Source organism: Streptomyces sp. TM32 (assembly GCF_004122755.1).
Classification (GTDB): domain Bacteria; phylum Actinomycetota; class Actinomycetes; order Streptomycetales; family Streptomycetaceae; genus Streptomyces; species Streptomyces sioyaensis.
In genome coordinates this window covers 1-57,671 of the sequence record NZ_SDIG01000012.1, presented here as the reverse complement: position 1 = coordinate 57,671, position 57,671 = coordinate 1, and the positions used below count along the sequence as shown (strand labels likewise).

At 72.4% G+C, this 57,671-nt stretch carries 26 protein-coding genes and 1 pseudogene (1 of these 27 running past the window's edge); 13 read left to right on the top strand and 14 right to left on the bottom strand.

From position 1 onward, the window contains the following. The 4 genes from EST92_RS05095 to EST92_RS05080 form a co-directional block, all read right to left on the bottom strand. Positions 1 to 1,388, bottom strand: partial view of a non-ribosomal peptide synthase/polyketide synthase gene (locus EST92_RS05095; protein ID WP_129279735.1) — the 5' end (the start) only. The gene continues 18,691 nt to the left of window position 1, outside the view; the window shows 1,388 of its 20,079 coding nt (coding positions 1-1,388); the start codon lies at positions 1,386 to 1,388; its stop codon lies beyond the left edge, outside the window. Positions 1,389 to 1,399: 11 nt separating this feature from the next. After that, positions 1,400 to 20,053 carry a non-ribosomal peptide synthetase gene (locus EST92_RS05090; protein ID WP_129279734.1) on the bottom strand — a complete coding sequence of 6,218 codons (18,654 nt, stop codon included), beginning with the start codon at positions 20,051 to 20,053 and terminating at the stop codon, positions 1,400 to 1,402. A 151-nt stretch (positions 20,054 to 20,204) separates the two neighbouring features. Next, on the bottom strand, positions 20,205 to 21,557 hold the full coding sequence (locus EST92_RS05085) for a serine hydrolase domain-containing protein (protein ID WP_129279733.1): 1,353 nt from the start codon (positions 21,555 to 21,557) through the stop codon (positions 20,205 to 20,207). Positions 21,558 to 21,732: 175 nt separating this feature from the next. Continuing rightward, complete coding sequence (locus EST92_RS05080) at positions 21,733 to 22,941, bottom strand: cytochrome P450 (protein WP_129279732.1); 1,209 nt, start codon at positions 22,939 to 22,941, stop codon at positions 21,733 to 21,735. Positions 22,942 to 24,905: 1,964 nt separating this feature from the next. On the opposite strand from EST92_RS05080, the gene EST92_RS05075 reads away from it, so the two are divergent. Beyond that, positions 24,906 to 26,843, top strand: coding sequence for a trypsin-like peptidase domain-containing protein (locus EST92_RS05075; RefSeq protein ID WP_161981704.1), 1,938 nt, complete (start codon positions 24,906 to 24,908; stop codon positions 26,841 to 26,843). Positions 26,844 to 26,904: 61 nt separating this feature from the next. Here EST92_RS05075 and EST92_RS05070 read toward each other — a convergent pair whose 3' ends face one another. Continuing rightward, positions 26,905 to 29,232, bottom strand: coding sequence for a CDP-glycerol glycerophosphotransferase family protein (locus tag EST92_RS05070; protein WP_129279730.1), 2,328 nt, complete (start codon positions 29,230 to 29,232; stop codon positions 26,905 to 26,907). A gap of 391 nt (positions 29,233 to 29,623) precedes the next feature. On the opposite strand from EST92_RS05070, the gene EST92_RS05065 reads away from it, so the two are divergent. The 5 genes from EST92_RS05065 to EST92_RS05045 all read left to right on the top strand — a co-directional run bounded on the left by EST92_RS05065 (position 29,624) and on the right by EST92_RS05045 (position 34,649). Further along, on the top strand, positions 29,624 to 30,136 hold the full coding sequence (locus EST92_RS05065) for a VanZ family protein (protein ID WP_129279729.1): 513 nt from the start codon (positions 29,624 to 29,626) through the stop codon (positions 30,134 to 30,136). Between the two features lie 60 nt (positions 30,137 to 30,196). Continuing rightward, positions 30,197 to 31,282 carry a hypothetical protein gene (locus EST92_RS05060; RefSeq protein WP_129279728.1) on the top strand — a complete coding sequence of 362 codons (1,086 nt, stop codon included), beginning with the start codon at positions 30,197 to 30,199 and terminating at the stop codon, positions 31,280 to 31,282. A 104-nt stretch (positions 31,283 to 31,386) separates the two neighbouring features. After that, positions 31,387 to 32,007 carry an L-threonylcarbamoyladenylate synthase gene (locus EST92_RS05055; protein ID WP_129279727.1) on the top strand — a complete coding sequence of 207 codons (621 nt, stop codon included), beginning with the start codon at positions 31,387 to 31,389 and terminating at the stop codon, positions 32,005 to 32,007. A 587-nt stretch (positions 32,008 to 32,594) separates the two neighbouring features. Next, positions 32,595 to 33,782, top strand: coding sequence for a glycosyltransferase (locus tag EST92_RS05050; protein ID WP_129279726.1), 1,188 nt, complete (start codon positions 32,595 to 32,597; stop codon positions 33,780 to 33,782). 279 nt (positions 33,783 to 34,061) lie between these two features. Further along, complete coding sequence (locus EST92_RS05045; RefSeq protein WP_129279725.1) at positions 34,062 to 34,649, top strand: TetR family transcriptional regulator; 588 nt, start codon at positions 34,062 to 34,064, stop codon at positions 34,647 to 34,649. 189 nt (positions 34,650 to 34,838) lie between these two features. Here EST92_RS05045 and EST92_RS05040 read toward each other — a convergent pair whose 3' ends face one another. The 4 genes and pseudogenes from EST92_RS05040 to ggt form a co-directional block, all read right to left on the bottom strand. Then, positions 34,839 to 35,570 carry a DUF305 domain-containing protein gene (locus EST92_RS05040; RefSeq protein WP_129279724.1) on the bottom strand — a complete coding sequence of 244 codons (732 nt, stop codon included), beginning with the start codon at positions 35,568 to 35,570 and terminating at the stop codon, positions 34,839 to 34,841. A 94-nt stretch (positions 35,571 to 35,664) separates the two neighbouring features. Continuing rightward, complete coding sequence (locus EST92_RS05035) at positions 35,665 to 36,162, bottom strand: hypothetical protein (RefSeq protein WP_254068525.1); 498 nt, start codon at positions 36,160 to 36,162, stop codon at positions 35,665 to 35,667. Between the two features lie 122 nt (positions 36,163 to 36,284). Next, positions 36,285 to 36,765: pseudogene (locus EST92_RS31975) on the bottom strand (hypothetical protein); the annotation flags it as partial. A 200-nt stretch (positions 36,766 to 36,965) separates the two neighbouring features. After that, positions 36,966 to 38,810, bottom strand: a complete 1,845-nt coding sequence (ggt, locus tag EST92_RS05025) for a gamma-glutamyltransferase (RefSeq protein ID WP_129279722.1) — start codon at positions 38,808 to 38,810, stop codon at positions 36,966 to 36,968. Positions 38,811 to 39,299: 489 nt separating this feature from the next. Between ggt and EST92_RS05020 the strand changes: the two genes are divergently transcribed. From EST92_RS05020 to EST92_RS04995, 6 genes are all read left to right on the top strand, one after another. Then, positions 39,300 to 41,267, top strand: coding sequence for an APC family permease (locus EST92_RS05020; protein WP_129279721.1), 1,968 nt, complete (start codon positions 39,300 to 39,302; stop codon positions 41,265 to 41,267). Positions 41,268 to 41,484: 217 nt separating this feature from the next. Beyond that, on the top strand, positions 41,485 to 41,901 hold the full coding sequence (locus tag EST92_RS05015) for an STAS domain-containing protein (RefSeq protein WP_129279720.1): 417 nt from the start codon (positions 41,485 to 41,487) through the stop codon (positions 41,899 to 41,901). 77 nt (positions 41,902 to 41,978) lie between these two features. Next, the gene (locus tag EST92_RS05010) at positions 41,979 to 43,511 is read left to right on the top strand and encodes an FMN-binding glutamate synthase family protein (RefSeq protein ID WP_129279737.1); all 1,533 of its coding nucleotides are present in this window, start codon (positions 41,979 to 41,981) and stop codon (positions 43,509 to 43,511) included. A gap of 120 nt (positions 43,512 to 43,631) precedes the next feature. After that, entirely contained in the window at positions 43,632 to 44,489 is an 858-nt protein-coding gene (locus tag EST92_RS05005; RefSeq protein ID WP_129279719.1) for an RNA polymerase sigma factor SigF, read from the top strand. Between the two features lie 237 nt (positions 44,490 to 44,726). Then, positions 44,727 to 45,428, top strand: coding sequence for a class I SAM-dependent methyltransferase (locus EST92_RS05000; RefSeq protein ID WP_129279718.1), 702 nt, complete (start codon positions 44,727 to 44,729; stop codon positions 45,426 to 45,428). Between the two features lie 59 nt (positions 45,429 to 45,487). Continuing rightward, entirely contained in the window at positions 45,488 to 47,281 is a 1,794-nt protein-coding gene (locus EST92_RS04995; protein WP_129279717.1) for a SpoIIE family protein phosphatase, read from the top strand. Between the two features lie 30 nt (positions 47,282 to 47,311). On the opposite strand, the gene EST92_RS04990 is transcribed toward EST92_RS04995, so the two are convergent. From EST92_RS04990 to EST92_RS04970, 5 genes are all read right to left on the bottom strand, one after another. After that, positions 47,312 to 47,980 carry a DUF5825 family protein gene (locus EST92_RS04990; protein WP_129279716.1) on the bottom strand — a complete coding sequence of 223 codons (669 nt, stop codon included), beginning with the start codon at positions 47,978 to 47,980 and terminating at the stop codon, positions 47,312 to 47,314. 22 nt (positions 47,981 to 48,002) lie between these two features. Further along, complete coding sequence (locus EST92_RS04985) at positions 48,003 to 49,934, bottom strand: RiPP maturation radical SAM C-methyltransferase (protein WP_129279715.1); 1,932 nt, start codon at positions 49,932 to 49,934, stop codon at positions 48,003 to 48,005. Between the two features lie 247 nt (positions 49,935 to 50,181). Continuing rightward, positions 50,182 to 52,047: an alpha/beta fold hydrolase gene (locus EST92_RS04980; RefSeq protein WP_129279714.1), complete on the bottom strand. Its 1,866-nt coding sequence runs from the start codon at positions 52,045 to 52,047 to the stop codon at positions 50,182 to 50,184. After that, positions 52,044 to 53,315 carry an MFS transporter gene (locus EST92_RS04975; protein WP_254068523.1) on the bottom strand — a complete coding sequence of 424 codons (1,272 nt, stop codon included), beginning with the start codon at positions 53,313 to 53,315 and terminating at the stop codon, positions 52,044 to 52,046. Before EST92_RS04975 ends, EST92_RS04980 begins: the two co-directional genes overlap by 4 nt. Before the next feature lie 381 nt (positions 53,316 to 53,696). Next, positions 53,697 to 55,763: a SpoIIE family protein phosphatase gene (locus EST92_RS04970; RefSeq protein WP_129279713.1), complete on the bottom strand. Its 2,067-nt coding sequence runs from the start codon at positions 55,761 to 55,763 to the stop codon at positions 53,697 to 53,699. Positions 55,764 to 56,021: 258 nt separating this feature from the next. Between EST92_RS04970 and EST92_RS04965 the strand changes: the two genes are divergently transcribed. Further along, on the top strand, positions 56,022 to 57,530 hold the full coding sequence (locus EST92_RS04965; RefSeq protein WP_129279712.1) for a glutamate synthase subunit beta: 1,509 nt from the start codon (positions 56,022 to 56,024) through the stop codon (positions 57,528 to 57,530). Positions 57,531 to 57,671: the final 141 nt, after the last annotated feature.

The window sequence follows — 57,671 nt, the reverse complement described above, 5'->3', positions numbered from 1 at the left end:
GCGTCGAACAGATCGGTGCGGTACTCCAGCAGGCCGGTCAGCCCCTCACCGTCCGGGACGAACTCGACGCTCAGGTCGAAGGTGGCGGCCCGGCGGGGCACGGTGACGTTCCGGGCGGTCAGCCCGCGCAGGCCCGGGGCCTCGGGCGGGGCGGGGTGCAGCAGCACCATGACGTCGAAGAGCGGGTTGCGGCCCGCCTGGCGTACCGCCCCCACGGCCTCCACCAGCCGTTCGAAGGGGGTGTCGTCGTGGGCGAAGGCGTCGAGAACGGTGCCGGCCGCGGTGTCCAGCAGGTCGCGGTAGGGGCGTGCGGTGTCGACCGGGCAGCGCAGCACGACGGTGTTGACGAAGAAGCCGACCGCGCGCTCCAGTTCGGTGCGACCGCGTCCGGGGGTCAGCGATCCGACGGTGATGTCGTCCTGCCCCGACCAGCGGGCGAAGAGCGCCTGGCAGGCCGCGATCAGCGCGGTGAACAGGGTCGTGTGCTGCTCGGCCGCCAGCTGCCGCAGACCGGCCGTGGTCCGCGCCGGGACGCGGAACTCGTGGACCGCGCCGCTTCCGGACTCCGCGCCGCTGCGCGGGCGGTCGAGCGGCAGCTCCGGCGGCGCGGCCCGGTCCAGCTGCTTGGTCCAGTAGGACAGTTGCTCCGCCAGGAGGGCGCCGGTCAGCCGGCCGCGCTGCCAGACGGCGTAGTCCGGGTACTGGGTCGCCACCGGTGCGAGCTCCGGCGTCTCGCCGTGGGCCAGGGCGTCGTAGAGCGTGCACAGTTCGTCCAGCAGGACGCCCATGGACCAGCCGTCGGTGACGATGTGGTGCGCGGTGAGCAGCAGGACGTGCTCGTCGGCGGCCAGGCGCACCAACAGGGCCCGCAGCAGCGGTCCGGTGCGCAGGTCGAACGGGCGGGAGTACTCCGTCAGCAGCAGTTCGTCCAGCGCCGCGTGGCGCCGGGAGGGTTCGTCCGCGCCCACCTCACTTTCAGGAGCGTTCTCTTGATGCTCCGCCAGGTGATGGACCGGCAGCGGCACCGGGGCGGCCGGGTGCACGGTCTGCACGGGCCGGCCGTCGATGTCGTCGAACGTGGTCCGCAGCGCCTCGTGGCGCTCCAGCGCGGCGTCCAGCGCTCCGGACAGCGCGACCCGGTCCAGGCTGCCGGTCAGCCGCAGCGCGACCGCGCTGTTGTAGCGGCAGTCGCCGGGGCGGAGCTGGTCGAGGAACCACAGGCGCTGCTGGGCGAAGGAGAGCGGCAGCGGCGCGGAGCGGTCCGCCCGGGGGATGGTCTCCCGGGCCTTTGCGGCGGCTGTGCCGGTCTGCCCTGCCAGGCGGCGGCGCAGCGCTTCCTGGAGCTCCTGCGGCAGGGCCGCGGCGCGGCCCTTCTTCGAAGACGTCATGGGGTCGTTCCTCACCGTTCGTCGTGGTCGCTGTCGCCGCTTACGGCGTCTTCGAGTTCGCGCAGGATGAGCTCCTCCACCAGGTCCGCCAGGGCGGCGACGGTGCGGGAGACCAGCACGTCGCGGGGTGTGAGAGCCACCCCGAAGGTCTCGTTGGCCCGGGAGGCGATGAGCAGGCTGCGCAGCGAGTCGCCGCCCCGTGCGAAGAAGTCGTCCTCGACGCCCACGGTCGTCTCCAGGGCGGTGGACCAGATGTCCGCGAGGACTTCCTCGGTGGGGGTGCGCGGGGCGACGTGCCGGGCCGGCTCCCCCGCGTCCCGCCCGGGTGCGGGCAGGGCGGCGCGGTCGGTCTTGCCGTTCTCGGTGAGCGGGAAGCGCTCCAGGACGACGAAGGCCGAGGGCACCATGTGGCCGGGCAGGGTGCGGGCGGCGAAGGCGCGCAGCTCCGGGCCGGCCGGAGCGGCGGCGCCGGGTGCCGCGAGCAGATGGGCCACCAGCCGGGGCAGACCGGGCTCGTCCTCCCGTACGGTCACCACCGCGTCCAGGACGGCCGGGTGCCCGGTCAGGACGGCCTCGACCTCGCCCGCCTCGATGCGGTGGCCGCGCAGTTTGATCTGGTGGTCGGTCCGGCCGAGGTGGTGGAGCTCGCCGCGGGCGTCGCGCCGTACCCGGTCGCCGGTGCGGTACATCCGGGTGCCCGGCGGGCCGTACGGGTCGGCGGTGAAGCGGGTCGCGGTCAGGCCCGGCCGGTTCAGATAGCCGCGGGCCAGCGAGGCCCCGCTGATCCAGAGTTCACCCGGGACGCCGTCGGCGACCGGCCGCAGCCGCTCGTCGAGCACGTACACCCCGGTGGCGGGCAGCGGGCGGCCGATGGGGGGCGCGCTGCCGTCGGGGCACAGCGGGCCGGACCAGGTGGCGACGACCGTGGTCTCGGTGGGCCCGTAGGAGTTGATCATCCGGTGGTGCGGGGCCCAGCGGCCGACGAGTTCGGCACCGCAGGAGTCCGCGCCGACGATCAGCGTGCGCAGGTCCGGCAGGGTGCCCGCGGTCTCGGGCGGCACCGTGCCGAGGGCGGCGGGCGGCAGCAGGGTGTGGGTGATGCGCTCCTCGCGCAGCACCGCGGCCAGCTGCGCGCCGAGCAGCGGGCCGGGCGGGGGCACCACCAGGCAGGCGCCGGCCGGCAGGGACATGCACAGCTCCAGTACCGAGGCGTCGAAGCTGGGGGTGGCGAAGGCCAGGACCCGGTCTCCCGGGCGGACCTGGTAGTGGTCGGCCTCGGCGGCGGCGAAGCCCGCGAGGCCGCGGTGGGTGACGACCACGCCCTTGGGGGTGCCGGTGGAACCGGAGGTGTAGATCACGTACGCCGGGTCGTCGAGGTCGAGCGGGCGGCCACGGTCCCGGTCGGTGGGCCGGTGGCCGGGCGCGGAGTCCTCCTCGGCTGCCTCCAGGAGGTCCCTGATCTCCTCGGCGTCCAGGGTGACGGCCGGGGCCGCGTCGCGCAGCATCAGCGCGATCCGCTCCTGCGGGTAGCCGGGGTCCACCGGCAGATACGCGGCGCCCGCCTTGGTGGTCGCGAGCTGGGCGACGACCATGTCGGCCGATCTCGGCAGGACCAGGGCGACGAGGTCACCGGGGCCCGTCCCGCGGGCGAGGAGGCGGTGCGCGAGGCGGTTGGCCCGCGCCTCCAACTGGGCGAAGGACAGCGTCCCTTCCGGCCCGCGCACGGCGGGCTCCTCGGGCCACCGGTCCACCGCCGCCTCGACGAGTGCGGCGAGGGTGGCCGGCGCGACCGCGGCGGCGTCCACCGGCGCCGGGCTGCCGGTGAGCCGTGCGCGTTCGTCCGGCGGCAGCACGTCGATCCCGTCCACGGACGCGGCGGCACCGGGCGCCGCCAGGGCGGCGAGGGTGTGCACCAGCTGACCGGCCAAGGACCGCGCGGTGGACTCCTCGAAGTACCGCGGGTCGTAGCCGAGTTCGACGCACAGTTCGCTGCCGGGCGAGACCACCACGGTGAGCGGGTAGTTGGTGGCCTCCAGGGCGTGCAGCTCGCGTACCCGCAGGCCGTGCGCGGTCGCCGCGGTGTTGTTGATCGGGTAGTTCTCGAAGACCACCAGGCTCTCGAAAAGCGGCTCCCCGGCGTCGAGTTCGGTCCAGTCGTGCAGGTCCGACAGCGGGACGTGGGCGAACCCACGGGCGTCGGCCTGCGCGGACTGCAGATCCCGCAGCCAGGCCGCCGGTGCGGCGGTGCCGTCCACGTCGACCCGCACCGGCAGCGTGCTGATGAACAGGCCGGTGATGGAGTCGGCGCCGGGCAGGTCCGCGGGGCGCCCGGAGACCGTCGTGCCGAAGCACACCTCGCGCTCCCCGCTCCAGCGCGACAGCAGCAGGGCCCAGACCCCCTGGACGACGGTGTTGAGGGTGAGGTGGTGGCGCCGGGCGAAGTCCGTCAGCGCGGTGGTCCCTTCCGCGTCGAGCCGCTGCGTGTGCCAGGTGCCGGCGCGGGTGGCGGCGTCCCGGGCAGGGCGCCGGTCGTAGGGCAGCGGGGTGGGGGCGGACAGCCCCGCCAGCTCCCGGCGCCAGTGCGCTTCGGCCGGGGCGTTGTCGTGGGCGGCGAGCCAGGCGGCGTAGTCCGCGAACGGCCGGCGGTCCGGCAGGTGGGGCTCGGTGCCCGCGGCGAGCGCCGCGTGGCAGGCGAAGACGTCCGAGAGGACCTGGAAGACGCTCCACCCGTCGAGCAGCACGTGGTGGAAGGTCCATACGACCCGCACCTCGGTCGGGGAGAGCCGGATGAGGGCGATCCGCAGCAGCGGCGCCCGGTCCAGGGCGATGCCGCGGGCCCGGTCCTCGGCGAGCAGCCGCTCCAGCGCCGCGTCCCGCTCGTCCGGCGTCAACCCGCTCCAGTCGCACTCCGTCACGGGCAGGGTGACGGAGTGGTGCACGGTCTGGAGCGGCACCGGCACCTCACGCAGTACCACCGCGCTGCGCAGCACGGGGGTGCGGTCCACGACCTGCTGCCAGGCGTCGGCCAGCAGCCGCGGATCGCGCACGCCGTCCACGACGAAGGTGGCCTGCTCCACGTACAGCCCCTGGTCGGGCTCGTCCAGGCCGTGGAAGACCAGGCCCGTCTGGGTGGGGGTCAGCGGATAGATGTCCGTGACGTCCCGGCCGTTGCCGGCGAGCCGGTCGACGGCCTCCTGGTCCAGGCGGACCAGCGGGAAGTCCGAGGGGGTACGGCCGCCGGCGTCCGGCTGTGCGCAGTGCCGCACGATCTCGCGCAGTTCGGCGGCCATCTCCTCGGCCAGCCGGGCCACGGTGGCCCGCCGGTGCAGGTTCGTCGAGAACGACCAGGTGAACTCCAGCCGCTTGTCCGCGACCTGGCCGACGACATCGAGCAGATGCGGCCGGTCGGCCGCCGCGTCCATGCCGCCCTCCAGTGCGCCGTACGGTGCGTGCAGCAGGCCGCCGCCGGCCGACGCACTCCAGTCCTGCTGGCCGAGGTAGTTGAAGCCGATCTGCGGGGCGGGCGGGAGCCCGTCGGCCGCCGGGGTACGCAGATGACGCAGCGCGCCGTGCCCCAGGCCGTGCCGGGGCAGGGTCCGCAGCCCCTCCTTCGCGGACTTCAGTGCCGTCGCGAGGTCGGCCCGCGGCGGCAGGTCCAGGGCGAGGGGGAACATGGTGGTGAACCAGCCGACGGTACGGGAGAGATCGACGTCGTCGAAGATCTCCTCGCGGCCGTGGCCCTCCAGCCCGATCAGCACCCGGTCGTGCCCGGTCCAGCGGGCGAGCACCCGGCCCAGGGCGCACAGCAGGACGTCGTTGATGCGGGTGCGGTAGGTGTCCGGCACGTCCTGGAGCAGCCGGCGGGTCTCCTCCGCCTCCAGGCGGACGGTCACGGTGTCCTCGGAATCCGCGGTGTTGCGGCCCGCGCCGTCGGTGGGCAGCTCGGGGTGGCCCTGCGCCTTGCTCCAGTAGGGGAGTTCGTCGTCGAAGCCGCCGGCGGCGGCATGCGCGGACAGCCGCTGCGCCCAGGTGCGGAAGGAGGTGGTCTTGGGGCCGAGCTCGACCCGGCCCCCGGCGCGCACCGCGCGGTAGGCCGTGTCCAGATCCTCCAGGAGGATGCGCCAGGACACCGCGTCCACGACCAGGTGGTGGGCCGCCAGCAGCAGGACGGGACGCTCCTCGGCACCGAGCCGGCACAGCACGGACCGCAGCAGCGGCCCGCCGGCCAGGTCGAAGCCGGCGCTCAGATCCCGGGCCAGCGCGCGCAGCGCCGCGGGACGGTCGCCCGGTGCCCAGTGGGACAGGTCGCGCACCTCCAGTGCGGGCGCCGCGCCGGGTGCCACACCGAACTGGCGCCACCGGCCGTCGCCGGTGCGCGCGTACCGCATCCGCAGGGCGTCGTGGTGCTCCAGCACCGCGGCCAGGGCGGCGCGCAGCGCGTCCTCGTCGGTCTCGGCGGCCAGTTGGAAGGACACCGACTGGGTGAAGTGCCAGGGACTGTCGGGGACGGTGTCGAACAGCCAGTGCTGGACGGGGGTGAGCGGGACCTCGCCCACGACCGGGCCCTGTTCGGCGCGGGTGACCGCGGCGGGCAGTCCTTCGGCGGCCGCGGCCAGGGCGGCGACGGTCTGGTGGACGAACAGCTGCCGCGGCGTCAGCTCGATGCCGGCGCGGCGGGCCGCGGAGACGATCTGGATGCTGAGGATCGAGTCGCCGCCCAGGGCGAAGTAGTTGTCCTCGGCGCCCACCCGCTCCACGCCCAGCACCTGGGCCCAGATGGCGGCGAGCGTCTTCTCGGTGTCCGTACGGGGCGGGCGGTGGCCGCCGGCCGGAGCCGCCCAGTCGGGCGCCGGCAGGGCGCGCCGGTCGAGTTTCCCGGTCGCTCCCAGCGGCAGCCGCGCCAGCGGGACGACGACCGCGGGCACCAGATGGTCGGGCAGGCTCTGCGCGAGGAAGGCACGCAGCGCGGCGGGGTCGGGGCTCGCCGCGCCCCGCCCGACCGCATAGCCCACCAGACGCTTGTGGCCGTCGGTCTCGACCACCCGGGCGGCGGCCTCGGCCACCTCGGGGTGGCGGGCCAGCGCGGCCTCCACCTCACCCAGTTCGATCCGGAAGCCGCGCACCTTGACCTGGTCGTCGGTGCGGCCGAGGTACTCCAGCCGGCCCTCGGCGTCCCAGCGCACGAGGTCGCCGGTGCGGTACATCCGCTCCCCCGCGGGGCCGAACGGGTCGGCGAGGAAGCGCCGGGCGGTCAGTCCGGGCCGGGCGAAGTACCCGCGCGCCACGCCCGTACCGGCGAGGTAGAGCTCGCCGGGCACTCCGACGGGCACCGGCTTCAGCCGCGGATCGAGGACGTAGGCGCGGGCGCCGGTGACGGGGCTGCCGATCGGCGGGGTGCGGTCGGGGTCGTCGGGGTCGCAGTGCCAGGCGGTGGCGTACACGGTGGCCTCGGTGGGGCCGTAGATGTTCACGACCCGGCAGCCGGGGACGGCGGCGCGGACCTCCGCCACGGTGCGGGCGGCGAGCCCCTCACCGGCCAGCACCACGGTCTCCGCGGTGACCTGGACGGTGTCCTCGGCGAGGAGCCGGCCCAGGGCGGAGGGGACGGCGCTGAGCAGGCCCGCCGTCCAGGGGCCGCGGCGTTCGGCCAGCGCGAGCAGGTCACCGACCAGCTCCACGCAACCGCCGGACAGCAGCGGGCAGATCATCTCGAAGACCGAGACGTCGAAGTTGAGCGAGGTGGACGCCACGACGTGGGACAGGCCTCGGTCACCGAACTCGGCGGCCGCCCAGTCGGCCAGTGCCACCACCGAATCGTGGGTGACCACCACGCCCTTGGGCAGGCCCGTCGACCCCGAGGTGTGGATGACGTACGCGGGGTGGGCGGGCAGCAGCGCGCCGGCCCGCTCGGCGTCGCCGAGGTCGGCCGCGGACCGCTCCGCGAGCCGCCGCGCCGTCCCGGCGTCGTCCAGCACGCACCGGGTGGCGGGCCCCTCGGGCAGCCGGCCGGCCAGGTCGGTGGTGGTGAGCACGATGTCCGGCCCGATGTCGTCGAAGAGGAAGGCGATCCGCTCGGCCGGGTACGTGGGGTCGACCGGCAGGTAGGCGGCGCCGCTCTTGAGCACCGCCAGCAGCGCCACCATCAGGTCGGCGGTGCGCGGCAGCGCGAGCGCCACGAACCGCTCCGGGCCGGCGCCGGCGGCGATCAGCAGCCGGGCCAGCCGGTTGGCACGCTCGTTCAGCTCCCGGTAGGTCAGCCGGTCGGCGCCGGCCACGACGGCCGGCGCGCCGGGGGTGCGGGCCGCCTGCTCCTCGAAGACCGCGGGCAGCACCCGCCGCGGCCTGCGGACGGCCGGTCCGCCGAACCGTTCCAGGAGGCGCCCGCGTTCCGCCCCGGTGAACAGGGGCAGCTCGGCCAGCCGGCGGTCCGGGTCCGCCGCCATCTCCGTCAGCAGGACGCGCAGGCACTCCCCCAGCCGCTCGACGGTGGCGGCGTCGAAGGCCGCCGGGTCGTAGTCCAGGGTGATGGTGAGGCACTCGGCGGGGGCGACGACCACGCTGAGCGCGTAGTTGGTCGGCTCCAGGTCGCGTTCGTGCTGGATGCCCAGGCCGTGCCGGGCGAGGGCCGCGCTGTCGAAGGGGTAGTTCTCGAAGACCACGATGCTGTCGAACAGGCCGGTTCCGCCGGGGAGTTCGCTCCAGCTCTGGAGCTGGGCCAGGGAGACGAAGTCGAACCGGCGGGACTCCGACTGGGACGTCTGGAGTTCGCGCAGCCAGTCCAGCAGCGCACGCTGCCCGTCGACCCGCACCCGGGTGGGCAGGGTGTTGATGAACACGCCGACCATGGACTCCACGCCCGGCAGTGCGGCGGGCCGGCCCGAGACGGTGGTGCCGAAGACCACGTCGTCGCTGTGGCCGTAGCGCGAGAGCAGCAGGCCCCAGGCGCCCTGGAGGACGGTGTTCATGGTCAGGCCGGCCCGCTGCGCCGTCTCCCGCAGCCGGGCGGACTCCGCGGCGCCGAGCGTGACGCCGACCGAGCCCGACGAGGCGGTGCGGTGGGCCTCCAGGGGCCGCCGGTCCCGCGGCAGTTCGGTCGGGGAGGTGAATCCGGCCAGGGCGGTGCGCCAGTGCCGCTCGGCCTGGGTGCTGTCCTGCTCCGCCAGCCAGCGCAGATAGCTGCCGAAGGGGGCACGCGAGGGGACCTCGGGGCGGCGGCCCGCGGTGAGCGCCGCGTACCGCTCGCAGATCTCGTCGAAGACCTGCGCCGCGCTCCAGCCGTCGAGCAGCACGTGGTGGAAGGTCCAGACGAGCCGGACCCGGTCGGCGGAGAGTCGGATCAGGGCGAGCCGCATCAGCGGGGCACGGGTCAGGTCGAGACCGGCCGCCCGGTCCTCGGCGAGCAGGGCCTCCAGGGCGCGCTCGCACCGCTCGGGCTCCCATCCCGACCAGTCGTGATGGGTGATCGGAACGGTGGCGCGGGTCCGGACGATCTGCAGCGGCTCGGCGGTCTCCTCCCACACCAGTCGGGTGCGGAGCATCGGGTTGGCGTCGGACGCCTGCTGCCAGGCCTCGGCGAGGGCGACGGGGTCGGTGACGCCGGAGAGCACCAGCTGGACCTGGTTGAAGTAGGCGCCGGACGACGGATCCATCAGGCCGTGGAACAGCATGCCGGCCTGCATCGGGGTCAGCGGGTAGATGTCCTCGACCTCGTGCCCGTCCGGCGCGATCCGGTCCACGGCCGCCTGGTCGAGGCGGGCCAGCGGGAAGTCGGAGGGGGTGCGGCCGCCGGCCTCCGGGCCGGCGCAGTGGGCGACGATGTCCTCCAGCGCCGTGCGCATGCCCGTGGCCAGGGCGGCGACCGTCTCCTCGCGGTGCACCCCGCCGCTGTAGTACCAGGTGAGTTCCAGCCGGCGGTCCTCGACCCGGCCCACCACGTCCAGCAGGTGCGGGCGGACCGCCTCGGGTGCCGCGGCGCCGTCCAGTCCGCCGCGCACCCCGCGGATCAGGCCGCCGCCCTCGGCGGACCAGTCGAAGCGGCCCAGGTAGTTGAAGCTGATCCGGGGCTGTGGTGCGCCGGCCAGCTCCGGGGCTCCGGCGACGTGGCGCAGTGCCCCGTGTCCGAGCCCCCGGCCGGGCACCGCGCGCAGCTGCTCCTTGACGGAGGTGAGCGCCGTGGCCCAGTCGCCGGCGGGCACGTCGAGGGCGACGGGGAACAGCGTGGTGAACCAGCCGACCGTGCGGGACAGGTCGACGTCGTCGAAGAGGTGGTCCTCGCGGCCGTGTCCCTCCAGGCCGACGGCGACGGTGCGCTGCCCGGTCCAGTCGGCCAGCACCCGGCCGAGCGCCGTGAGCAGTACGTCGTTGATCTGCGTGCGGTAGACGCCGGGAACCTTCTGCAGGAGGTCGTCGGTGCGTCGCCGGTCCAGGCGGACGGTGACCGAGCGGAGGTCGGCGATCGTGTTGGTCCCGGCGGAGTCGACGGGCAGCGCGGCATCGCAGCGCGCGGCCACCTCGCGCCAGTGGGCGAGCTCCCCGTCGAAGCCGCCGGCCTCGGTGTGGGCACGCAGCCGCCGGGCCCATTCCTGTACGGAGGTGGTCCGGGCGGGCGGGCACACCGGCTCCCCGGCGCGTGCCTGCCGGTAGGCGCTCTCCAGGTCCTCCAGCAGCACCCGCCAGGAGACGCCGTCGACCACCAGGTGATGTGCCGTCAGGAACAGCTGGGGCGACCGGTCCTGGGCACCGGTGAAGAGCCGGGCGGCGAGCAGCGGGCCGGACTCCAGCCGGAAGCCGGCGTGCGCCTCGGCGACGGCGGCGTCCACCGCGGCGTCGCACTCCTTGCCGGTCAGCCCGGTCAGGTCGTGCGCCCGCAGCAGCCGCGGGTCCGTCGCGTCCGGTGCCGGACAGTGCTGGTGCCAGGTGCCGTCCGCCCGCTCGGTGAAGCGGGCGCGCAGGGCGTCGTGGTGGGACCACAGGGCGCGCAGGGCCGCTTCCAGGGCCCGCGGGTCGGGGTCCTCGGCCAGCTCGATGACGACGGACTGGTTGAAGTAGCCGGGGCGCTCGGGCCGGGCGTCGAGGAACCAGTGCTGGATCGGGGTGAGGGCGACGTCCCCGGTCACCGGGCCGGTGCCGGTGACCTGTGCGGTGGCGCCGGTGGCGGCGGCCAGCGCGGCGATGGTGGGGTGGCGGAACAGGTCCCTGGGGGTGAGGGACAGGCCCGCCCGGCGGGCGCGCGAGACGACCTGGATGCTGAGGATCGAATCGCCGCCCAGCATGAAGAAGTTGTCGTCCACGCCCACCCGGTCGATGCCCAGCAGGGCACACCAGATCTCGGCGAGGATCCGCTCGGCCTCGGTGCCCGGGGCGCGGTGCTCACCCGCGGTGGCGGCCGACCGGTCGGGGGCGGGCAGCCGTCGCCGGTCGACCTTTCCGTTGCCGGTCAGCGGCAGCGCCTCCAGGGTGACGAACGCGGCCGGGAGCATGTAGTCGGGCAGCACCTCGGCCAGGAAGGCGCGCAGCTCGGCCGCCGGCGGCACGGTCGCTCCCGGGGCGGCCACCAGGTGGGCGACCAGGCGCTTGCGGCCGCCGTCGGCGAGAACGGTCAACACCGCTTCGGCGACGGTGTCGTGGCGGGTGAGCGCGGCCTCGATCTCGGCCGGTTCGACGCGGAAGCCCCGGATCTTGATCTGGTCGTCGGCGCGCCCCACGAAGTGGAGTTCCCCGTCCGCGCTCCAGCGCACGATGTCGCCGGTGCGGTACATCCGGCTGCCGGCCGGGCCGAACGGGTCGGCGAGGTAGCGTTCGGCGGTCGCGCCGGGGCGGCCGCCGTAGCCGCGGGCCAGTCCGGCCCCGGCGAGGTAGAGCTCTCCCGGGATGCCCGGCGGCTGCGGCTGGAGCGCGTCGTCCAGTACGTAGACCCGGGTGTTGTCCAGGGGACGCCCGATGGGCAGGGCGGCGGGCAGCGGGTCGCCGGCGCGGAAGACCCGCCGGGTCACGAAGGTGGTCGTCTCCGTGGGGCCGTACCCGTCGACCACGATGAGGTCCGGGCAGGCGTCGAGCAGACGACGGACCGCGGCACCCGGGACGGCCTCGCCGCCGGTCCACACTTCCCGGGCACCGCGCAGGCACCCGGGGTCCTCCTGGGCCAGCAGGCGGAACAGTCCGGCGGTCAACCACAGGCAGCTGACGCCCTGTTCGGTGATCGCCCGGCGCACCGTGGCGGCGTCGATGTCCGCCGGCGGGGCCAGCACCGCCGTACCGCCGCGCAGCAGCGGTACCCACAGTTCGTAGGTGGCGGCGTCGAAGGCCTGCGGCGAGTGCACCAGGACCCGGTCGTGTGCGGCGAAGGCGCGGTCGAAGGCGAGCGCGACGACGTCCCGGTGGCGCACCGCGACGCCCTTGGGGCGCCCGGTGGAGCCGGAGGTGAACATCAGGTACAGCACGTTGTCGGGGTGCACGGCGGGCAGCGCGGCGCCGGCCGGGGCGGGGGTGTCCGCGGCCCCGGACGGCACCGCGGCCGCGCCGTCAGCGGTGAGCGGCAGGGTGCGCCCGCCGGGTGCCGCCTCCCGGGCGGCCTCCTCCCAGGAGGCGTCGGTGAGGACGAGCTCCGCCGCGCTCTCCGCCAGCACCTGCCGCAGCCGCTCCCGCGGGGCGCGGCCGTCCAGCGGGACGTACACGCCGCCCGCTTTGGCGAGCGCCAGCTGGGCGACGACCAGCGCGGCCGAGCGGTCCATGAGGACCCCGACCGGACGCTCCGGTCCGACCCCGAGCCCGGTCAGCCGACGGGCCAATTGCTCGGCTCTCAGATCGAGTTGACGGTACGTCAATCTCCGTTCCCCGGCGTCCAGGGCGAGGGCTTCGGGGGTGCGCAGGGCCTGGGCGGCGAACAGCTCGGCCACCGTGCCCTCGGGCAGTGCGGTGGCGGTGTCGTTCCACTCCTCGACGACCTGGCGGCGGTGTGCGGCACCGAGCACCGGCAGCCGCGCGGGCGGGCGCCCGGCGTCGGCGGCCATGCCCGCCAGCAGCACCGTCAGGTACTCCCCCATCCGCTCGACGGTGGCGGCGTCGAACAGCTCCGGGTCGTATCCGAGCCGCAGTGCCAGCTCCGCGCCCGGGTAGGCGACCAGGCTCAGGGGGTAGTTGGTGGTCTCGATGCCGTCGAGGCCGCTCAGCCGGAGGCCGTGCGCGGCGGCGAGGTCGTCACCGACCGGGTAGTTCTCGAAGACCACGATGCTGTCGAACAGCGCTACCCGCTCGGGCAGGTCGCTGAAGGCCGTCAGCCGGGTGAGCGGGACGAAGTCGAAGCGCCGGTCGTCGGTCTGGATCTCCTGCACCCGGCGCAGCCAGTCCCGCAGGGTGCCGTCGGCGGGGACGGTCAGCCGGGTCGGCACGGTGGCGATGAACAGCCCGTTCATCGCCTCGACGCCGGGCAGCTCGGGCGGCCGTCCGGAGACGGTGGTGCCGAAGACGACCTCGCGGCGGCCGGTCTGCCGGGCCAGCAGGAGCGCCCACGCGCTCTGCACCAGGGTGTTCACGGTCACCCCGGTGCTCTTCGCCAGCGCGTCCAGGGCGCGGGTGGTGTCGGCGGTCAGGGTGCGGCGCACCGCTTCGGTGGACTCGGCGCGATGGCTCTCCCGGGGCTCGCGGTCGTAGGGCAGTGCGGTGGGCTCGGCCAGGCCGTCGAGGCGGGCCCGCCAGTGCCGTTCGGCCTGTGCCCAGTCGCGGTCGCGCAGCCAGGCCACGTAGTCGCGGAAGGGCCGGCGGACCGGCAGGCCGCTCTCCGCCGGCGTGCTCTGCCCGCCGGAGCGCAGCGCATGGCACCGGAAGACGTCGGACAGCACCTGGAACAGGCTCCAGCCGTCGAGCACCAGATGGTGGAAGGACCACACCACCTGCACCTCGGTGTCCGACAGCCGGGCGAGGGTCAGCCGCTGGAGCGGGGCGCGTTCGAGGTCGATGCCGCGCCGCCGGTCGTCGTCGAGCAGTTCCCGCAGCCGCGCCCGGCGCTCCTCGGCCGGCAGGACGCGCCAGTCGAGCCGGGTCACCGGCACCGCGGCGGCGCGCTCGACCACGAGCAGCGGATCGGGTACGTCCTGCCACACCACCCGGCCCCGCAGCACCGGCGTGCGGTCGCTCACCCGCTGCCAGGCCGCGGCGAGGACTCCGGGGTCGGGCACACCGTCCAGCACGAAGGTGAGCTGCTGGAAGTAGACGCTCTGGTCGTCCTGGGACAGCCGGTGGAAGAGCATGCCGGCCTGGGTGGGGGTGAGCGGGTGGATGTCCTCGACGGCGGCGGGGTCCGCGCCCACCAGCCGGTCCACGGCCGGCTGGTCGAGCGCGGCCAGCGGGAAGTCGGACGGGGTGCGCCCGCCCGCGCCGGGCCGGGCGCCGTGCCCGGCGATCTCGCCCAGCGCCCGGGCGAAGTCCCCGGCCAGCGCGGTGACGGTCTCCTCGTGGTGGAGGTTGGCCGAGTAGAACCAGGTGAATTCCAGGGCGTCGCCGTCGAGTCGGCCGACGACCTCCAGCGCGTGCGGCCGCGCCGCGGCCGGGTCGGCGTCCAGCGACAGCGCGCGGTGCGGGCCGCGGTAGAGGCAGCCGTCGCCGCCGGGCAGACCGAACCGGCCGAGGTAGTTGAAGCTGATGCCGGCGGTCGGCGTGGTGGGCAGGCCCTCCGGCCGGAGCAGATGGCGCTGGACGCCGTAGCCCAGACCGCGCCCGGGCACGGCGCGCAGCTGTTCCTTGACCGACTTCAGCACGGTGCCCCAGTCCGCGTCCGGTGCCACGGTGAGGGCGACCGGGTAGCGGGTGGTGAACCAGCCGACCGTGCGGCTCAGGTCCAGGTCTCCGAAGAGCTCCTCCCGGCCGTGGCCTTCCAGGTCCACCGGGACCCGGTCCCGGCCGGTCCAGCCGTGCAGCGCCCGGCCCAGCGCGCTCAGCAGCACGTCGTTGACCTGGGTGCGGTAGGCGCCGGGCAGGGTGTGCAGCAGGACGGAGGTGTCCTGCGGGGTGAGGCGCACGGTCACCGAGCGGGCCGACGCATAGGTGTTGGCGCCGTCGAGGTCGGTCGGCAGCTCCGGGTCGCAGGAGCGGGCCAGTGCGGTCCAGTACGCCGTCTCGTCCTGGAAGCCGCCGTTGCCGGCGTGTTCGGTGAGCCGGCGTGCCCAGTGGCGCAGCGGGGTGGACTTCGCCGGCAGGGCGGCGGCCGCCGGCTCGCCGCGCTGCCGTGCGCGGTAGGCCCGGTCCAGGTCCTCCAGCAGGACGCGCCAGGAGACGCCGTCGACCACCAGGTGGTGGACGGTCAGATGCAGCACGCGGGGCAGCCCGGCACCCCGGTCGTGGAGTACGGCGCGCAGCAGCGGGCCACGGCGCAGGTCGAACGGACCGAGGTGCGGCGCGTCGTCGTCGGGGCCCGAGTGGTGGTGCAGCACGGCCGCGGACGCGTCACCGTCGATGTGCTGGAGCGGTGCGCCGTCGCCGTCGCGCGTGAAGCGTGAGCGCAGCGCGTCGTGGTGGGCGACCACCTCGGTCAGGGCGGCGTCCAGCGCCGCGGTGTCCAGGTCGTCGGACAGCTCGACGGACAGGGTCTGGCCGAAGTGGCCGGCCCGGTCGGCGTCGCTCTCGAACAGCCAGTGCTGAATGGGCGTCAGGGGCGCGGTGCCGGTGGCCGCCGCCTCGGGCGCCGGGCCGGCGGCCGGCCGCTCGGCAGCGTCCACGCACTGGGCGAGGGCGCCGACCGTCTGGTGCCGGTAGACGTCGCGCGAGGTGACGGCCAGACCCGCCTGCCGGGCCTGGGCGACCACCTGGATGCTGAGGATCGAGTCGCCGCCCAGCGTGAAGAAGTTGTCCTCCACGCCGACCCGTGCCACCCGCAGGACGTCGGCCCACACGGCGGCCAGCGCCCGTTCGGTGGCGGTGCGCGGCGCCACGTACTCCGCCGTCCCCACGGCCGTCCGGTCGGGGGCGGGAAGCCGGTCCCGGTCGAGTTTGCCGTTGGGGTTGAGCGGCAGCGCCGGCAGGACGACGACCGAGGCGGGCACCATGTAGTCGGGCACGCCGCGGCCGAGTTCGCGGCGCAGCGCGTCCGGGTCGAGCTCCGCCCCGGGGGCCGGCACGACATAGCCGATCAGGCGCTTGTGGCCGTCGCTCTCCCGGGTGGCGGCGGCCGCCTGGGCCACCCCCGCACAGCGCAGCAGGGCCGCCTCGACCTCTCCCAGCTCGATGCGGAAGCCCCGCACCTTGACCTGCTGGTCGGCCCGGCCGACGTACTCCAGCTCGCCCTCGGCGGTCCACCGCACCAGGTCGCCGGTACGGTACATCCGGCTGCCCGGTCCGGCGAAGGGGTCGGCCACGAACCGGGTGGCGGTCAGCCCGGACCGCCTGAGGTACCCGCGGGCCAGGCCCCCGCCGCCGAGGTACAACTCGCCTGTCACGCCCGGGGGTTGGGGCCGCAGCATGCCGTCCAGGACGTAGGCGCGGGTCCGGGCGACGGGCCGGCCGATCGGCGGGGCCTGCTCGGGGGTGCCGTCGCCGCCGAACCACGCGGTGGCGTACACGGTGGCCTCGGTCGGCCCGTAGATGTTGGCGACCTGGGCGGACGGCATGGTCCGGCGGATGTCGCGCACGGTCTGCGCGGGCAGGGCCTCGCCCGCCAGCACCACCGTGTCGGCCCGGACGGTGGCAGCGTCCCGGGTGAGCATCCGGGACACCACCGACGGCACCCCGCTGATCAGACCGGCCTGCCCACCGGTTTCGCCCGCCCGGTCGGCGAGGGCCGGCAGGTCGGCCACCACCTCGATGCTGCCGCCGCACAGCAGGGGGCACAGCAACTCGAAGACGGACACGTCGAAGTTGAGCGAGGTGGCGGCCACGACATGGGCCAGCCGCCGCGGCCCGAACGTCTCCCCCGCCCAGCGGGCCAGGTCGGCCACGCTTCGGTGGGAGACCACCACCCCCTTGGGCCGTCCCGTCGAGCCGGAGGTGTAGATGACGTAGGCGGGGTGGCGGGGGTCCAGCGGCCGGGCGCGGTCGGCGTCGGTGAGGTCGTCCTCCGGGTACCCGGGCAGCGCGGCCAGGGTCTTCGGGTCGTCCAGCACCAGCGGCTCGGTGTCCTCGGGCAGGCAGCCGGCCGTGTCCCGTGTGGTCAGGACGGTGGCCGGGGCGGCGTCGGCGAGCATGAACCGGATGCGCTCGGCCGGATAGCCGGGGTCCACCGGCAGGTATCCGGCGCCCGCCTTGAGCACCGCCCACAGGACGACGACCAGGTCGGCCGAGCGCGGCAGCGCCAGCGCCACCAGGGACTCCGGGCCCACCCCCCGGCCGACCAGCAGCCGGGCGAGGCGGTTGGCGCGCCGGTTCACCTCGTCATAGGTGAGCCGGGTGCCGTCGCAGACCACGGCCGTGCGGTCGGGCGTACGGGCGCGCTGCGCCTCGAAGAGTGCGGGCAGCGTCGTCTCCGGGCCCTCCTCCTGCGGCGCGTTCCAGGCGTCGAGCATGGTGCGCCGCTCGTCGTCCGTGAGCAGCGGCAGTTCGGCCACGGTCCGGTGCGGGCCGTCCGCCATGCCCTCCAGCAGGAGGTGCAGATGACGGCTCATCCGGGCCACGGTCCGGGCGTCGAACAGGTCGGTGTTGTACTCGACGGTCAGCACGAAGGACCCGTCGCCGCGCGGCAGGAACTCCAGCACCAGGTCGAACCGTGCGGCCGGGCGCGGCAGCGGATGCTCGTCGATCCGTACGCCGCCGGCCTCCTGGGGGTGCACCATGGCGGTCTGCTGGACGACCAGGACCTGCACCAGCGGCGTGCGGCTGGGGTCCCGCGGCGGGGCCAGCTCCTCGACGACCCGGTCGAACGGCACGCCGTCGTGGCTGAAGGCGTCCATCAGCGTGGCCCGCATCGTGTCCAGGAACCGGTCGACGGTGTCCGTGCCGTCGACGTCGCTCCGCAGGACCACGGTGTTGACGAAGAAGCCCGTCACGTCCTCCAGTTCGCGGCGGTGGCGTCCGTTGGTGACGGTGCCGAACGCGATGTCCCGCTGGCCGGTGTAGCGGGAGAACAGCACCGCGGCCGCGCCGGAGAACAGGGTGAAGGGGGTCGTGCCCTTGGCCCGGGCGAGTCTGCCGAGCCGGGCGACCAGGTCCGCGGGCAGCTCGTGGCGGTGTGCCGCGCCGGCCGTGGTGCGCACCGGCGGCCGGGGCCGGTCCGTGGGCAGGTCCAGCTGCGGCGTCCCGGACAGCTGCCGCTTCCAGTACGCGAGGTCGGCCGCGTGCCGGGAGGGCGCCGGGTGCCCGTGCTCCCACACGGCGAAGTCCGGGTACTGGAGGGCCGGTTGTGGCAGGTCGTCCGGTGTCCCGTCGGCCTCGGCGGCGTACAGCGCGGCCAGTTCCCGGACCAGGATGCCGACCGACCAACCGTCGGTGACGAGGTGGTGCTGGGCCAGCAGCAGCAGGTGCTCCTCGTCGGCGAGCCGGATCAGCAGCGCGCGGGTCAGCGGCCCCTCGCACAGGTCGTAGCGGCGCTCCAGCTCCTCGGTCAGCAGCCGCTCGGCCTCCGCCAGGTGCCGTCCGGCCGGCAGGGTGCGCAGGTCGGCGGTGCGCAGCGGCAGCCGGGCGGTGTCGTCGACCCGCTGCACGCCACGTCCGTCGACCGTGGTGAAGGTGGTGCGCAGCGACTCGTGGCGGGCGGCGAGCCGGTCCAGGGCGCGGCCGAGCGCGGCCTGGTCGAGCCGGCCGCGCAGCCGCACCCCGACCCCGGTGTTGTACTCGGTGCCGCCGGCGGTGAGGTCGTCGAGGAACCACAACCGTTGCTGGGCGGCGGAGAGCGGCAGCGGGTGTGCGCGCGACGCACGCGGGATCGGGGTCGCGGGGTCCGTGCCGTCGGCCCCGTCGAGGAGGGCGGCCACGTCGGCGACCGTCCGGGCGCTGAACAGGTCCCGGACGGTCAGCCGGACCCCCCGCTCCTCCCTGATCCGGGACAGCACCCGCACGGCGAGGACGGAGTCGCCGCCGAGCGCGAAGAAGTCGTCGTCGGCGCCCACGGGGCGCACGTCCAGGACGTCCGACCAGATGCCGGCCACGGTCCGCTCGGCGGGTGTCCGGGGCGCGAGGTGGCGCGCGGTGTGGGCCGGGCCGGGCTCGGGCAGGGCCGCCCGGTCGACCTTGTGGTGTGCGGTGAGCGGGAACGCGTCCAGGACCACGACGGCGGACGGCACCATGTGCGCCGGCAGACTGCGGGCGACCGCCGCCCGCAGCACCGCGGGCTGCGGCGGCCGGCCGGCCTCCCCCGGCGTCACATAGGCGACCAGCCGCTGCCGTCCGGGCTCGTCCTCGCGCACCAGGACCACCGCGTCACCGACGTCGGCGTGGCCCGCCAACACCGCCTCGATCTCGCCGGGTTCGACCCGGAAGCCGCGTATCTTGACCTGCCGGTCGAGCCGCCCGAGGTACTCCAGGGCGCCGTCCACGTTCCAGCGCGCCCGGTCTCCGGTGCGGTAGAGCCTGGTGCCGGGCGGTCCGTACGAATCGGCCACGAAGCGCGCGGCGGTCAGGCCCGGACGGTTGAGGTACCCGCGGGCCACCCCGTCGCCCCCCACGTACAGCTCCCCGCCGGCCCCCGCCGGCACCGGCCGCATCGCCGCGTCCAGCACGTGCAGCCGGGTGTACGGCAGCGGCCCGCCGATCGGCGGGGTGCCGCCGCCGACGGCCAGCGGTCCGGTCCAGGAGGCGACCACCGTGGCCTCGGTGGGCCCGTAGGAGTTGATCAGGCGGCGGCCGGCGGCCCAGCGGTCGACCAGCTCGGCCGGGCAGGCCTCGGCTCCCACGATCAGTGTCCGCAGGTCGGGCAGGCTCCGGTCACCGGTCGGGGCGGGCAGCGTGGCGAGCGCGGCCGGCGGGATGAGCGCGTGGGTGATGCGCTGCTCGGCCAGGACGTCGGTGAGGTCGTCGCCCAGCCACGGGCCGTCCGGCGGCACCACGAGGGTGGCGCCGGACAGCAGGGAGACGCACAGCTCCAGGACCGCGGCGTCGAAGCTCGGGGACGAGAACTGCAGGACCCGGTCACCGGGTTCGACGGCGTACCGGTCGGCCGCCGCCGCGGCGAAGCCGGCCAGTCCCGTGTGGGCGACCGTCACCCCCTTGGGGACACCGGTCGACCCCGAGGTGTAGATGACGTAGGCCGGGTGCGCGGTGTGCAGCGGCGTGCAGCGGTCCGCGTCCGTCGGAGTGTGGTCCGGTCCGGCGGCGAGCCGGACCTGCGCCGGGTCGTCGAGGACCACGGCTGGAGCGGCGTCGGCGCGCATCAGCTCCCGGCGTTCGGCGGGGTAGGCCGGGTCGACGGGCAGGAAGGCGCCGCCGGCTTTGGCCACGGCGAGTTCCGCCACGATCAGTTCGACCGAGCGGGGCAGCACCAGCGCCACCGTGCGCTCCGGCCCCACGCCGCGTCCGATGAGGTCGTGCGCGAGGCGGTTGGCCCAGGTGTCGAGTTCGCGGTAGGACCAGGTGCGCCGGCCGTCGGTGACGGCGGGCGCCTGCGGGGTGCGCGCCACCCACGCGGCGAACAGCTCACCGAGTGAGCAGGGGGGCACCGGACGGACCGCGCCGGGCCCGGAGACCGGCGAACCGGTCCGGGTCGGCGCCACTGCGGACGCGGGAGCGGAGGTTTCGTGCGGGTCCGACATGGAGGTCAGTCCTTCGGGGCGGGGACGGGGCAGGGCAAGAGCACGTCGAGCAGCCCGGGAGAGCGGTCCCGGACAGGGCAGGGCCGAGGGTCCGTCCGGGCCCGGCGCGAATGAGCGGGGAGGCGCGCGGGCCGCCGGCGGCGGGCTCGACTCAGGCGGTGGCGGTACGGCGGGCCGTGCGTCCGGTGATCTGCAGCCGGTCGATCGCGCCGGTGTCCGGATCACGCACGAAACATCCGCCGGGGACCCGGCGGCCGGACGCGGGGTCCACCAGATCGCAGCTCAGATCCGCGTAGCAGACGAGGGGGGCCGGCGTGTCACCGTTCACGGACAGCGCCAGGGAGCCCTCCGCGTCGGCGGTGACGCGGTATTCGACGGTTCCGTTGTGATAGGTCCCGGCGCACTGGGGAAGTGCGAGGGGACGGCCGGCCTCCCGCGGGCGCGGCGCGGCGGGCACGCTCACCCCGGTGATCTCGGCGATGTCGTCGACCAGTTCGTGCCACAGGGCGGTGCCGCTGTTGGCGTTGCTGGTGAAGGCGACCACGGTGCCGCTGTCCGGTTCGGCCCGCAGATGGCAGGAGGTGCCCTGCGCGTTGCCGTCATGGCCGCACCACTGTGCCGCGCCCTGCTGGAAGAGCGCGAGGCCCATCCCCCAGGCGTCGGCCAGGACACCCGGTACGGCGCCGGGGACCGGGCGGCGCATCTCCTCGGCGGCGTCCTTCGGCAGCACCGGGCGGGGGCCCTGCCCGATCAGCTCCCGGCCCAGTGCGACCAGGTCGAGCGCGCTCGCCAGCAGGGCACCGGCGGGCGCCTCCACCGGCGCCAGGGTCTGCCGCACCGGCCGGACGCGCCCGGAGAGCGTGTTGGCGGAGTGTCCGCTCGCCACCGGCCGCTCCGGTGCCCGGTCGCCGAGGAACGCGGGCCGGGTGCCCAGGGGTTCCAGGAGGAAGGCGCGCACCGCGTCCTGCCAGGGCATGCCCGTCACCGATTCGATCAGCCGGCCGGCGGCGACGAACCCGGCGTTGGAGTAGGAGAAGCCCGTCCCGGGCGGGCACACGGCGTCCCGGTCGGCGCAGTGCGCGGACAGATAGCGGGACGGCGTCAGGCCCGCGACGTCGTCCGAGTCGGGCCCGGTCGGGAGTCCCGCGGTGTGGCTGAGCAGCTGCCGCACGGTCACCTGCGGCGTCCGCAGCTCCGGCACGTACAGGGCGACCCGGTCGGCCGGCGCGAGGTCGCCGTCGGCGGCGAGCAGCATGACGACCGCGGCGGTGTAGCACTTGGTGACGGAGCCGAGCGGCACCGCGGTGTCCGCGGTGAACGGCCGGCCCGTGGAGGCGTCCGCCTCACCGGTGTGGACGCTGTACGTCACCGCGTCGGTGTGCACGGCGAGTTGGGCTCCCGGCACCTGATGGGCACGGGCGCGCGTCTGCAGACGCTCTTGTAACAGGCGACGTATCTGCGTCTGCTGCCGGCTGATGACCGGAGCTCTCGTGGCATACGGCATGAGAAAGCTACTCCCGGATCTCGACATTCACGAGGCGTTGATGTGCCGGCTCGCCGTGAACCGGTCCCGGTCGCGGGTCGGCGCACCGGCCTCCGGACCTGATCGCCGAGGTGTGCTCGACGGTTGACTCCCCGCGCGCCCGCGGCCCCTGCGGTGGAGCGCGCCGGGGACGGCGCTATGACCTCCGTACCTCCAGCGGCAGCCGGCGCACGCTGACGATGACGGCGGGATTCTGGATCTCGACCTCGCGGCGAGAGGCCACGGCGATCTCAGAAAAACGTTCCAGCACCAGTCGGAGAGCGATCCGCGCCTCCATCCTGGCCAGCGGCGCACCGAAGCAGAAGTGGATGCCGTGGCCGAAGGTCAGGTGCGGGTTGGGGCTGCGGGTCACGTCGAAATGGTCGGGATGGTCGAACCGGGCCGGATCGCGGTTGGCGGCGGCCAAGTTGGCCATCACCACCGAGTCGGCGGGCAGGGTCCGCCCGGCGAGCCGAACCTCACGGGTGGTGCGGCGTCCCAGTTCGGGGAACGGTGGCAGCCACCGCAGGACCTCTTCGATGACATCCGGCAGCCGGCCGGGTTCGGCGCGCAACAGAGCGGCCTCGTCGGGGTACTGGTCGAGGCTGAGCACGGCGTTGCCCAGCAGGGCGGTGGTGGTGATGTGCCCGGCGACCAGCAGCAGCGCCACGAAGCCGACGATCTCCTGGTCGGTCAGGCGCACCCCGTCCACCTCGGCCCGCACCAGCCGACCGGTCAGCCCCTCGCCCGGATTCTTCCGGTGGTGGCGGATGTGGTCGAGGATGTAGCCGTTCATCTCGCGCACGGTGGGCGCGATGGAGTCCAGCGCGCGCTCGACATCGGCCATGTCCAGCGAGGCGCCGATCTCGTCCCCGCCGAAGAGGGTGGCCGCCCACTCCTGGAACAACGCCCGGTCGCCGGCCGGGATCCCCAGCAGTTCGGCGATGACGATGATGGGCAGCGGGTAGGCCAGCGCGTCGACCACGTCGAACCGGTCGCGGTCCTCGACGGCGTCGAGCAATTCCGTGGCCACGGCGTGAATCCGCGGTTCGAGTCCGGCCACGACACGCGGGGTGAAGGCCTGGCTGACCAGGGTGCGCAGCTTGCGGTGCGCCGGCGGGTCCATGCCGACGAAGTTGCCCTGGCGGAACGTCTCGAAGTCCGGCTGGGTGGGGGCCAGTCCGGAGAAGTCCGAGGAGTACGCGGCCGGATCGGCGAGCACGGCGGCCACGCTCTCGTGGTCCAGCACCTGCCACAGCTTCTGCTGCTCGTCGTAGCGGACGGGGCCGGCCTGCCGCGCGGTTCTCCACCCGTCGATGAGCTCGTCGAAGCCGAAGGGCGCCTGTATCAGTTCGTTGCTGGTCACCGGTTCTCCCTGAAGAGCGGGTCCGGGAGGAATCGCTCCTCGCCGGCAGTGGTGCATACGACCGGTAGGCGGTCATGTGCCCCGGAACGATCGATTGCGATACGGCACAACGGACTCACGGTCACCGCCTTTTCCTGACCTTGGTTAATTTCTTACTTGTTTCCGGTGCGGGCGAAATCGCCGCTCCGCAACTCCGTGCACAATGCGGTGTCCGCGGTCACCCCGGAGGGCGAGGCACCCGGAGTTCCGCGGCCGCACGGCCGCTCAAGGGGACGCGCGCACGTGAATTCCGGCGCGCGGCAGGCCGCAGCGCCCAAATACCGGGTCGCACGACAAAGCGACAGCTTGGGCAGCCGTATTCGCGCTCCGACTCGTCACGGACGCGGGCGGCGCCGAGCGCCACTGCACAGTGAGCGGCACGGGCGGCGCCCCGGCCCCGTCGCGACCTGCGGCGGACGGCGGCGCGAAGGCTGCCTCGGCGGACGGCCGGGTCCCCACCGGGGCCGTACCGCGGGCCGTTCACCGACAGCGTGCGGTCCGCAATGTCACCGGCCCGACCCTTCCGTCCCCCGGCGAATCCCACCGGGCAAACACAGCCGGTTTCGCCTCCCCACTCGGTGCACAACTTCGCGAGCACCCTCTCCCACCATCCGTCACTTCATGGACAAACGGTAGCGACCGCACAGTCGACCTTCCCGATATCACTGATCCCCCACTGAAGACCCCTCGCACCTGACACGAATGCGATGTCCCGTCCCGGGCAAAAAGCGGCTGAACCCATACGCCAACCGCCGCTGGCGAAAATGGGAACGAGAGAAGAGTACGCATTACTGGCAGGTACCGCTTGGTGTTGTCAGTGATTCGTACCCCTGGGAGCTTTCGCGCCAGTTCGACGTGGCGACAGTCTTCACTCCCGGTCATACGATAGCAACCCCCCAAGGCTTCACGGAGGGTGACTTCACACCCCAGTCCCTTTAACTCGCCCGTAAGTTACCGAGGGCCCCCTGTTACCTCTGAGGCGCTGGATTCGACTTCCCGTTCGAACCGCCCGGGGCGAATGGGATGCCACCACAGCCGAAATCCCGCAAAACCCCTCCCGGAACACCCGTCGCAAGCCGCCGGCAACGCCCCCACCCGCCGTGACAACGGCGCAGCCCAGACGCCGATTCTTCCTGACGGTACATCAATTGATTGCCGGCTTACCGGCCTTGCTCGACGCCTTCGGGGTCGGGCGACGGAGGCCGCGGCGTCAGCGAGCCGGGCCCGCAATGGGGGCCAAGAGGCACCGGAGGGCCCGGGCAGGTCCGGAATGGCGGCCCGGGCCGATTCAGTGGCGTCCGGTCAGCCAGGAAGACGCACCACTCGATGTCTGACTTTCGACGGCCGCATCATTGGCTGGATTTGATGCCTTGCGAGCAACGCACGCATCACGGTATTCACCCCTCCGCCGAATAGGAGGAAAAGAACGGCCATGCGCCCCAATAGGCCGCGGCATTGCCCGTGGACGGCACCCCGGAGCGGCGCACCGGACCGGCCGGCGACGGTTCAGTTCCGGCCCGCCTGCACGGCACCCCGGCATGTGCAGGTGCGAAGAGGTAGGCGCCCATCGGGGCAGCCGCCAGCGCTGGTATCGCGCCAACAAGACGCGGGACATGTCCAGTTGCCGGGACCGGAGGACAAGGGCGAACGCGCCGGCGCCTGCTCATCGAAGGCCGAAATTGGCGCATACGTGCGACTGAGGCGTGCTTAGATATAGCTTATGTGCCGTCGGGCGATGCGCCGGGCAACGGTGCACGACGCCAGCGAACTCGTCGGCTGAGCCGTCCCCGCGCCGAGGGCCCCGCCGGCTCCGCCGCACGCGGTCCACGGCCGTGCCCTACCCCGCATCGGCCCCCTTCCGCTTTCCTCATCCACCTGGACGTCAGCCGGGCCCGGCTGACGTCATGACGACAACAGAAGAGTTCATGAGACGAATACCTTGGACGCGCACCGCCACCCTGGGCGTGTGCGCCTCGATTGCGTCGCTCGCCCTGGCCGCTCCGGCGACCGCGGTCCCTGACCTCGCCGGCCGGGCAACCGCCTCCGCCACCCGGAGCGCGGCGGCTCCGCTGTCGCACCCCACACCCCCGGCGCCCTCGGCCGCCCCGACCACGCCGCCCCCGCCGGGCGGGCCGGTGAAACCGTCGAAGGGCGTGACGCCGGACGAGATCCGTAAGGCGCAGGAGGCGGAGCGGTATTGGACGCCCGAGCGCATCCACAGCGCCGTCCCCGTCGAGGCCCCGGACGCCGGCGGGAAGGCTCCGGACGAGCAGCCTGCTCCGGCGGTGCGCGGCAAGCGGTCGCTGCGGGAACCGAGTCATGAGGTCGGCGCGGGCATCGCCACGGTCGGTGTGTTCCTGGTCCGCAGCAACGAGGGGTCGCCGACCCCCAACCAGTTCTGTACGGCCAACTCCGTGACGTCGCCGACCAAGAGCCTGGTCATCACGGCGGCACACTGCCTCAAGGGCAACAAGTCCTACAGCAAGGTCGCGTTCGTCCCCGGTTACCGCGCCGGTGCCTCGGCGGCCGGCCAGGCCGGGGAGACGCCCTACGGCATCTTCCCGATGCAGGAGGGCAAGGTCTGGATCGACGGGCGGTACCTCTCCCCCTCCCCCTATGACGATGTGGACTTCGCCTTCCTCCGTGTCGGGCCGAACTCCCGCGGACAGCTCCTGGAAGACGCGACCGGCACCGGCAACACGCTGACCACCACCTCGTCCGCGAACCTCGCGCGCAAGAACGTGACCCTCATCGGTTACCCCGGCGGCCAGAAGACGCCGCTGCAGTGCACGAACGACACCAGCGCCGTCAAGAAACGGTTCATGGAAATCAAGTGCGACCGATTCCGCTCGGGCGTCAGCGGCGGCCCGTTCCTCGACGGCTTCGACGGCAGCCGCGGCAAGCTCGTCGGGGTCATCGGCGGCTACAACACCGGTGGACTCTCCGACGACACCTCCTACTCCGCACAGTTCGACGACGACGTCGTCCGGCTCTACGACCAGGCGGTCGGGGACGCGGAGCCGGACGAGCCCAACCTCATGGGCAGCGGCAGCACTTGGCAGCACGCCACCGTCCTGGCGACCGGCAGCTTCCACACCGCCTCGGTACGCGACCACCGCAGCGACCTGATCGTGCGCTGGTCCGACGGCGAGGTCTCTCTCTACCCGGGTAACGGCAGGTTCGGCTTCCGCAAGGACGTCCAGCTCCTCAAGGACAAGGACTGGCAACAGGCGGAGGTCATCACCGCCGGCGACTTCACCGGCGACGACACCGACGACCTCTTCGTCCGCTGGGCCAACGGCAGGATGACCCTCTACAAGGACGTCAACGAGACCAACAAGCTCACCGACGAGATCCAGCTCCGCGGCCCCAACAGCGCCTGGACGCACGCCGCGAAGATCACGGCCGGCCGCTTCGGCGGCGGCAACACGGCCAAGGACGACCTCGTGGTGCGCTGGGACGGTGGCGGGGTGACGCTGTACACCAACGTGGACGCCGACGGCATCCACGCCGAGAAGCAGCTCGCCAAGACCAACACCACCTGGCCGCACGCCGCGGACCTCGCCACCGGGGACTTCAGCGGCCCCGCGGGCGACCAGGACCTGTTCGTCCGCTGGAGCGACGGCGAGGTCACCGTCTACGAGGACCTCGCGGCGGCCGGACTCAAGAAGGAGCACCAGCTCCGCCCCGCGAAGTCCACGTGGCGCAGTGGCCTGCTGGCCACGGTCGGCGCGTTCGGCGGCGGTTCGGGCCAGGACGACCTCGTCGCACTGTGGCCCCAGGGCAAGCTGAGCCTGTACGCCGACACCACGGCCACGTCCCTGGCCCGGGAGCACAACCTCGTCCCCGCCATGGCCGACTGACCTCAGCGCGGACATGCTGCGGCGCCGTACGGGACGTCCCGTACGGCGCCGCGTCATCCGGTCAGCTGATCAGCTCGACGTCGGGCCGGTCGGGTGAGCCGTCCCCGGCAGGCGCGAGGACGACGCCCGCCACCGTGCGGGCGGCTTCCCGCGGGGACGGCGCGACGGTGCGCTCGGACAGCGGAAGCGGGGCGGGCGCCGGGTCCTGGATGCCGAGGAAGGCCCGGTTGACCACCCGCTCCGCGGCATGGCCGTCGTCCCACATGCAGAAGCGCGCCCGGAAAGCGGCACGCAGCTCCCTGGCCCGCTCGTCGTCCCAGCGGCCGCTGCGGAACGCCTCGATCAGCTCGTCCTCGCTGGTGGCGACCGCCCCCGGGGTATCTCCCGGCGTGCCGGAGAGCAGGTCGAAGGTGACGCCGCGGGAGCGGACGTACGTCTCCCAGTCGTCCGCGTAGGTGAGGATCGGCCGGTCGAGGTTCGCGTAGTCGAACATGATCGACGAGTAGTCCGTGATCAGCGCGTCCGCGGCGAGGCACAACTCCTCGACCGAGGGGTGCCGGGAGACGTCGATCAGCGCACCGCGCTCCTGGAGCTCCTGGAGGTGCGGGTCCTGCCCGTAGAAGTAGTGGGTGCGGACGAGGAGGACGAAGTCCGGGCCGAGCTCCCTGGTGACCTTCTCCAGGTCGAGCTGCGGGACGTAGCCGACTTGGTAGTCACGCACGGTCGGGGCGTAGAGGACCGCCGTCCGGCCGGGTGCGATGCCCAGCCGGGCACGGATGTCGAGGACGTCCTGGGCACCGGTCCGGAAGAAGACGTCGTTGCGCGGATAGCCGGCGTCGAGCGACTCGAAACCGCAGGGGTAGACCCGCTCCCACTGCTCGCTGGTGTGCTGGTTGGCGGAGACCGACAGGTCCCAGCGGTCGGCGCGTTCGAGCAGCTTGCGCATGCTCATGCCCTTGACGGCGGCCGGGTACTGCTGCTGGTCGATCCCCATCCGCTTGAGCGGAGTGCCGTGGTGGGTCTGGAGGTGGATCTGGCCCGGGCGCTTGACCACCGTGTCCGCGAAGTTGACGTTGTTGACGAAGTACGTCGCGCGCGCCATCACCTCCCAGTAGCGCGGCGAATTGACGACGACATGGTCCATGCCGTCCGGCACGGTGTCCACGACGTCCTCGCGCACGACCCACACGCCCTTGAGGTGCGGGGCCAGCTCCTTGGCCTTTTCGTAGACGGCCAGCGGATTGCAGGACGGGGTGCGGTTCCAGTAAGCGCTGAAGACGGCCAGGTCGGGGTCGAGAGGGCGCTTCAGCTGCATCCGGTAGAAGCTGGAGGTGGCCCGTTTGCTCACCGCACGCTGGGCCTTGCGCAGGCGCTGTTGACCGTTCTTCCGGGTCCGGTCCATCAGATTCAGGGCCTGGAATGCGCGGTACGAACCGCGTTCCAGGGCCTGGAACTGACGGGCGTCGACCTCCGCGGGCGGGGTGAACCCGGCGGGCTTGTGGCGCCGGTACATCGCTGCGGCGCGACGGAAGAACTCCGGCCGGTCCTGGACGAGGACGCGGCTTTCACGTGCGCCGGTGAACAGGAAATGGCTGACCATTCTCTCGAAGAACAGCGGCCGCAGCGGAGTGAGGTCCGGCCGGCCGTCGAGAAAGTCGAAGAGCCGCTGGTACTGGTCGAATATCGTGAAGTGCTTGCGGCCCGGCGTCTTCATGGAATTGCCGTGGCGGCGCTGCCGGTAGTCGACACAGGCGTGGTCCAGACACACGGCACGTTCGGCGGTGAGCATGGTCGTGTACACCATGAGGGCGTCCTCGTAGAGCCCGTCGGTGTACCGGAATCCGTTGTCGACGAAGAAGCGGCGCCGGAAAGCCCGGTTCCACACCACGGCGAACATCTGGAAGAACTCGGTGCGCTCGGCCGGCCGGAACACCTCCGCCCCGGCCTCGGCGAGCAGTTCACGGGCGGCACTCGGCTTGACCGCATGCCACCAATAACTGCGCACATGGTCGAAGAGCAGCAGGTCCGGGTCCTCGGAAGCGGCAAGGCGGTCGGCCATGGCACGCAGCGCGCCCGGAGTGAGGGTGTCATCACTGTCGAGGAAGAGCAGATAGTCCCCGCTCGCCCGCTCCACCCCGGTGTTCCGGGCCGCACCGATGCCACGGTTCTCGTCGTGGCGCACGGTGATCACCCGCGGGTCGCGGGCAGCGTACTCCGCGAGGATTTCACCGCTCCGGTCCGGCGAGCGGTCGTCGACCGCGATGACCTCGAAGTCGGCGAAATCCTGCTCCAACAGCGAGTTCAGGCACGCGCGAAGGTAGCCCTGCACGTTGTACACAGGAACGACGATGCTGAAGCGTGGGGCGGAGCTGAGGCCCGTTTCGGGCATGGCGGGGTTACTCCTAGAAGATGTCGGCCGCACGACACGGGCCTGAATTCTTGTGACTGTGAGTGTGACAACCGATAGGGCGGACGGGTTGCGCCCGGGCCGCGCGCCCCTCCTGTTGTGTCCATCACACTCAAGGTCGTCAACGGGCGCGAAGCATGCCCGGCGCGTGGCCGGCGGCAGCTTCGCGGGCGGACCGCCGCGCCCTCCCCTACGTGCCCGGTGACGTACTTCACGACAGCCGAAACAACGAGCCACGCACGCATGACGTCCCTCTCCATACACCTTTGTTTGCTGCAACCGAAAACCCTCCCACGGACCCTCGGAACCGGCTTGCCCTCTTGGCTGTCGGGAGTGATGACCGGGAGAAGGAAACTCGGAAGGACGTATTCACGTGTCGCTTTCCCTCGCCAGTGGCATCGGCGTCCTCGGCGGCGTGCTGATCGCGGTATGCGCCACCCTGGCCGGTCGCCCCCGGCGTATCGCTCACCGTGTGGTGCTGGCTCTCGGGTGGCTGTGGGTCGCCTGCGTCATCGGCTTCACCTTCGGCACCCGGTCCGGCGGCGGGCAGGCCGTCAATATTGCGCTGCTCGATGTGGCGAACCCCGCGGACCTCCTCGATTTCCTTCTGAACATGTTGCTGTTCGCCCCTGGCGGCATTCTCCTGGCCGTGCTGCGCACCGGTGTGTGGCCGGCCGGAGCGCTCGCTTTTCTCGGTTCCCTGGCCATTGAGGTCACGCAGTATCTGACCGCGTCCGGACGGACCGCGGACATCAACGACCTGCTCTCCAATACCTCGGGGTGCATAGCCGGTTATGCGTGCGCGGCGGCCGTGCGAAAGGCCGCACACGAAATCGGCCGGCGTCACCGGTACGCACACGAGGTCGACAGGCTTTCCCGCCGGTAGCGCACGGCGCCCCGTACGCTTCCCTCGTCAAGGTGGCGTGCGAGGGAGGAGTGGACCGCGGTGCGTGTACTGCTGGGCATCGCCGGAGCCGTGATCGTGCTCGGGATCTTCTCCTCGGTGCTGCACTCGCTGGTGATCCCCCGGCCGACCCGGCCCGGCTTCAGCCGGTACGTCCAGCGTCTGGTCCAGTGGCCGTTCCGGCTGGTGGCCGACCACCTGCCGAGCGTCGGGGCCAGGGACCGGGTGCTCGCTCCCATGGCGCCCATGGCCATCGTCGTCACCCTGATCAGCTGGCTGGTGGCCTTCCTGATCGGATACGCGCTGCTGGAGGCGGCGGTGAGCCGGCTCGGCCTCAGGGAGGCGCTGATCGAGGCGGGCTCCTCGCTCTTCACCCTCGGCTTCGCCAGCGGCAACCGCGTCTCCCTGAACGTCATCGACTTCTGCGCCGCGGCCACCGGCCCGATCGTGATCGGCCTGCAGGTGGGCTATCTGCCCGCGCTCTACGGCGCCTATCAGCGCAGGGAGACCGAGGTCACCCTGTTGCAGGCCAGAGCCGGCAGCCCGCCGTGGGGGCCGGAGATCCTCGCCCGCTATGCGCAGGTCGACCTGCTGGACGACCTCACCGAGCTGTTCCGGAACTGGGAGCGGTGGAGCGCCGGGGTGAGCGAGAGCCACACCACCTACCCGATCCTGATCCACTTCCGCTCCCCGAGGGCGTCCCGCAACTGGCTGATCGCCCTGCTGGCCGTGTTGGACGCCGCGGCCCTGCAACTGGCCTTCACCCCCTCCCGGCGGCAGGCCGAGGCACGGATGGCGCTGCGGGCGGGCTTCGTGTGTCTGCGCGACATCGCCGACACCGAGGGCATCCTCTATGACCGTGATCCCCACCCGGACGACGTGCTGCAATTGGACTACGAGGACTTCCTGCGGGGCGTGGAGCGGATGAGGTCCCAGGGCTATCCCATGGAACGCACACCGCAGGAGGCGTGGCCCCATTTCCGTGGCTGGCGGGTCAACTATGAGCCGCTCGTCCACCGCCTGGCGCGCGACATCGAGGCGGTACCGGCCCCGTGGTCCGGGGCGCGCCGTACGGAGGTGGCCACCTACGCCCCGCTCACCCCGATCGACCGCCGCCCCGTCGGGTAGGGCGGGTCATCGGATCGACCCGGCCCATCCTCCATCGCGGGGCAGCAGTGAGCCGAGCGGCTCCAGGATCGAGCGCGGATGCCCTGGTCACCTACACTCGTCGGATGGCGAAGTATTTCGACGTGCACCCGGAGAATCCCCAGCGACGCACCATCGGCAATGTGGCGGACAGTATCCGCTCCGGCGCGCTCGTCGTGTACCCGACCGACTCCTGTTTCGCGCTGGGGTGCCAGCTGGGCAGCCGGGACGGCATCGGCCGGATCCGGTCGATCCGCAACCTCGACGACCGTCATCACTTCACCCTCGTGTGCCAGAACTTCGCGCAGCTGGGGCAGTTCGTGCACATCGACAACGATGTGTTCCGCACGATCAAGGCAGCGACGCCCGGCAGTTACACCTTCATCCTCCCGGCGACGAAGGAGGTCCCCCGCCAGCTGCTGCACCCGAAGAAGAAGACGGTCGGCGTCCGGATCCCCGACCACGCCGTCGCCCAGGCCCTGCTCGCCGAGCTCGGGGAACCGCTGCTCTCCAGCACCCTGCTCCTGCCCGACGAGGAGGAGCCGATGACCCAGGGCTGGGAGATCAAGGAGCGGCTCGACCACGTGGTGGACGCCGTACTCGACTCGGGCGACTGCGGCACCGAGCCGACCACGGTCATCGACTTCTCCGGCGGCGAACTCGACATCGTCCGCCGAGGAGCGGGCGACACCACGCGGTTCGAGTAGGCGCTTCGAGGGCGGCGTGGCACCGTCCACGCCCCTGATTGCCGGTGTTCCGTGCGGGAACGAGACGTTGCCGGCCCGTACCGAGAAGGCGCCGAACGCGGCAGGGTCCGCTCAGCCCGGGACACCGGCCATCCCCGCGCATCCGAGTCCCCTCACGACCTCGCATGCCGCATGCCGCACGCTGCCCGGAGCGTGCGGCATGCGGCATGCGAGGGGTCGAGCCGGGTCCGCTCGATGGTCGAATAGCCGCCGTACGCAGGCGAGCCGTTGAAGTCGGCCGGGGACACTGCCATGCCATGCCATGCCCTGCCATGCCGTGCCACCGCCCGCCCGAGGACACGTGCGGGGTTGCTCACGCGGCCAAGCCGCAAGCCGTCACACCGTCACCTGCGCACGCATGCCGTCATGCCGTCATGCCGTCATGCCGTCATGCCGTCAAGAAGCCTTCTCCACAGGGGCCTTGGCGTCATCGCGCGCAATGCGGGTGATAGATTCTCAACACGTGTCTATTTTCTTGGAATCGGCCGTGAAGCCTGCGGCGGGGCGCCCCGTGTGGCGTCCGCACCGCATCGTGGAGAGGGAGCATCATGCGCATTCTCATCACCGCACAGGCGAGTTATTCCCACCTCGCCCCTCTGGTGCTACCGGTGGCGGAAGCAGCACAACGGGCAGGTCATGAGGTAGCCGTCGCCACCGGCGCCGACGTGGTCGACCACGTCGAGAAACGGGGGATCACCGCGTTCACGCTGCCCGACGTCCAGGGCCTGGGGGAGGTACTTCAAGGGGGAGCAGTCCAGCGCCCGGTGGGCATGGAGCAGGTCGGTTCCGTGACGATAGAACTGGAGCCGGAGTTCTTCGCGGCGGCCTTCGTCGGGCTGTTGGCCGCTCCCTGCGCCCGCGACCTCCTCGACCTGGCGCGGGAGTGGCAGCCGGATCTGATCCTCCATGAGTCGACCGAGTACGGCGGCTATCTGGCCGCTGAACGCCTCGGCATACCGCACGGCGCGTTGGACATCGCTCCGATGGCGCCCTACGCCCATCCTCTCGTCACGGACGAGCTCAACCGGCAGCGCGCGGAATTCGGCCTGGAGCCGGTTTCCGACCCCTGGCACCCCTTCCGCGCCTTCCGGGCCGGAGTCGTTCCGGAGGACTTCTACCCGCCGGACAGCCGGCTGCCCGGCGCCCGCCACTACCGGGTTCCGGCTCAACAAGCACGGGGCACCCTCGACCCGGACATCGCCCAACTCCCCACGGACCGGCCGCTCGTCCTCGCCACCCTCGGCTCGAACGTTCCGCGGTTCTCCGAGGGTGCCACCGCTCTGCTCCGGACCATCATCGAGACACTCGGGGAGCTGCCGGTCACCGGTGTCGTGGCGCTGGGAGCGGACCGCGATCCGCAGCTGTGGGAGGGGCCGCGCGCCGAAAACGTCCATCTGACGTCGTTCGTCCAGCAGGAGCTGCTTCTCCAGTCCAGCGATCTGTTCCTGACCCACGCGGGCTTCAACGGGACCCGGGAGGCGCTGACGGCCGGAGTGCCCATGGTGGCCGTGCCGTTGTTCGCCGAGCAGTCGCAGAACGCCGGCCGGCTCCAGGAACTGGGCGTCGGGACCCGGCTCAAGGCCCAGGATGTCACCCGTGAGGCGCTGTCCGCGGCGCTGCGCACCGTGCTGGAGGACCGCTCGTACCGGTCCCGTGCCCAGGGACTCCAGCGTCGGGCCCATGCGCTGCCGGATCTCGACCGGCTGGTGGAGGACGCGGCGGCGCTGGTCCCCTGAGCCGGAGGCTGCCGCCCGCCATCGGCCCGGCTGGAGCGGATCTCGGTGGAGAGCACGCACGGCGGCCGTCGAACCGGTACTCGGCGGCCCCGTGCGTGCCCGGCGCCGTACGCGACGACCGGTCGCGATGCGACCGCGCCGTCGAAAGGCACGGCGCAAGGCCCTGGTGCCACGGGGAGGTGCTTGTAGCATCGGGTCCCGGCACCGGAAAGGGGACCGACTGTGACCTGCGCCGATGCAGTGACGAACGCGCCCGAACGGGCCGCGCCACAGGAGACCGTGACACGCGGCCCGGACGCGGAGGCAGCGCTTCCGGAGCGTAAGGGCGAGCGCACGCGTCGGCGCATCCTGACTGCCGCGCGGCGCAAGTTCGCAGAGGTCGGCTACGAACGCGCCACCATCCGGGCCATTGCGGCCGAGGCCGACGTGGACAAGTCGTCCGTCATCCAGTATTTCGGCAGCAAACAGGAGCTCTTCCGCGAGGCCGTCCGCTGGCACATCCCGCACGACGAATTCACCACCGATGACCCCGGCCACATGGTGGAGAACCGGCTGCGCGGCATGTTGGGCAACTGGGCGGCGGAACAGGACAGCCCCATGGCGGTTCTCCTGCGGACCAGCATGACGAGCGAGGACGCCGCGGAGCTGCTGCGCCGGCATCTGACCACGGAGGTGACCGACCATTTCGCCGGCACCATCGACGCCCCCGATGCCCGGCTGCGCGCCGCGCTGTTCGGCGCGATCATGATGGGCATCGCCAGCCAGCGCCACCTGCTGCACCTGCCCGACCTGGCCGAGGCCGACGTGGAGGACATCGTCCGGCTCGCGGCTCCCTTGCTCCGCGACCTCATCGCCCCGGAGGGATAGCCGGCCGCGCCGTAGGCGCCTCCCGTCAACGGGGAGATCACCGTCGAAGGCCCCAAGAGTGCGGTCCAGCTCGGCAGTTGCGCGTTCCCGGGCGATGTCAGGCGGCGGACGACAGCGGTGTGGTCCGGGTCCCGGGCCGTTGCGGGCCTGCCGGTGACAGGCCCGCAACGGCATCCGCGGGTGCGGTGATCAGAGCCGGTCGAGGATCTTGTTCATCTTCGCGACCTCGGCGGTCTGGTTCTTGATGACGTCGCCGGCGAGCTTCTTGGCGGTCGCATTGCGGCCGTTGCGCTGTTCGTCCTTGGCCATGGTGATCGCGCCGTTGTGATGGCCGATCATCATCTGCGCGAACTTCCTGTCGAAGCCCTTGCCCTTGGCGGCCTTGAGGTCCGTCATGTCCTTCGCGGACATCATCCCGGACATGCCGTCCTTGCCCCCGGAGCCGTGGTCCATGCCGCCGGAGCCGTGGTCCATGCCGCCGGAGCCGTGGTCCATGCCGCCGGAGCCGTGGTCCATGCCGGGCATGCCGTGCGCGGACGACGCGGGGGCGCCCCACGCCTTGAGCCATGCCCGCATGGTCGTGATCTCGGGGCCCTGGGCCTTCTCGATCGCCGCCGCCAGGGTCTTGATCTCCGTGTCGGAGGCCCTGCCCTCAGCCAGTTCGGCCATCTCGACGGCCTGCTCATGGTGCGGGATCATGCTCTGCGCGAAGGTGACGTCCGCGTCGTTGGACGCACCCGGGGCGGGGTTCGCCGCGGACTTCTTCGCGGCGGACGGCGCACTCGTGCTCTCGTGATGCGTGCCGCTCGTCCGGTCGTTGCTGCCGCACGCGGCGAGCAGCAGGGCTCCCGAAGCGAGGACCCCTACGGCCGCGAGGCGGCGGGTCAGGGGACGTCGGACGGTGCGCTGTACGGAACTCATGTCGATACACCTCATGTTGTCGGTGGTGCGGAGGGGTGGCGCGTACGCGGCTTCGCGGGACGCGCGCAGTGCGCGACCGCGAGGACGGGTCGGCCTAGATCCGCAGGACGGACAACCGGGTGAGATCGGGTGGGCGAGGTGGAGGGTTGGGCCGCAGCAGTGCGACGGCGTTCGCGAGGAGGTCGGCGAGCCATCCGGGCGTCCGGGTGAGGGCCACGCCCAGCAGGATCGTGAGCGCCCAGGTCCCGAGCACGGCCCTGCACAGCGAGGCCATGTTCATGCCCGTGCCGGGTCCGGGAGCGTAGTGCGAGGACGGGCCGTCGGTGGAACGCCCGGAGTGGGCAGATGTCCCGGAGGGTGTGGAAGGCCCGGTCCCGGAGTGAGTGGAGGTCCCAGGGTGTGTCGAGCGGGTGGGCGGTGCGTGGGGCGTAGCGGTGTCGGGGGCGGCAGGTGGGTCGGACATCGCGGCCATGCCGGTGGTGTGGCCTGACGCGGCGTGGCCACCGGAGCCTGCGGTCCCGTCGGGATGGCCGACGGTGTGCATCACGAAGACACCGAGCGCGAGCACCACGACCAGCAGGAGATGCGCCATGGCGCCACCTGCTCGTACGTACCGTCTCGTGTGCACCGCTCCTGGACCTCCTGAGGAGGAGCGTACCCAAGGAGGCGGATCGAGCCGTGCTTCGGGGGGCCTGCGCGCCCCGGAAGCCAACTGCTGGCGGGCGGTTCCCAGACCGCGCAGTCATGGGCGAAGAGCACACGTCGTGGGTCGAGGGCGGCGAGGCGGTCCCACCACCGAGGGGCGGGCAGCGGCACGTCCGGAGCGTCCGGTGCGGCGTGGCGGGCGAGGTGGTCCGCGGCGAAGTCGGATGCGCGGTCGTACGCCTGACCGGCCAGGACCACCGTGCCGTCGCCCCGCCGGACCGCCAGGGATTGGTGCGCCGGTGTGTCCGGACGTAGGGAGGATCCAGATGCCCGGCCGGATCTCGGCCTCACCGGTGAGTTCCTCGTAGCAGGCGCCGGGGAAGTCGATGAACTCGTCGATCGTGTAGTCGCCGCGGCGGGCGGTGGCCAGCTCCACGTCCTCCAAGTAGGCCAGCACCGGCTCCACCCGCGGTAGCGGGCCGCCGGTCTCCGACGCGGGCCGGATGACATGTCCGAGGTCCAGGCGGCGTACTGCCGTGTCATTCCCCATCCGGCCATCCTGACCGCCCGTCATGCCGGTTCGCCGACTGTTCCGCCGACGGCGTAGGGACGCGCATCACCATGGCGACACGCATGCACCATGGCGAGGGAACCCACCCCGGGCGGGCTGGTCGGGCTTCTGGCTGGTCGGACTGCTCGGAACGCGGCGCCGTCCCCCTCCGCGTCACGGCGCAGGGGGACGGCCGGGCGTCAGCGGGACTCGTGCAGCACCATGGCCGAGCCGCCGCCACGGCGCTTGGGTTCGGCCACCGCCATGATCCTGCCGCGGGGCAGGAACTCCAGCGCGGCCACCGCCCCGATCTCCGGTGAGGGGGTGAAGGCCTTCGGGGCCAGGACGAACCGGTGCCCCATCGCCTCCAGCTTCTTGCGCTCGGGAGAGTCGAGGAAGGCCGGTTCGGCTTCCGTCTGCGCCGCGTTCCGCTGCGAGATACGCGGTGCGGCGACCGCCTCCGGCAGCGACATGCCGAGGTCCAGACGGTTGACCAGGGTCTGCAGCACGGTGGTGATGATCGTGGCGCCGCCCGGCGAACCGACGGCCATCATCGGCTTGCCGTCCCGCAGGATGATCGTCGGCGACATGCTGCTGCGCGGACGCTTGCCCGGACCCGGCAGGTTCGGGTCCGGCGTCCCCTTGGTGAGGGGCGCGAAGTCGAAGTCGGTCAGCTCGTTGTTGAGCAGGAAGCCGCGGCCCGGCACGGTGATGGCCGAGCCACCGGTCTGCTCGATCGTCAGGGTGTAGGAGACGACGTTGCCCCAACGGTCCGCGGTGACCAGATGCGTGGTCGAGGGCCCCTCGTGCGGTTGCTTGTTCCCGGTCTTCCCGTGGCAGCCCGAGTCCGGGTGGCGTGGGTCCGCCGGGGCCAGCGGGCTGGTCAGCGCCTTGTCGGAACGGATCAGGCAGGCCCGGCTCTTGGCGAACTCCTTGGCGAGCAGGGGCTTGGTGGGCACGTCCGAGAACGCCGGGTCGCCCACCCAGCGGTTGCGGTCCGCGAAGGAGATCCGGCTGGCCTCCAGGTAGTGGTGCAGGGCCTGCGTCCGGTCGGCCTTTGAGAGGTGGAAGTTGTCGAGGATGTTCAGCGCCTCGCCGACCGTGGTGCCGCCCGCCGAGGACGGCGCCATGGAGTAGACGTCCAGCCCGTGGTACGTGATCCGGGTCGGGTCCCGGCGTTCGGTCGTGTAGCGGGCGAGGTCGTCCGGCTTCATCAGGCCGGGCCGGGCCTGGTGGTGGGCGCCGGATGCCACGGGCGGCTTCTGGACCGTCCGCACCACGTCGCGGCCTATGCTGCCGCGGTAGAGCGCGTCCACGCCGTCACCGGCGAGCTGCCGGTAGGTCCGGGCGAGGTCGGGGTTGCGGAAGCGCGAGCCGACCACCGGGAGCTCGCCCTTGGGCAGGAACAGGTCCGTGGTGGACTTGATGTCGCGGAAGCGCTTCTCGTTCATGGCCGTCTGGGCCCGGAACTCCTTGTTGACCACGAAGCCGTCGTCGGCGATCCGGGTGGCCGGGCGCAGGGCCTTCGCCAAGGAGACCGTGCCCCAGCTCTTGAGCGCCTTGTCCCAGGTGGCCGGCGTGCCCGGGACGCCGACCGACAGCCCCGAGTTGATCGCGTCCTCGGTGGGCAGCGGCTTACCCGTCTTGGGGTCGAGGAACGAGTCGGCGCGCATGGTGGACGGCGCGGTCTCCCGGCCGTCGATGGTGCGCACCTTCTTGGCCTTGGCGTCGTAGTAGACCATGTAGCCGCCGCCCCCCACTCCCGCGGAGTAGGGCTCGACCACGCCGAGGGCGGCAGCGGTTGCCACCGCCGCGTCCACGGCGTTGCCTCCCTTGCGCAGCACCTCCAGCCCCGCGCGGGAGGCATACGGGTTGACGCTGGACACCGCGCCGCCGCTGCCGGTGGCGACCGCCTTCTTCGCGGGCGCCGGCGGTGTGGCGTCGGCCGCGGACGCGGTTCCACCGGCACTGCAGGACGTGGCCAGCAGGGAAAGACTGAGCGCTGCCGCGGACGCGGCGGCGACAGCGGCACGACGGACAGCCATTCGGCCTCCAGGATTTCGCTGTGATGTGCAGGGAATTCCCGAAACCCTGGCACCGTTCGGGTGGCGGATCAACGCTGAGCTGCAAGGTTTGCGTGAGATCTGAGGTTTCCCCTCGGTAACCCCCGTGGGGTCGGGGGACGCGGCGGTCCGCTTCGCAGCCGTGGGCGGGCATCGGCACCTGCGGCCAACTACGACTCTCCTCCCGCCTGTTGACGGCTTTGCAGGCGAGTCGGTACCGGACGGCCAGGGGGACGCGCGCCCGAGCGCGGGACGCATCCCCGCCTCGCCGCGCTCGGCGCCCCTCAGGCGTCCGCACCCGGCGGCTCCCCGGTGTCCGCGCCCGGCGGCCCCCCGGCGTCCGTGCCACCACTCCGGTGGACACGCGGCCGCCACGTCGCTGAACACCTGGTGGGCATGCTGTCAATGCGTACCCTGACCTGGCCGTCTCGTAGATGGCTTGATCCTTTCGCGGTACGACAGGAGCACACGATGGCCGCCTCCGCCCCTGCCGGTTCGTCCGGGGCCGCAGTGCGGCATCGCTTCCGGGCGTGGATGCTGGAGGGGCTGGCCGACATGGCCAAGCACCACCCCGGTCCACATGCCACCCCGCAGGGGGTCGAACGGGGGCAGCGGTGGTGGCGGGTGATGTGCCTGACCGGTGTGGACTACTTCTCCACCCTCGGCTATCAGCCGGGCATCGCCGCTCTGGCCGCGGGGCTGCTGTCGCCGGTGGCCACCATGGTGCTGGTCGTGGTGACGCTCGCCGGGGCGCTGCCGGTCTACCGGCGGGTGGCCGAGGAGAGCCCGCACGGCCAGGGGTCGATCGCGATGCTGGAGCGGCTGCTGACCTTCTGGAAGGGCAAGCTGTTCGTCCTGACCCTGCTGGGTTTCGCCGCGACCGACTTCCTCATCACCATCACCCTGTCGGCAGCCGACGCCGCCACCCACCTGGTGGAGAACCCGCACGTCAGCAACGTCCTCCACAATCAGGAACTGGTCATCACGCTGATCCTGATCGCGCTGCTCGGCGCGGTGTTCCTCAAGGGCTTCCTGGAGGCGATCGGGGTGGCGGTCGTTCTCGTGGCCCTCTATCTGGGGCTCAACGCGGTCGTGGTCGTCGTCGGACTGTGGCATGTGATCACCGCCGCGCAGGTCATCCCCGACTGGTCCCAGGCGCTGACCGCCGAACACGGCAACGTGCTGGCGATGATCGGCGTGGCGCTGCTGGTCTTCCCGAAGCTGGCGCTGGGCCTGTCCGGCTTCGAGACCGGCGTGGCGGTCATGCCCCATATCGAGGGCAACCCCGCCGACACCGAGGAACGGCCGGTCGGGCGGATCCGCGGGGCGAAGAAGCTGCTCACCACCGCTGCCGTCATCATGAGCGTCTTCCTCATCATCACCAGCTTCGTGACGACCCTGCTCATCCCCAAGGAAGCGTTCCAGCCAGGGGGTTCGGCCAACGGGCGTGCCCTGGCCTATCTGGCCCACGAGTATCTGGGCTCCGCGTTCGGCACCGTCTACGACGTGTCCACCATCGCCATCCTGTGGTTCGCCGGCGCCTCGGCCATGGCCGGCCTGCTCAACCTGATGCCGCAGTACCTGCCGCGCTACGGCATGGCGCCCCACTGGGCCCGGGCGGTCCGTCCGATGGTGCTGATCTTCACCCTGATCGCCTTCCTCGTGACCTGGCTCTTCGACGCCGACGTGGACGCCCAGGGCGGCGCGTACGCCACCGGCGTCCTGGTCCTGATCAGCTCCGCCGCGATCGCGGTGACCATCGCCGCCCGGCGCGCCCGTGAGCACGGCTGGTGGATCGGCTTCGCCGTGATCGCCCTGGTGTTCGTCTACACCACGATCGCGAACATCATCGAGCGCCCCGACGGCGTCAAGATCGGTGCCTGCTTCATCACCGGCATCATCCTGCTGTCGTTCCTCTCCCGCCTCGCCCGCTCCTTCGAGCTGCGGGTGACCAGCGTGGTGCTCGACGACATCGCGCAGCGGTTCATCCGCGACATCGCCCAGCGCAAGATCCGCTTCATCGCGAACGAGCCCGACCAGCGCGATGTCGCCGAGTACCGCGACAAGCTCCAGCAGATCCGCGAGGACAACGACATCCCGACGTCCGAGGACTTCATCTTCGTCGAGGTCACCGTCGGCGACCCGTCCGAGTTCGAGAGCAAACTCCAGGTACGGGGCGAGGTGCTGCACAACCGCTTCCGCGTGCTCTGCCTGGAGAGCCCTGCGGTCTCCAACTCACTGGCTGCTCTGCTGCTGCACGTACGCGATGTCACCGGACACCGGCCGCACATCTACTTCGAGTGGACCGAAGGCAACCCCTTCGCCCAGTTCCTGCGCTTCTTCCTGTTCGGCCAGGGCGAGGTCGCCCCCGTCACCCGCGAGGTCCTCCGCGAGGCCGAACCCGACCGGGCCCGCCGCCCCCACGTCCACGTGGGCTGAGCGACGGCGCGCACCGCCTCCCCGCCCCACTCCCCCGCCGGCGACCGAGCCGGTTGGCTTGTCAACTCCCGCTCTGTACGAGAGAGTTGCGGGCCGGTGGCAACATGACGGGCCGCCGTATCCGCCGCTCCCCACCCCGCCCCGTGCCGCTCCGACTGAAGAGAAGAGGAGTGGGTACACGAGGGCCACGTTGATCAATGGACAAGGGGAGGGGCGCGTGGTGAGGACCGATGAGTTGAGCGTCGAGGTGTCCGTCATCGATCCGCAGGTGGCGGTCGTGGCCGTCCAGGGGGAGCTGGACACGGAGACCGGCACCGTGCTTCATCATCAGCTCGCCAACCAGCTCGTGCACGGCCGGCAGCACCTCGTGGTCGACCTGCGGTCCGTCCCGTTCATGGATTCCTCCGGCCTGAGCGTCCTCATCCGGGCGGGCAACGACGCCAAGCGGGTCGAGGGAAGTCTGCGGCTGGCCGCGGTGTCCCCCGAGGTCCTGCGGCTGCTCGACCTCACCGGGATCAGTGTGACCATGCCCGTGCACGCCAGCCCCGAGGAGGCGCTCTTCGCGCTCGCGGCGGCCGCGCTGCCGGATGCGGCAGCGTCCGGGCCGGAGGCCGGCGACACCCCCGGCGAGTGAACGGGGTCGAGCGCCTCGTGGCGCGGCGCGCACGGCAACTGTCGGTGGGAGCCCTGCTGCTCCTCGCCGTCGGCTTCATGGCCGCCTCGGTGCGGTGGTCGCCCTGGTACGGGCCACCGGCCGTGCTCTTCCTGGCGCTCGGCGTGCTCGGGGTGGCCGATTTGACCCAGCGCCGCCACTCCGTGCTGCGCAATTACCCGGTCATCGGGCATCTGCGCTTTGCGCTGGAGGCGCTCCGGCCGGAATTGCAGCAGTACTTCATCGAGCGCAACTTCGACGGCCGGCCCTTCGACCGTGATGTACGCACCCTCGTGTACGAACGCGCCAAGGGCGTCGACGCGGAGGAACCCTTCGGTACCGAACGGGACGTCTATGCCACCGGATACGAATATCTGGTGCCGTCCATGGCGCCCGAGCCGGTGCCCGAGCAACCGCCCACGGTGCGGATCGGCGGACCCGACTGCACCACGCCGTACGACATGGCGTTGCTGAATGTCTCGGCGATGAGCTTCGGGTCGCTGTCGGCCCAGGCCGTGCTCGCTCTGAACAAGGGGGCCGCCATGGGCGGTTTCGCGCAGGACACCGGTGAAGGCGGGCTGTCCGAGTACCACCTGCGGCACGGTGGCGATCTCATCTGGGAGATCGGGACCGGCTATTTCGGATGCCGCACGGCCGACGGGGATTTCGCGCCGTCCGAATTCGCCGACAAGGCCGCCCACGAGCAGGTCAGGTGCATTTCGCTGAAGATATCCCAGGGCGCCAAACCGGGCATCGGCGGTGTGCTGCCCGGTGGCAAGGTCAATGCCGAGATCGCCCGGGTACGCGAGGTGCCCGAAGGTCGGACCGTGCAGTCCCCGTCCTACCACCGGACGTTTTCCACCCCGCGCGGGCTGGTCCATTTCCTCGCGAGGATGCGCGAGCTGGCCGGCGGCAAACCCGTCGGGTTCAAGCTGTGCGTCGGTTCGCGACGGCAGTTCCTCTCGGTCTGCAAGGCCATGCGGGAGGAGGGAGTGACCCCCGATTTCCTCGTCGTCGACGGCGCGGAGGGCGGCACCGGGGCCGCTCCCCTGGAATTCGCCGACCATCTGGGCGCCCCGCTGACCGAAGGTCTGATCACCGTGCACAACGCGCTGGTCGGCAGCGGACTGCGCCACCGCATCAAAATCGGCGCGAGCGGAAAGGTCGCCACCGGCGCCGACATGGTCAAGCGCCTGGTGCAGGGTGCGGATTACACGAATGCGGCACGAGCCATGATGATGGCCGTCGGCTGCATCCAGGCACAGCGCTGCCACACCAACACCTGCCCGGTCGGGGTGGCGACCCAGGATCCGCGCCGGGGCCGGGCCCTGGACGTCGGTGACAAATCCGCGCGCGTGCACCGGTTTCAGAAAGCAACGGTGCACAGCGCCTTGCAGATCATGGGTTCCATGGGTGTCCGGAATCCGGACGACCTCCGGCCCTGCATGCTGCACCGGCGGATCGACCCGCTCACCGTCCGGTCGTACGAGGAGCTCTACGACTGGCTGCGCCCCGGCGAGTTGCTTGCGGACCCGCCTCAGGACTGGGCCGCCGACTGGGCGGCGGCCGACCCCGATCACTTCGGTGTCTGAGCCGGGTCCGAGACATGTCCGGGACCGGGCGGTGAACTGGCAAGTCATCCGCATGAGAGTGTTCTTGCCGGGTAGGCGGCCGCTGTGCGTTCGCGTGTGCCGGATGCACAGGGAGGCATGATGACCACCGTCGTGAACGACACCCCAACCGAGCAGCACTCCGACCTGGCCACAGAACTGCCGGAGGTGGAGTGCCCCAGCGCGGTGGCCCCGAGGGACGCGAGGGAGCTGTCGAAGCAGTTCTTCGACCGGCTGCGGTTCCTCGACGAGGGCACGCACGAGTACCAGTACGCGCGGAACACGCTCATCGAGATGAACATGTCGATGGTGCGCTACGTCGCGCGTCGCTACCGCAATCGTGGCGACGACATGGAAGACATCATCCAGGTCGGCACGATCGGACTGATCAAGGCCATCGACCGCTTCGACCTCTCCCGTGAGGTCGAGTTCTCCACCTTCGCCGTGCCCTACATCCTCGGCGAGATCAAGCGCTTCTTCCGCGACACCGGCTGGGCGGTGCACGTCCCGCGCCGGCTGCAGGAGCTGCGCAGCGATCTGGCGAAGGCCAAGGAGGAGCTGCACGTCCAGCTCGACCGCGACCCCACGGTCCAGGAACTCGCCGCCCATCTGGACCTGTCGGAGGACGAGGTGATCGAGGGGATCGTCGCGGCCAACGGCTACTCCGCCGGCTCGCTGGACACCCCCACCGATCCCGACCCCTCCCACCAGCGTCGTGCCCTCGCCGAGGTCCTGGGCGAGGAGGATCCGGCCATGGGGACCGTCGAGGACCTGCACGCCCTCGCGCCGCTGTTGCAGGAGCTCGACGCGCGGGAGCGCCAGCTGATCGAGCTGCGCTTCGGGCAGGAGATGACCCAGTCCCAGATCGGCGCCGAGCTCGGCGTCTCCCAGATGCACGTCTCCCGCCTGCTCACCCGCACCCTGACCAAGCTGCGCGCCGGCATGCTCAGCGACCGCTGACCGGGACCGTTCCCGTCGGGCGGGCTCCGGCCGTAAAGGCCGGGTGCCCGCCCGCGGTCGTCGGGGCGGCGCGTACGTCCGGTGCCCCCGTCGTCGCCACCGGGCCATGGCGAGGGAGCACGCACCGCGCCGGCGGTATGCGGGCCGTGGCGTCGTACGCGGTCCGTACGGGCCCGCGGCCGGGGTGGGGTGCATGATGGAAGTAATCGAATAGACGCACGTGAAGAGGCGTAATTCGTGAGCGACGGATTCCTGGAGACCGGCTACGGGAGCGACGAGACCGGTGGCGAGGACGTACGGCCCGACCGCGAGGGTCAGGCCGAGGCGTTCGATGCGATCGGTGACCGCTATGACGAGGCGTTCCCGTTCAAGGAGGGACAGCTCGCGGCCGGCGAGTGGCTGATCCGCTCGCTGCCCCGCGGCTCCCGCGTCCTCGACCTCGGCTGCGGAACCGGCCTTCCGACCGCCCGGCAGCTGGTGGACGCGGGGTGCGAGGTGGTCGGCGTCGATCTGTCCCGTGGGATGGTCGCGCTCGCGCGTAAGTATGTGCCCGATGCAACGTTCCACCGGCTGGACATCGCCGATCTGGCGCCCGGCGGCCCGCACGACCTGGGTCGCTTCGACGCGGTCGCGGCGTTCTTCTCCCTGCTGATGCTGCCGCGTGCCGAGATCCCCCTCGCGCTGCACACGGTCCACGACCTGCTGGTCCCCGGTGGCCTGTTCGCGCTCGCGATGGTGGAGGCCGACGTCGACTACTTCACGATGCGGTTCCTCGGCAACACCATCCGGGTGTCCGGCTATCTGCGGGAGGACCTGCGCAAGGTCATCGAGGCGGCGGACTTCGGGATCGTCGAGGAGACCTCGTACACCTACGCCCCGTCGGTCTCGGACGTACCGCCCGAGGAGCAGCTCTTCCTGCGCTGCCGGCGGCGCGACTGAGGCCGGCACGTCCTGGCACCCACCGGACGGACACCACGAGTGACGGACACCCACGAGTGATGGAGCCCCGCACCCCCGACCACGGACCCGGCAGGCTCCCCGCCGGATCCGGGGGGCGTCCTGCGGAGGGTGCCCGGGGGGAAGCGGAGCGTGGCCCCGAGGCGCAGACGGACCGTCTGCGCTACCTCGAATCCGCGACGCGGCGGATCGCCTGGGGCAGCAGCCGGGACGAAACGCTGGGGGAACTGTGCCGGGCGGCGATCCCCGCGTTCGCCGACGCGGTCCTCGTCCACCTGCGGGATCCGCTGCCGAGCGGGGAAACAGCGCCGGCCGGGCCGATCGTCCTGCGGCTGGACAGCATGGCCCAGGGGCCGGAGGTTTCGGTGACCGAGGCGCCCGCGGGGACCGCCGAGTTCGTGCCGCTGACGGTGCGCGGACGGTTCGTGGGGATCCTGCTGGCGGGGCGGCCCGTGTTCGGCGACGCCCCCGGGCTCGTGCCCACGGTGACCGCCCTGCTGGAGCCGGTGGCGAGCCTGCCGGCGACCACGTCACCGGGCCGGCGGCTGATCGTCGCCCCGCTGTACGGCCGCCGGCACGTCCTGGGCACCGTCGCCCTGCTGCGCGGGACCGGCCGGCCCGCCTTCACGGACGACGATCTGCTCGTCGCCTCCCAGCTGGCCACGCATGCCGCGCTGGGCATCGACAAGGCGCGGGAGTCCGGCCAAGAGGCTTCCATGGCGGACGCGCTCCAGCTCACGATGCTGCCCTCGTCGCTGCCCCGGACCACGGGCGTCCGACTGGCCAGCCGGTATCTGCCGGCTTCCGACACCGCGCAGGTGGGCGGCGACTGGTACGACGCGATTCCGCTGCCCGGCAACCGCGTCGCGCTGGTCGTCGGCGATGTCATGGGACACTCCATGACCTCCGCCGCGATCATGGGCCAGCTGCGGACCACCGTGCAGACCCTCGCCGGGCTCGACCTGCCGCCCGAGGAGGTACTGCACCACCTCGACGAGCAGGCCCAGCGCCTGGGCAGCGAGCACATGGCGACCTGCCTCTACGCCGTCTACGACCCGATAGCCCAGCGGCTGCTGATCGCCGACGCGGGCCATCCGCCCCCGGTGCTGCTGCACCCGGACGGCTACGGAGAGGTGCTGCAGATCCCGCCCGGCGCGCCGATCGGGGTGGGTGGCGTGCCCTTCGAATCGGTGGAGATGCCCGCGCCCACCGGAGCGACCCTGCTGCTGTACACCGACGGCCTCGTCGAGTCCCGGGAACGGGATGTCTGGGCAGGGGTGGAGCTGCTGCGCGCCCGTCTGCAGGCCGCCGCCGAGGCGCTCGGTTCCCCGCCGCTGGACATGCTCTGCGACGCGGTGCTGAACATCCTGGAGCCGGAGACCCTGGACGACGATGTCGCGCTGCTCGCGGCACGGTTCGACGGGTTCCCGCCGCTCAATGTCGCGTACTGGTTCCTCAGCCCGCAGCCCGAAACGGCGGGCCGGGCCCGGCAGTTGACCCGCCGGGCACTGCGCCGCTGGGGGCTGGACTCGATGCTCGACGCGACCGAGCTCATGGTCAGCGAGGTGGTGACGAACGCGGTGCGCTACGCCTCCCGGCCGATCGCCCTGCGGCTGCTGCGCACCGATGTGCTGCGGTGCGAGGTGGGCGACGATTCCCCGCAGGTGCCCCGGATGCGGCGCGCGCAAGCGGGTGACGAGGGCGGGCGCGGCCTGTTCCTGGTCGACCAGCTGGCGCAGCGCTGGGGAGCGACGCGGCTGAGCACGGGCAAGGTCGTCTGGTTCGAGCAGCGGATGCCCGAGGGGCGCCGCCCGAGGACGCCCGGCGCGCCCTGACTCCGGTCCGCGGTGGCTGCCGGCCCGGGTTCAAATGGCCATCGCCTCCTGGAGCCACCGGTTCACGCGGTACGGCAGCCACCACAGCAGCGGTCCGGTGCGGGCGATCAGCCGTTCCGCCAGGAAGTCGGCGGTGATGGCGTCGGGCACGGCCGACTGCGGGGCGCCGTAGGCCAGCGTGTCGATCGCCTCCCGGTACGCGGGCTCGTCCGCGGTGAAGCGGCGCAGGTCGCCCCACCGGCGGTCGCGGATCTGGACGAAACCCGGGCCCTGGCGCCAGAGGCATTTGCAGAGATAGTGCTCCCTGCGCCACTGGGTGAGCGCGGCCGCCGGGTCGGCGGGGCCGGTGAGGGTCCCGGGCGGCTGGAGGTGGCTGAGGTCGCGCCAGCCGTCGTCGGGCTCCGCGGGCAGGCGCAGCCGCCACTGCACCAGGACCGCGCGGGCCGTCAGGTCGCGGATCAGGCACAGCCGTTGGACGGCGTGCGCCGCGGCGTCGGGCTCGTCGACCGCGGTCAGGTCGATGTCCTCGGCGAACCGCACGCGGCGGACGCCGAGTTCCCACAGCCGGTCGGCCTGCTCCGTCGGGGGGCCGGCTGGCACGAGGGCGCCCAGGCTCATGCCCGGCAGTGCGCAGGCGGCTTCGTCGTAGTCCCGCCAGGCGCTGAGCGTCGGCCCGGTGGGGGTGGCGGTGCGGTGCATCGTGTCTCCTTGTGGACCGGCGTCAGACGTGGGCGACGGCGCGGGCGGCGTCGTCCGGCTGTGGCTGCGGGGCGGGGGCGGCATGGGTGTGGCGCATGTAGTCGAGCCGCAGCAGGTCCTCGTTGACGGCCGCCGGCGCCAGATGGACGTACTGGCCGCCGTCGGTGAAGACCAGCCCGAGCGTCACCCAGTGCTGGAGGAGGGCGTGGACGGCGGCCTCGTCGACGGTGTGTGCCGGCAGCCGCGCGGCGAGCTTGCGGGTCAGGGCGGCGGGGGCGTGCGGCTGGTCGAGGAGCCGGAAGGCCGCGGTCTCCAGCGGCTCGGTGAGTTCCATGGCGCCCCAGTCGAAGGCGCGGCGGCGGCTGACCAGCACGATGCGGTCGCCGAGGTCGGCGTGGGTGAGCCGGGCGTCCGCGTGGTACTTCTTCCAGGCGCCGATGGCCTCGTTGAGCGCGGTGACGGTGGGCTCGGTGATGCCACGTTCGGGTGCCTCGAAGACATAGGCCAGGTCGAGCAGTTCGGACTCGGGCAGGTCGTAGGTGAAGCGGTAGTGCACCTCGGGGCGCAGGCCGGTGAAGCCGAGTTCGGGCCGGTTGAAGTACGGGCTGAAGCGTTCGATCGCGATGCGGGCGGACCGGTCGACCGGCGGGTCGAGGTGTTCCAGGGCCGGTATCTGGGCGATCACGGGCTCGTAGTCGGCGGCGGTCTCGCCGGGGAAGCCGTGGAGGTAGTTCCAGCAGACGGAGAGTCCGGTCTCGGCTCCGTCGCGGAGCATCCGGACGTTCTGACAGCCGCTCACGCCCTTGTCCATCAGGTCGAGCACCCGGCTGTTCAGGCTCTCGATGCCCGGCTGGACGTAGATCATTCCGGCTTCGGCGAGGGTCCGCAGCTGGGGGCGGCGCATGTTCGCCTTGATCTCGATGTGCATCCGCAGGTCGTAGCCGCTGTCGATGATGCGGGGCAGGACGGTGGTGAGGTAGCCCATGTCGAGGATGTTGTCGACGAGGTACATGTCCAGCACCCGGTGGCGGCGGGCCATGTCCATGATCTCTTCGAGGAAGGTCTCCGGGCTCTTGCTGCGGAACTGCATGAACGAGCCGTTGAGGCCGCAGAAGGTGCAGTGGTGCTTCTCGCCCCACCAGCAGCCGCGGGCCCCCTCGACGACGAGCTTGGGCTCCACCCAGTTGCTCGCCACGGAGGCCGCCAGCCGCTCGAAGTAGCCGCTGTAGTCGGGCGGGAGGATGGTGGCGGGCGGCAGCGGGCTGGTGCTCATCGGGTTGGCGGTGCTGGTGCCGTCGGCCTGCCGGTGGCACAGCCCGGGGACGGCGGACAGCTCGGTGCCCTCGTCGAGGGCGGTGAGGAGCTGCGGGAAGGCGGCCTCGCCCTCGCCGCGGACCACGAAGTCCAGGAAGTCGAAGTTGCGGTGGGCGGCGGCGCCCTGCTCGGCGTCGCAGTTGGCGCCGCCCATGACGGTCTTGATGTGCGGGGCGAGGCGCTTGACGTATTTGGCGGCGGCCAGCGCCGCGGTGTTCTGCTGGAAGGTGGAGGTGAAGCCGACGACGTCGGGGGCGGCCGCGACGATCCGCCCGGCGATCTCCCGGACGAACTCCGGTACCACGCAGTGCAGTTCGTGCGACATCTGCAACCGTTCCGCGCCCAGTTTGCCGCGCATCGCCGTGCTGAACTCCTCGGCGCGCCACTCGGGATCGTCGTAGAGCGCGGAGGAGAACACCCAGTCGCCGCATCCCATGAAGTACGAGGAGAGCGCATAGAACTGGTAGTCCTCCGCGGTGAATGCGGTACGCCGGGTGATCCAGTCGGTGAACTCCAGGTTGGCGTGCCAGACCTCGGCGTGTCCGGAGGTGCGCTCGTCGACGCTCCGTCTGAGGATTCCGAGTGCGAGCGAGGGCAGATCGATCGGGGACCAGGGCATATTGACCAGCAGGACACGCATATCGGCTCCACGTACGGCGGCGGATGGGGTGGCGGGCGGCCGGCGGGCGGCCGGTGCGGTGCACGGTCCGGCCGGCCCGGTGGCGCCGGGCCGGCCGGGGAGGGTCACTCCTCCTCGGTGTCCTCAGCGGCGCGGAACGGGACGGTCACCGTGATGCCGACGGTCGGCCGGCGGTTCTCCTCGTCGCCCTCGAGCGGGTCGTTGTGGATGATGTCCTTCTGCATGACTGTTCTCCTGTTCTGGCGAGTTACGGAACGTGCGTCGTGCACTCGGGGGTACCGGATGGGCCGGTGCCCCCGAGAACCCCGCCCGCTGCGGAACGGGGAGTTCGACGGGCCGCGGGAGCGCGGCGCAGGTGCTGGTCCAGGAAGCCCATGGCGCGCCGCAGTACGGCGACGTGGTGTGCGCCGGTGTATCCGTCGTGGCCGGTCTCCAGCCACAGGGACTCGTGCGGCACACCGGCCTCCCGCAGGGCGGTGAGGTAGCCACGCACCTGGCCGGGCGGGCACTTGGCGTCGAGGGTGGCGGCGATCACCAGCAGCGGGGCGCGGACCTCGGCGGCGTAGGTGAGGGGTGAGCTGCGCGCGTAGCGTTCGGGCACGTCGTCGGGCGTGCCGCCGAACAGCCGCTCGTCCAGGGCCCGCAGCGCGGGGGTGCCCGTACGGTGGGCCGCCACGCAGTCGGCGACCGGTTTGACGGCGACCCCCGCCTGCCACAGGTCCGGGTGGGTGCCGAGCGCCAGCAGCGCCAGGTAGCCGCCCCAGGAGGTGCCCCACAGACCGATCGCGTCCTCGCGGGCCAGACCGCGGCGCAGCAGATCGGTACGGACCGCGACGAGGTCGGCGACCTGGGTGAGCCCGACGCCCGCACCGAACGCGGTGCGCCAGCGGGGCCCGTATCCGGTGGAGCCGCGGTAGTTGACCCGGGCGACCGCGAACCCGGAGGCGACCAGGGAGTGCACCTCCTGGTCGTAGGCGTCGCGGTCGTGGTCGGCGGGGCCGCCGTGCACCAGGAACACCAGCGGGGGCCGCCGGCCGGGGGCCGGGTCCGGTTCGCTGAGCAGGGTGTGGACGGGCCCGTCCGGGCCGGGGGTCCACAGCTCGCGGTGCCGGCCGGGTGCCCGGGCGGGCAGGGTGGCGAGCGCCGGGAGGCGGGTGCCCGCGGTGGAGCACATCCGCGGCGGGGTGGCCGTGTCGGTCCAGAGGTAGTGCACGTCGTCGCCCGGGTGCGGGGCGGCATCGAGCAGGGTGCCGGGCGGGGACGGCACCGGGGTCAGGGTGCGCCGGTTGAGGTCGGCGGCCACGAGGGTGGAGCGGCCGTGGCGGTCCTGGCGGACGAGGACCCGGCGCCCTTCGGGGTACCAGCGCGCGGTGATCTCGGTGTCGAACCGGCACCAGTCCTGTACTCGCAGCCCCGCGCCGGGCCGCCAGGTGGCCAGCCGGTAGTGGTCGTCGGCCTCCTGGACCAGCAGCAGTTCGGTGCCCGCCGGGGACGGTGCGAAGCCCAGCGCCCACAGTCGGCCGGTGCCGCCGGAGAACTGGTCGAGCAGGGCCCCGGAGCAGGTGAGGAGGGTGACCGCCCGGTCGGAGCCGGCCGCGCCCGACAGGACCAGCAGCCCGCCGGACGGCGAGATGCCCGCCAGCAGCGCATGCCCCTCGACGGTGTGCACCGCCCGGGCCGGACCGCCCGGAAGGCCGAGATGGACGGTCATGCCGTGGCCGTCGCCGAGGCCGATGGCCACCGTCCCGGCGTGACTGACGGCGAGCCCGTGCGGCAGGCCCGGGGGCAGACCGGTCAGGCCGGGCCGCCGCGGCCCGCCCTCGAACTCCTGGAAGTACCAGCGCCCGGCGCCGCGCCGGTTCTCGGCGAACCACCACACCCGGGCGTCGGCGTCGAGGGCGCAGTGCAGGGTGCCGTCCGGGGTGTCGGTGACCTGGCGTGCGGTGCCGGTGCCGGCGTCCCAGGTGAAGATCTCGCAGCGGCCGCCGGCGTCCGCGGCCAGGGCCATGCGTGCCGGGTCGCGCGGGCAGACCTCGGGGAGGGCCGGCCGGTAGACCCGGAAGCCGGGGCCGGCGGACGGGGTCGCGGCGGGGCGTGCCGCGTTCGGGCTCATACGGGCCCCTCCCCCGTGGCGCGGGTGAGGGCCGGTGCCGCCCAGGTCGCATGGAGCGCGACCGCGGCCAGCAGGACGGCGCAGCCCACGAGGGTGGCCGCGGGCCCGACCCGGTCGGCGGACAGCCCGGCGAGCGCCGGTGCCAGGGCCGCGGCCGCGCCGGACGCAGTGGCCAGCACGGTGCCGGTGCGGGCCTGGAGTCCGGGAGGGGTGACCTGGATGATGCGGGCCTGCAGCACCACGGTGGCCAGCGGCGTGAGCAGACACAACAGGCCGAAGAGCAGGCCGAATTGCCAGGCCTCACGGGCCGCCGCGAGGGCCGCGGCGGGCGGCACCATCAGCCAGGACACCGCCACCAGCACCCGCGTGGGCGAGCGCCGGCCGGCCAGCCGTGGCGCGAGCAGCGCACCGGCCAGGCCGGCCGCCCCGGCGAGCGCGAGGACGAGCCCCGGCCCGGCAGCGCCGCGCCCCTGGCCCTGCAGGGCGAAGACCGTCGTGTAATACAGCGCGACGAGCAGCGCGTTGACGGCTGCGAGCCACCCGAGCGCCAGCCGCAGGAGGGGCTCGCGCCGGATCAGCGCCACCCCGGCCCCGGCTTCCGCGGCCGCCGCACGCCAGGTCCGGCGCGGGCTGCCGGCCGGCGGCCGCTGTTCTCGGGGCGGGGACAACTCGGTACGCAGCGCGCGGATGCAGCCCGCCGCGACGGCGTACGAGAGGGCGTCGGCGAGGAACGGCAGCCAGCGCCCGGCCTGGAAGAGCACCCCGCCCAGGGCGGGCCCGAGGATCAGCGCGCCCCGCTCCCCCGCCTGTAATCGGGACAGCACCCGCTGGTGTTCCGCCGGCGGACACACCAGGGCGACGGTGCCGAGCGACGCCGCCTCGTAGCAGGAGGTCGCAGACCGCTCGACGAGTACGGCGCCGATGAGCACGGCCATCGGCACCGCGCCGGACCGGACGGCCAGCGCGACGCCGGTCATCGCGGCGGCGGACACCAGCGCGGCGCCCACCATCACCTGCTTTCGGGCCCCGCGGTCGGCGGGTATCGCGGCGAACGGGCCGAGGAGCAGCGTGGCGACCGCGCACAGCCCGGCGACGGCCCCGACCTCGGCCGGGGTCCGGCCCAGGCTCAGCAACAACAGCGGCAGGGCGAGCCCGGACATCTGGCTGCCCAGCGCGTCACAGGTGCCCGCGGACCAGAACAGCCGCATGTCGCGGCGCACTTGGGCGGGCGGAACGGCGGACACCGCCGCCGAGACGGAACCGGTCACCGGGCACGGCCCGGGGCCGGTCTCGCCACGCCGGAGCCGGCACCGAAGCGCCCCGTGCCTGCCAGGTCGTATGCGGGGCGGTCCACCCGGACGTCAGGGCAGTCCGACGGGACGTCAGGACCATTCACCGCGCCGTTCAGTACGTGCGACGGAGCGGTCCGGGGTGTTGCCGGGCGTAAGCCGTGCGGTGAGTCGTCCGCCGGGGGTGCCGATGTGCGCCGTTCCATGCGAAGCCACCTCGTATCCGTGGATCGACCATGAAGATCGACTCACCAAAAGGTCAACTTACGGAGGAAATGTGTCCGAAGTGTGCCGGAGCTTAACCAGGCGGTGACGTGAGCCACAAGGTGTTGGTCCATGAACCTTCGGACGGCGCGCCCCCTACTGCCGCCGGTGGACCCGAGCGAGTAGCAGGACGGTGTCGTCGGCCGGGGAACTCGCGACGAGACGGGAGAGGATGCGGTCGGCCGCGACCTCCAACGAACCCGGCATCCGGCCCATTTCCTCCTGGAGCCGGTGCAGACCCTCGTCGATATCGCGGCCCCGCGCCTCGATGAGGCCGTCGGTGTACAGCGCGAGAACGGCATCGTCGGGCAGGCCGAACTCCGCCGTGCGGAAGGTACTGCCGCCGATGCCGAGAGGGACTCCCAGCACCTCGTCGATGACTTCGATCCGGCCGCCGGGATGCCGGACGAGGGGCGGAGGATGGCCGGCGCTGGCGAGCCGGGTGTGGCCGGTGCGGGGGTCGTAGCGGATGTAGAGGCAGGTCGCGAGCTCGATGCCGGCCTCCTGGGCGCACTGGTCGAGTTCACCGAGCAGTTCGGCCGGTTCCTGGTCGTGCCGGGCCAGCGCCTTGGCCGTGATCCGCAGCCGGGCCATCGACGCGGCGGCCGACACCCCGTGTCCCATGACGTCACCGACGACCAGGGCGACCCGGTGGTCGGGGAGCGCGATCACGTCGTACCAGTCGCCGCCGACCTCGGTGACGCGGCTGCCGGGCAGATAGCGGTGCGCGAGGTGCAGATACGGGCTGGGCGCCAGGGAGCTGGGCAGCAGGGCCCGTTGGAGGGTGAGCGCGATGTTCCTCTCCCTGCTGTACAGCCGCGCGTTGTCCAGGCACAGCGCGGCCCGCGAGGCGAGCTCTCCGGCCAGGCTGAGGTCCTGCTCGGTGAAGTCCGCCCGGTGGGCGGACCGGCCGAAGATGGCGAGTCCCTGGACCGTTCCCCGGGCGACGAGCGGGGCGAGGAGGAGAGCGGCCAGCCCGCTGTCGGCCATCAGCCGGGCCCGAGAGGCGTCGAGCACCGTGCGCGCCAGGAAGTCGTCGTTCACCGGCACACAGAGCGGACGGCCTGACCGCAGCATCTGGTGGATGGCCGAACCCGGTGGGTAGTGCACCTCTTTCAGCCCGCTGACCAGCTCCGTCGCGGGAGCGGGCAGCACGGTGCCGGAGGCGATCCGCCGGGTGTCCACGGGCAGCGCCGGGTCGAACGCCTCGCTCTCGTTCGTCCGGTCGACGAGCTCCACGACGGCTCCGTCGCAGAAGTCCGGCACCGCGGCGTCGACCAGCTCCTGGGCCGTGACCTCCACGTCCAGGGTGGTGCCGATACGGGCCGAGGCCCGGTCCAGCAGCGCCAGCCGCTGACGGCTCGCGGTGGCCTCCACAACGGCCTGCTCCTGGTCGGTCACGTCCACCAGCAGTCCGCCGACGCCGGGCCGGCTGCCGACGGCCTGGGTGAGCGGGAAGAAGCTCACCGACAGCACCGTGTCCCGGTCCGGGTGGCCGCGGGTACGCATCCCCACCCGTACCCCCGTGACGGTCCTGCCCTCCGTGGCGACGGAGCGCAGCATGCGCTCGTACTCGCCGTCGTCCGAGGTGATCATGATGTCGGTGAGGTGGCGCCCGAGGTGTTCCTCGATGGGCAGCCCGTTCATGTCGGCGAGTGCCTGGTTGAGGTGGCGGTAGCGCAGTTCCTCGTCGAGCATCACCAGGCCGATGGGACAGGTGGCGAAGAGGGCGTCGAGGAAGACGAGGTTGGTCTTGACCCGGTCCAGCTCGTCGCTCCGGCTCGCCAGCGCCATCACCACCGTGTGCCCCGCCTCGCCGGTCACCGGGAAGACCCGGAATCCGCAGTCGAAGTCCGTGCCGTCCCGGTGTCTGACGCGCTGGCGGCCGCGCCAGTAGCCCTCGGTACGGCCGCGGTCGGCCATGCGGGCGCATACGTCGTCGGCGCCGCCGGCGGCGGACCCGCGGAACAGGAGCCCACCGGGCCGCGACAGCGCCTCGGTGGCGCGGTAGCCGAAGAGGTCCTGCGCGCCCGGGCCCCAGTAGCAGATCCGGTTGTCGTCATCGAGGCCGCACACGGCCACCGCCACGTGCTCCAGCAGCGACCCGGGCTCGGACCAGAGCGGCCCCCGGGCCTTCGCATCGCTCGGCCGATCTGATGACACCGGCTTTCCCTTCCGGCCGCCGCGCAGGCCGGCTGCCCCGCCCTGCGCGGCGGAGCGGCTCTCTCAATTCTGCGCTCGTCGCGCCCGTACGGACACTTCGGACCGCCGCGGGGGCCGGGACCGCCGCGGGGGGCCCGCCGCTCACTGACGGGCACCACCGACGACAAAGTCGCCCCAAGACTCTATAAAGCCGCACAAAGCGGGCGTAGGCTGACCAGGACGCCGTATTGCACCGCGAGCGAGCGATGGAGGCGTCGTATGACCGACCCTTACGGCTTCCTCAAGACCCCTCGCCGGCCCGTTGCGGCGCGCCCCGTCGAGGAGCGGCTGCACGACTGGCACGAGGTCTACGCGGGGCAGGCGCTGCTCCCGCTGATCTCGGAGCAGGCGGGGCGCTGCATGGACTGCGGCATACCGTTCTGCCACAACGGCTGCCCGCTGGGAAACCTCATCCCCGAGTGGAACGCATACGCACGGCGGGGCGACTGGCGCGCCGCGGCCGAGCGACTGCACGCGACGAACAACTTCCCCGAGTTCACCGGGCGGCTGTGCCCGGCACCCTGCGAGGACGCCTGCGTACTGGCCCTCAACGCCGATCCGGTCACGATCAAGAACGTCGAGCAGGCCATCGCCGACCAGAGCTGGGAACGCGGGTACACCGCGCCGCATCCACCGCAGCGGCTCAGCGGAAAGAGCGTGGCCGTCATCGGCTCGGGACCCGCGGGGCTGGCGGCGGCACAGCAGCTGACCCGTATCGGGCACACCGTCGCGGTCTACGAGCGCGCCGACCGCATCGGCGGGCTGCTGCGCTACGGCATCCCCGAGTTCAAGCTGGAGAAGTGGCACCTGGAGCGCCGCATCGCGCAGATGGAGGCGGAGGGGACCAAGTTCCGCACGGGGGTGGACATCGGCCGCGATCTCGATGCCACCGAGCTCACCCGGCGGCACGATGCGGTGGTCGTCGCCGTCGGCGCCATGGAGCGGCGCGAGCTCGCCGTCCCGGGCCGCGAGCTGGCCGGCATCCATCAGGCCATGGACTATCTGACGCTCGCCAACCGCGTCACGGAGGGCGACTACGCCTCGCCGCCGCTCACCGCCGAGGGCAGGCATGTGGTGATCGTCGGCGGCGGGGACACCGGCTCGGACTGCCTGGGCACCGCCCTGCGGCAGGGCGCGGCCTCCGTGGTGCAGCTCGACATCAACCCGGAGCCGGGCGACACCAGGCCACCGACCCAGCCCTGGCCCGTCTATCCCAAGGTGTTCCGGATCTCCCACGCGCACGAAGAGGCCCGGGGCCAGGAGGGCTCGGACCCCCGGCTGTTCTCCTCCGCCACGCTCCGCTTCGACGGGGACCCGTCCGGCCGGGTGCGCGCACTGCACCTGACGGAGGTGGAGCCCACGGCCAGGAAGCCACGGCCGGACACCGAGCGCGAGATCCCGGCGGAGCTGGTGCTGCTCGCCCTCGGCTTCTCCGGTCCGGAACGCCGCGGCGGACTCATGGAGCAGCTCGGGCTCACGCTGGACGACCGGGGGAATTTCGCCCGGGACACCGGCTTCGCGGCCGAGGTGGCGCGGCGGGACGCGGGGCCGGCCCGCCGCGGGACGGACGGGGTGTTCGTCGCGGGCGACGCGGGACGCGGCCAGTCGCTCGTGGTGTGGGCCATCGCCGAAGGACGGTCCGCCGCGGCGGCCACCGACCGCTATCTCACCGGCTCCACCGAACTCCCGTCCCCCGTCTCCGCCATGGACCGGCCGCTGGTCGCCTAGGGCCTGTCGTCAAACTCCCGTCGTTCGCCCGAAGGCAGGCAGGAGTTTGACGACAGGCCCTAGGCTTGCCGTTTAACCTCGCCCGTTCGATGGGCCGGTGACCTGCGGCGTTTCCCGGACATGGGCAGCGGCCGCCTGTGA

Excerpts from the sequence above, each read along its gene's own strand:
- EST92_RS04995 (WP_129279717.1), top strand. The coding sequence starts at position 45,488 with ATGGAGCCCCGCACCCCCGACCACGGACCCGGCAGGCTCCCCGCCGGA.
- EST92_RS05070 (WP_129279730.1), bottom strand. The coding sequence starts at position 29,232 with ATGCCCGAAACGGGCCTCAGCTCCGCCCCACGCTTCAGCATCGTCGTT.
- EST92_RS05020 (WP_129279721.1), top strand. The coding sequence starts at position 39,300 with ATGGCCGCCTCCGCCCCTGCCGGTTCGTCCGGGGCCGCAGTGCGGCAT.
- EST92_RS05085 (WP_129279733.1), bottom strand. The coding sequence starts at position 21,557 with ATGCCGTATGCCACGAGAGCTCCGGTCATCAGCCGGCAGCAGACGCAG.
- EST92_RS04985 (WP_129279715.1), bottom strand. The coding sequence starts at position 49,934 with ATGCGTGTCCTGCTGGTCAATATGCCCTGGTCCCCGATCGATCTGCCC.
- EST92_RS05090 (WP_129279734.1), bottom strand. The coding sequence starts at position 20,053 with ATGTCGGACCCGCACGAAACCTCCGCTCCCGCGTCCGCAGTGGCGCCG.
- EST92_RS05040 (WP_129279724.1), bottom strand. The coding sequence starts at position 35,570 with ATGAGTTCCGTACAGCGCACCGTCCGACGTCCCCTGACCCGCCGCCTC.
- EST92_RS05010 (WP_129279737.1), top strand. The coding sequence starts at position 41,979 with ATGGCCGCCTCGGTGCGGTGGTCGCCCTGGTACGGGCCACCGGCCGTG.
- EST92_RS05055 (WP_129279727.1), top strand. The coding sequence starts at position 31,387 with ATGGCGAAGTATTTCGACGTGCACCCGGAGAATCCCCAGCGACGCACC.
- EST92_RS05050 (WP_129279726.1), top strand. The coding sequence starts at position 32,595 with ATGCGCATTCTCATCACCGCACAGGCGAGTTATTCCCACCTCGCCCCT.
- ggt (WP_129279722.1), bottom strand. The coding sequence starts at position 38,810 with ATGGCTGTCCGTCGTGCCGCTGTCGCCGCCGCGTCCGCGGCAGCGCTC.
- EST92_RS05075 (WP_161981704.1), top strand. The coding sequence starts at position 24,906 with ATGAGACGAATACCTTGGACGCGCACCGCCACCCTGGGCGTGTGCGCC.
- EST92_RS04965 (WP_129279712.1), top strand. The coding sequence starts at position 56,022 with ATGACCGACCCTTACGGCTTCCTCAAGACCCCTCGCCGGCCCGTTGCG.
- EST92_RS05035 (WP_254068525.1), bottom strand. The coding sequence starts at position 36,162 with ATGGCGCATCTCCTGCTGGTCGTGGTGCTCGCGCTCGGTGTCTTCGTG.
- EST92_RS05005 (WP_129279719.1), top strand. The coding sequence starts at position 43,632 with ATGACCACCGTCGTGAACGACACCCCAACCGAGCAGCACTCCGACCTG.
- EST92_RS04990 (WP_129279716.1), bottom strand. The coding sequence starts at position 47,980 with ATGCACCGCACCGCCACCCCCACCGGGCCGACGCTCAGCGCCTGGCGG.
- EST92_RS04980 (WP_129279714.1), bottom strand. The coding sequence starts at position 52,047 with ATGAGCCCGAACGCGGCACGCCCCGCCGCGACCCCGTCCGCCGGCCCC.